This window comes from Plantactinospora sp. BC1, from assembly GCF_003030345.1.
In the GTDB taxonomy this organism is placed as follows: Bacteria; Actinomycetota; Actinomycetes; order Mycobacteriales; family Micromonosporaceae; genus Plantactinospora.
Genome location: NZ_CP028158.1, coordinates 2351549 through 2409219 on the forward strand (window position 1 = coordinate 2351549; position 57671 = coordinate 2409219).

Below are 57671 nucleotides of genomic sequence, written 5' to 3' on the forward strand. Positions count from 1 at the left end.
GCGCGATCGACGCGATGACCAGGCCGCGCCGCTTCTTCGGCGGTACGGTGGGGCCGGCCACCGGATAGCCGGGAGGGGCCGGATGACCGGGTACGCCGGGACCGGGTACGCCGGGACCGGAACCGAGCTGGTCGGGGTGCTGGCCGCCCGGACCGGGCTGTCCCGGGATCGGCTGCCCCGGCCCGGGCGGCCCGTAACCGGGCGCCGCCGACACGGGCGGGCCGGACATGGGCGGCCCGGACATGGACGGCCCGGAGGTCGGTGGTGCCGGGGTCGGTGGCGGCCCGTATGGCGGTGATCCGGCCGGTGCTGGTGCCGGTGCTGGTGCTGACGGGGCGGCGGTCGGCTGGGTCGGGGTCTCCGGGGAGTCCGGAAGGACCGGGGGCTGCGGGGTGAGTCGTCGGGTGGGGGTCTCCGGCAGGTCCGGGACGGCCGAGGACGCGGGGGAGAGCCGTTGGGTCGGCGGCTCCGGGGCGTCCTCCGGCGCGTCCTCCGGGGCATCGGAATCGGCGGCACTCGCCACCGGCGGCGCGGCCTCGGTCGAAGGGGGCGCCGCGCCCGGCTCGTCGTCGCCGCTCGTCGTCGCCGCCTCGGACGAGGACTCGGCTGGTGTCGAGGACTCAGCCGGTGTCGAGGGTTCGGCGGGTGTCGAGGGCTCGGCCGGCGGGCGGTCGGATTCGTCGCCGTCGGACGGTTGCCTCATGGTCTCCCCAATCCCCGCAGGGCCCCGATGCGGTGGTCAAGGCGCCGGCCGGCGGGTCGGGAGGGCTGGCATGGTCGGTGGTGTGGCGGCAGAGCTGTGGCGACCCGCCCGGCGAGGGTATCCCGCCCCGCCCAACCGGGGCAGCCGCGGTACGGGGGCGGGATCGAGCCGCTCCACCGCACGGATCGGGAGGCGTACGCGTACCGGCGTGGCCGCAGCCCGTAGGCTGTCGCCGACAAGCCCGAGACGAGGAGACCTCTAGCGATGCAGAAGTGGGAGTACGCCACGGTGCCGCTGCTCACGCACGCCACCAAGCAGATTCTCGACAACTGGGGCGAGGACGGCTGGGAACTGGTGGCGGTGATACCCGGCCCGAACCCGGAGCAGCTCGTCGCGTACCTCAAGCGGGCCAAGCCGTGACGGCTGGGCCACACGCCAAGCTTGCCGAGTTGGGCCTCGTACTGCCCGACGTGGTGCCGCCGCTGGCCGCGTACGTGCCGGCCGTCCAGTCGGGCCGCCAGGTGTACGTCTCCGGTCAGTTGCCGTTGCGGGACGGCAAGCTGCTGGCCACCGGCAGGGTCGGTGGTGGGGTGTCGGCCGAGCAGGCGAAGGACCTGGCCGCGCAGTGTGCGCTCAACGCGCTCGCCGCGATCGACGCGCTGGTGGGTCTGGAGAGCGTCGTCAAGATCGTCAAGGTGACCGGTTTCGTGGCCTCCGCCGACGGGTTCACCGGGCAGCCCGGCGTGCTCAACGGCGCCTCGGAACTCTTCGGCACCGTCTTCGGCGAGGCCGGCCGGCACGCCCGCAGCGCGGTCGGGGTCGCCGAACTGCCGCTCGGTGCGCCGGTCGAGGTCGAGGTCATCGTCGAGGTGGCCTGAGCTTCCGGGCGCCTCGGGTTTCCGGCCGTCCGGCGGAGCTTCCGCCCGCCCGCCGCACCGCTGCGGGCGGCGCCGGAAACGGACGCGCAGGCAGTCGGGGGACGGCCCGTCGGACGGGCGACACCGGCAGGTCACGCCGCTGTCGCCCGCGGGTCGTACCATCTCAGCCATGACGGGGCATGTGACCGCGCCGGTGGCGGCGCTGGCCGACCAGCTACCGGGCTGGGCGACGCTGGTCCGTGCCCCCAACCCCGGGCCGATGACCCTGGACGGCACCAACACCTGGGTGCTGGGCGCCCCGGGCGCGGGTGAGGTGGTCGTGATCGACCCGGGGCCGCTCGACGAGGGTCACCTGGCCGCCGTCGCCGAACGCGGGCCGGTCGCCGGGGTGCTGGTCACGCACGGCCACCCGGACCACACCGAGGGGCTGGAGCGGTTTCTGGAGCTGACCGGCGCCGAGCCGGTGACCTTCCGCTGCGCCTGGTCGACGGTCGAGCTGGCCGGGCTGCGGATCCGGCTGCTGGTCACCCCGGGGCACACCGCCGACTCGCTCTGCTTCCTCGTCGAGGGGGGCGACGAGCAGGCCGTCTTCACCGGCGACACCATCCTCGGCCGGGGCACCACGGTCGTCGCGCATCCCGACGGAGACCTCGGGGACTACCTTGCCAGCCTGGAGACGCTGACCGAGTTCGCCGGGGTCCCGGCGCTGCCCGGGCACGGCCCGCCGCTGGCCGACTGCGCCGCCGCGGCCCGGTTCTACCTGGCCCACCGGCAGGCCCGGCTCGACCAGGTCCGCACCGCGCGCAGCCGGGGGGCACGCACCGCCGCCGAGGTGGTGGCGATGGTCTACGCGGACGTGGACCGGTCGCTCTGGCCGGCGGCCGAATGGTCCGTTCGGGCCCAGCTCGCCTATCTCGATCACGAGAACCGGGAATCCGGCCCGGGGGCCGGTGGGTTGGAAAGTCCGTGACCTGCCCGGTGTGTGGAACCGTTGCCGTACCCGGTGCGCGGTTCTGCCACAACTGTGGAGTCGCGCTGCCGGCTGCCGCGACCCTTCCGGAAGCGGAGCGCCGGGTGGTAACGGTGCTCTTCGGCGATCTGTCCGATTTTACCTCCTGGTCCGAAGACCTTGATCCAGAGCGGGTCAGCACGGTCACCGACCGGGTGCTCGCCGCGCTCGCCGGTGCGGTCAAGACCTTCGGCGGGCACGTCGACAAGCTCACCGGCGACGGGATCATGGCCGTCTTCGGCGCCCCCGTCGCACACGAGGACGACGCCGAGCGCGCCGTCCGGGCGGCCCTGTCCATGCAGCGGGCCGTGCGCCGGGTGCTCGACGACGAGCAGGGCGGCGGAGCGCCGCTCGGGCTCCGGGTCGGGCTCAACACCGGTGACGTGGTCGCCGGCATCCAGGCGTCGATCGAATACACCGTCATCGGCGACACCGTGAACACCGCCGCCCGGCTGGCCGACGCCGCCGCGATCGGGGCCGTCTACGCCGGTGCCCGGACGGCGGCGGCGACCCGCCGGGTCGCCTCCTGGCGACAGCTCCGGCCGCTGCGGCTCAAGGGCAAGCGGGAGCCGGTCGAGGCGTACGAGCTGCTGGGCCTGCTCGACGCCCCCGGTACCCGGTCCGGGCTCGGTGACGAGGCGCCCTTCGTCGGTCGGGAGACCGAGATCGGCCGGGTCGCCGGTCGGCTCGCCGAGGTCGTCGACCAGGGCCAGCCCCGGGTGCTGCTGATGACCGCCGAGGCGGGGATCGGCAAGTCCCGGTTCGCCGCCGAGGTGGAACGGCTGGCCGCCGGATACGACGTCGGCGCCGGCCGGTACGCGACGCACACCGGCGCCCGGGTGCTCTCGGTGAAGTGCGCGGCGTTCGGGGAGCGCCGTCGGCTCGCCCCGCTCGCCGACCTGGTCCGGGCCGCGGTCGGCCTGCCGGACGGCCCGGCCACCGCCGTCACCCGGCCGGTGGTCGAGGAGCGGCTGCGCCGGCTCGGCCAGCGGCTGTCCCGGTACCGGCCCGATCCGCCGCCGGTCGCCGTCGACCTCCTGCTCGCCCTGCTCGGCTACGCCGAGCTGCCGGCGGCGCACGGCACCGTGCCGGCCGGCCCGGCCGAGTGGTCGGCCGGCGACACCGGCCCGGACGCCGACGCGATCCCCGCCGCCGTCGCGGAGCTGCTCAGCGCGCTCGCCGCCGAGAGGCCGCTCGCGGTCATCGTCGACGACCTGCACGACGCCACCCCGGAGACCACCGACGCGCTCGGCGTGACCCTCTCCCGGCTGACCGGGCCGGTGCTGGTGTTGCTGCTCGGCCGCCCCGAACTGGTCCGCACCGCCGGTGCGCTGACCCGGTTGGCCGACGCCGAGGTGCACGCCCTGCCACCGCTGCGCGGTGCCGACGCCGCCCGGCTGCTGACCGCCTATCTCGGCGGGGGGCGGCTGCCGCAGGCGGACGTGGACCGGCTGCTCGCCACCGCCCAGGGCAACCCCTTCTACCTCGCCGAGCTGGTCACCCTGCTGATGGAGCGGGGTGCGCTGACCACCGTGCTGGGCCGGGCACCGGCCCGATCCCCCGCCGGTCCGGCCGCCGACCCGGGTGCCGGCTCCGCCGGGCGGGCGGCCGCGACCGGCACCGCCGTCCCGGGGCAGCGGCGCAACGGCGGACCGGCCGGTCCGGAGGAGGGCCGGGGAGCCAACCCGGCATCCGGCACCGCGGTGCCGAGTCCGGGACCCGCCAGCACCGGGGCCAGCGTCATCTGGCGGCTGGCGCCCGGTTCGCTGGGCAGCCGGCTGCTCTCCCGGGACCTCGCCGCCGTGCTGGCGGCCCGGATCGACGCGTTGCCGCCCGACGCCAGGGCAGCACTTCGGGACGCCGCGGTGGTCGGGGACACGGTGCCGGCCGGTGCGCTGGAGGCACTGCGCGAGCGCCGGGCCGGGCGCGACGGACGGCCGACCGCGGTCCTCGCCGTCGAGCTGGAGCGGGCCGTCGAGGAGCTGCTCCAGCGCCGGATGCTGCACCGCAACCGGGACGGCTACATCTTCGCCACCCCGCTGATGCGGGAGGCCGTCTACGCCGGCATCGGCAAGGCCGACCTCGCCGACCGGCACGCCGCCCTCGCCGAGTGGGCCGCGCCGCCGGACCCGGGCACCGGCCCGGGCGAGCCGGGCCGGACCGGTACCGGCGTCAGCGGACTGCCGGTCGCCGAACGCGACGCCTTCATCGCCGAGCACGCCGAGCGGGCCAGCGCGCTCGCCGACGTGGTCAGCCTGCGCCCCGACGCGACCGCCCGGAACGTGGCGCCGCTCGGCATGGCCGCGCTGGGCCGCTCCGCCCGCCGGGCACTCGCCGCCGGAGAGCCGGCACAGGCCGTCGAGTACGCCGAGCGGGCCGCCCGGCTCGCCGGAGAGTCGGTACCCGGCGGCGACCGGCTGGTGCACGCCCGCGCCCTGCTCCAGGTGGGGCGGATCGCCGAGGCGCTCGCCTTCGCCGAGAAGATCGGGGCGAACGCCGGGGACGACGTCGCCGTACGGGCCGGGGCACTGCTCGTGGTCGGTCAGGCGTACCAGGCCCTGGGCGACCAGGCGCGGGCGGTGAACTCCTGGCAGGAGGCGTTGCAGGTGGCCACCCGGGCCGATCTGCCGGGGCCGCGCGCCTCGGCGATGCGGCGGCTCGGGATGGCCGACTTCGTCAGCGGCCGGTTGAGTCAGGCCAGCAGCCGGTTCGCCGGGGCCTACCAGGTCAACCTGGATGCCGACGATCCCCGGGGGCAGGCCTGGTCACTCCAGAACCTGGCCTGGGTCACCACCACCCGGGGCGACTTCGCCGGCACCGACGCGGTGCTGGGCAGGGCGGCCCGGCTCTTCGCCCAGATCGACGATCCGGTGGGTCGGGCCTGGCTGCGCGGTACCACCGCGTTCGCCCGGTTGCTCGCCGGCCGGCTCGGTGAGGCGCGCCGGCTGGCCCAGGTCTTCCTGCCCTTCGGCGAGCGGGTCAGCGAGGCGTGGGCGGTGGGCACGCTGCGCGCCGTGGAGGCGTTCGCCGCCGCCGAACTCGGTGAACTCGCCGACGCCGACCGCGAGGCGCGGCGGGCGTACCGGGACTTCGTCGCCGCCTCCGACGACTGGGGCCGGGGCTTCGCCCTGGTCGTACGCGGTGCGGTGGCGCGCGGTGTCGGCGAGCCGGAGCACGCCACCGACCTGCTCACCGACGCGCTCGGGTACGGCCGGCGCACCTCGCACCCGCTGCTGACCGGGCTCGCCGGCACGCTGCGCGGGTTCGTGGCGCTGGACCGGGGCGACGTCGCGGCGGCGGAACGGGACGCCGAGGCGGTGCTGGCGGCGGTGGAGCCGCACAACCCGCTGGCGCCGACCCAGCTCGGTCCCCGGATGCTGCTCGCCGCGAGCCGGCTGGCCGACGGTGACGCGGCGACCGCGGTGAGCCTGCTCGAACCGATCGCGGCGGCCGGTGCGGTGCCGTCGGTGCTGTTCAGCCGCCGCCAGGCTCTCGCCCGATACGCTTCCGCGCTGCTCGCCGACGGGCAGACAGCGGCCGCGCTCGACTGGGCCCGGCAGGCGGTGGAGGCTCCGGGCGAGGACATCCGCAGTCGGGTGATCGCCGCGCGGGTACTCGCCGAGGCGCTGGCCGGGGCGGGGCAGCCGGCGGAGGCTTTCGAGGTCGCCGAGGAGGCGGTCCGGTTGGCGTACTCGACGCAGCAGACCAGCGAGCGGGCCGCGGCGGAGGAGTTGCGGGACCGGCTGGCCCGGTCGTCGACGGGTACCGCCCCGGAGCGGCTGCTGGTGGTCCGGCAGCGGCTCGCCGGGGAGGTTCCGGCGCCGACGGCGCTCGCCGGAGACACTCCGGCATAGCGCGGCGGCCGGCCGGACGCGCGGCCGCGAGGGTCGCCGAGCCCGGCAAGGTCGCCGAGCCCGGCAAGGTGGCCCGGCCCGGCCCGGTCGTCGTGCCGGCCCGGGCCGTGCGGTCGGTTCCGATTCCATCGATCTCCGGGATACCGTCCGGGCCGGTGAGCCGTTAGCCTAGATCCACTGCCGTCCACAGCGGACCGGCGCCGGCACGGAGGACCGCAGGTGAGGCTGCCCCGCTCGGTCGCAGGCTGGACCATCGCCGTCTTCGGCGGGCTCGCTCTGCTGCTCGGTGCCGTCGGCCTGGTCCGCCCGGAGTGGCTGCTGGCGATGCTCGGCTTCGAGGTGCTCGCCCCGGCCGAGCGGGCCGACGGCGACTACACCGGGACCTTCGTCGCCGCGTCGTCGATGGCCTCGTTCAACATGGGCGTCTACTACCTGCTCGCGGCGTGGACGGAGTGGCGGCCCTTCTTCGGGTTCACGGTGCTGTTCCGGGCGCTGACCTTCACCGTCTTCACCGTCCTGGTGCTGACCGAGGTGGCGCCGGGGCGGTTCCTCGGAGTGGCGCTCTGGGAGGGCCTGGGTGCGGTTGCCACCGCCGCCGGGCTCTGGTACGACCGGCACCACAATGGCAACCAGCCGGTAACAGCCATGGGTGCGGGGGGCTGAACCGGCTCATGTTCCCGGTATTTTCGACTCTGTGACCGACACCCCGCCAGGCGCGCTGCCGCTGCCCGTCGTGCCCGGTCTGACGGATTTGCAGGTGTTTGCCCGGGGTGGCTACGCCACCGTCTACCGGGCCACCCAGCAGTCCGTGGGGCGCGAGGTCGCGGTGAAGGTCGAGAACCGCACCCTGGACAGCGAGCGGGACCAGCGCCGTTTCCTCCGCGAGGCACGGGCCGCCGGCCGGATGTCCTCCCATCCGCACGTGGTGGACCTCTTCGACGCCGGGGTCACCGAGGACCAGCACCCATACCTGATCATGGAACTCTGCGACGGGTCGTACGCCGAGCGGATGCGTACCTCGCCGTTGAGCCCGGTCGAGGCCCGCGACGTCGGCGTGAAGATCGCCGACGCGCTCGCCGACGCCCACCAGCTCGGGGTGCTGCACCGGGACGTCAAGCCGGCCAACATCCTCTACTCCCGGTTCAACGAGCCGGCGCTCGCCGACTTCGGGCTGGCCGTACTCGCCGAGGCCCGGGACTCGGCGATCACCCTGGAGGTGCTGACCCCGGCGTACGCGCCACCGGAGATGTTCCGGCACAGCCCGCCGTCGCCCGCCGTCGACGTGTACGCACTCTGCGCCACCCTCTACGCGGTGATGCACGGCAAGCCGCCGCGCTGGCAGGCCGACCGCAATCCCGGACTGCTCACCCTGCTCGAACTCTTCACCGAGCCGATCCCCGAGCTGCCGGGCGTACCGAGCCGACTGCTCGACCTGCTCCGCTACGGGATGGCCAACGACCCGGCCGACCGGCCCAGCGCCGAGCAGTTGCGGGACCTGCTCGCCGCCGTACCCCTGGATCCGCCGACCGTGGCGACGACGCCGAACCCGACCGTGGTGGCCGCCGTGCCGGTGTCGGGGATCCCGGTCTCCGGGATTCCGGTCTCCGGCGGATCCTGGCCGATCGGGGACCCGGCCGCCAGCAGCGGCGCGGCACCGGCGGGCTCCGGGACGACGTCGGGTCCCGCCGGTACGCCCTCACCCCGCACACCCACCTCGGGCGCGCCGGTCTCCGGCGCACCGGTCTCGGGCGTCCCCGTCTCCGGTGTGCCGGTCTCCGGCGTGCCGGTGTCGGGCGTCCCCGTCTCCGGGGCACCGACCTCGGGCGGTGCCCCGCCCAGCGTCTATCTCTCAAGGTCGTACACGCCGCCACCACCCCGGTCCGGCTCCGCCCCGCCGGAGGTGGACGGAGAGCCCACCGTCTCCCGGCCGAGCCGTCGCAAGCGGCGCTACTGGATCTTCGGCGGACTCGGCGTGCTGGCCCTGCTCGCCAGCATCGCCGGCGGCTCCTGGTTCGTCGCCACCCGAGCCCTGCCGGGCCCGTCGCCGACCGGGCGGGCGGTGGCGACGACCGCCGCTCCGACCGCCAGCCGGCCGCCGCTCGGCACCGGTGCGCTGCCCGGCTGCCAGTTGCCGCTGCCCGAGGCCGCCCGCTGCCCGGTCGAGCTGGAGTGCTTCGGCCCGGTCCGGCTCCGGGGGACCGCCGCGGAGGCCCCCGAGACCTCCTGCGCCGGGCGGCACACCTGGGAGTCCTATGCCGAGGGTGACCTGCCGCTCGGCCTGGACCCGGCCGACCACGCGGCGGTGAAGGACGACACCACCGTCCGCCAGGTCTGCAACGCCACGATATTCCGGCGCACCACCACCCTGATCGACGTCGCACCGTGGCGGTTCGAGGTGCTTCCGCCGCCGGCCGGCGGGACCGGGCGGACCTTCCGCTGCCTGGCCGGCAAGGGCGTCGACCGGCTCACCGGGCCCACCCTCACGGCGAGCTGACCTCCGCGTGGTGTCGAGCACCGAAGTGGACATTGACCGCTACGCTCGGCGATAGCATCCCCCCTCTTCCAGACCGGGGTCCGCCGATGACCGAGACATCCCCCAGGGGCCGGGTACGCCTCCTCGGCACGACCATGGCGGTCGTGCTCACCCTGCTGCTCGCCGCCGGAGCGGGCTGCGACAGCCGGCGCGGTCCCGAGCCGCCCTCCGTGCAGGAAAAGCTCAAGCAGTCGCACATCCACGGCCAGAGCAAGCTGCGGATCGGGGTCGCCACCTACGAACCACTGATGGGCGTACTGGACGACACCGGCAAGTACATCGGATTCGACATCGACATCGCCCGCTACATCGCGGCGTCGCTCGGCTACGCCGGGGACGAGCGGATCGAGTTCGTCCACCTCGCCACCGAGGACCGGATCCCCGCGCTACAGAGCGGGCAGGTCGACATGGTGGTCTCCAGCTTCTCCATCACCGAGGAACGCCAGAAGCTGGTCAGCTTCGCCGGGCCGTACTTCGTCACCACCCAGGAGGTGATGATCCCGGTCGCGATGAAGAACCGGATCCGCACGATCGAGGACCTGCGTACCCCCGGCTTCCGGATCTGTGTCGGCGGCGGCTCGACCACCGAGGCCGAACTGGAAAAACACGAGATCAAGGCGCTGGTGGTCAAGAACGTCCGGGACTGTGTCGACGGGATCATCGACGGCAGGTACGACGCGGTGAGTTCCGACGAGACGATCCTCGCCGGGTTCCGCTCGCACCATCCGGGCAAGTTCGAGGTCGTCGACATGCCGTTCGGCACCAGCGAGCAGCTCGGCATCGGGGTGCCGATCAGCGATCCCGCGCTCCGCGACCTGGTCGCCTTCTTCCTGCAGAAGAGCTACCAGCAGGGGCGGGACGGCCGGACCAGTCCGTGGCTCAGCGCGTACCACCGGAACCTGGGGCCGTGGCTCGGCGCCGACCGTCAGCAGCCGCCGCCGCTGAACGTCCCGGACCTGGTCGACTTCGACGAGAAGGCGCCGGTGTGACCCTCGCCGAGCGGGATCGGAGCGCCCCGGCGCCCGGTGCGCCGGCACCGGGCTGGCCGTCCGCCGCCGACGCCGCCGAGCGGAGGTCCCGGGCCAGCCAGTCCTTCTGGACGCTGGTCGTCGGGGTGCCGGCGATCTTCTCGGTACTCCGGCTCGGCGTCGAGGCCGGTGGCGAGTTGCAGACCACCCTGCTGCTCGTCGCCAACGTGAACCCGGTGAACCTGGCCGCCGCGCTGGTCACCACCGCCGCCCGGCTGGTCTCGGCCGGGCTGGTCGCGGTCTTCGCGATCGGCGCCGTGCTGCTGGCCAGCGCCGAGGCGAACCCGGGGCACCGGATCGGCCGGCATCCGCCGCTCTTCGCCCGCTGGCGGGCGATCACCCCGCCGTGGGTGGTGATCGCCAGCTTCGCCGTCGCGCTCGCCACCTGGCCGATCCTCTACCTGCCGCTGCTGCTGCCGGCGTTCGCGGCCGCGTTCCAGCTCAGCCCGGCCCGGCTCGACGAGCGCCGGATCCCCCGGCTGCTGCTCCTCGCCGCGCTGCTGGCCGGCTACGCGGTGCTGATGCTGCCGACCCTGGGCGACGCGTGGCGGCAGCGGGAACTGTTCGCGACACTCGTGATCGCCGCCCCGCCGCTGCTCGCCCTGCTCGTCACCGGGCCCGTACCGGTGGCGGTGGTGCGACCGCTCGCCATGACGGTGCAGGTGGCGGTGCTGGTGATGCTCTGCTGGGCGGCGCTGCCGGTGATCACCACACCGGTGCTGCCGCTGACCGTCACCACGGTCCGGACCGTCGACGACGGCACCGGCGCCACCCCGGCCGCCCCCGAGGCCGGGCCGGCGGCACCCGATCCGGCGGTCGGCGAGGTCGAGCGGATCCGGGGACACGTGATCACGGTGGACGACGTCAGCATGGTGATCCTCCAGGAGCGGGGCGGCGTCCGGTACGTGCCGACCGGTGGGGTCGAGGCGCAGGTGCTCTGCCCGACCGAGGAGGAGTTGCCCCGCTACCGGCTGCGGATCCACGGCTTCCACGTCGAGGACTCGCTGCTGGAGGGGATGGGTCGGCGGGTACGCCCGGTGCACCGGATCGACGCGGAGTGCCGTACGGCCACCCCGGCGTTCTGAGGCCGCTTCCGCAGGCGCTCAGTAGCTCTTCGGCTGGCCGAGGACCCGCTGGGCGACGAAGTTGAGGATCATCTCCCGGCTGACCGGGGCGATCCGGCCGGCCCGTACCGCACCGAGCAGGGTGGCCACCCCGTAGTCGGTGGTCATCCCGTTCCCGCCGTGCACCTGGATGGCGGTGTCCACGGCCAGCGCCGCCGCCTCCGCCGAGGCGTACTTGGCGAGGTTCGCGGCGACGCCGGCCTCGACGTCCCGCCCGGCGTCGTAGAGGGCGGCGGCCTTGGCGATCATCAACCGGGCCAGTTCCACCTGGACGGCGGCGTGCGCCAACGGGTGCGAGACGCCCTGGTGGGCGCCGACCGGCCGGCCCCAGACCCGGCGGGTCGCGGTGTAGGTGGAGGCGCGCTCGATCGCGTACCGGCCGGTGCCGGCGCTCATCGCGGCGACCGTGATCCGTTCGGGGTTGAGCCCGGCGAAGAGCGCCGGCAGCCCGGCGTCCAGCCCGTCCCGGTCGCCCGGCTCGGCCGAGCCGCCGACCAGGGCGTCGGCGGGCAGCCGTACCTCGTCGAGGTAGAGCAGCCACTGGTTCTCCGGGGAGACGATCTCCATCTCCAGCTTGGACCTGGTCAGCCCGGGGGCGTCGGTCGGCACGACGAAGAGCGCCGGCCGGAGCCGCTCGTCGGGCCCGCCGGCACCGCCGCTCTCCGGGGCGGGTACCCGGGCGACGACCAGGACGTACGGCGCCTCGTCCACGCCGGAGATGAAGCACTTCCGGCCGGAGAGGACCCACTCCGCACCGTCCCGACGGGCGACGGTGCCGAGCCGGTGGAAGTTCGAGCCCGCCTCCGGCTCGGTGATCGCAAAGGCGATCTTCAGCGACCCGTCGGCGAGTCCGGGCAGGAAGGTCCGGCGCTGCGCCTCGGTGCCGTGCCGGCCGATCACCGTACCGGCGATGGCCGGCGAGACGACCAGGAGCAGCAGCGGGCAGCCGGCCGCCGCCAGTTCCTCGCAGACGATGGCCAGTTCGGTGATGCCGCCGCCACCGCCGCCGTACTCGGTGGGGATGTTCACCCCGAGGTAGCCGAGCCGGCCGGCCTCGTCCCAGAGTTCGGTGGTGTGCTCGCCGGCCTTCGCCTTGGCGACGAAGTAGTCGTGGCCGTAACGCTTCCCGAGCGCCTGGACGGCCGCACGGAGCTGCCGCTGCTCGGGGGTGGGGTCGAAGTCCATGCGGGATGCCTTCCGACGAGGGGACCGGGGTCCGACGGGGACCGGGCGGATGGGTGGAGGCGGACTATCCCGGGGTGACCACGGCGAGTACCGCACCGGTCTCCACCTGGGCACCGGCGCCGACCGGCAGCTCCGTCACCACCCCGGCGCCGGGGGCGGTGACCGGATGTTCGAGCTTCATCGCCTCCAGCACGAGCAGCGGTGCACCGGCGGCGACCCGCTGCCCGGCGGTCACCAGTACCCGGCTGACCGTGCCGGGCATCGGCGCCAGCAGTGAGCCCTCGGCCAGCTCGGGGGTGGGCTCGGCGAACCGGGGCAGCTCGGTCAGCGCGACCGAACCGTCCGGACCGTCCACGAAGGACGTCTCGCCGACCCGGTGTACGGCGAACGCCTGCCGCACCCCGTCGACCGCCAGTACGGTGCGGGACGGCTCGGCGGCGAGCAGCACCACCTCCGGCTGCCCGCTCGGCTCGGGCTGCCGGCTCGGCTCGGGCTGCCGGCTCGGGGCGGGCTGGCTGCTCGGCTCGGGCTGTCGGTTCGGGGTGGTGCCGGCGGGTCGGGTCGTCCAGGCGACCAGGGCGCCGGAGCGGTCCAGCCGGTAGTCGACCTCGACCGGGCCGGTCGGGCCGGCGTACCCGATGGTCTGTGGTGTGGTGGGGACGTTGCGCCAGCCGGACGGAAGGGTGCCGAGCACCGGGGCGGCGGCCCGGCGTTCGGCGGCCCCGGCCAACGCGGCGGCCAGCCCGGCCAGCCCGACCCGGTCCGGCGGCAGCAGTGGGGTGAAGACCTCCGGGTGCCGGTCGAGGAAACCGGTGTCGATCTCACCGGCCCGGAACTCCGCCGAGCGGAGCACCCGGACCAGCAGGTCCCGGTTGGTGGTCACGCCGTGCAGTTCCGCCCGGCGCAGCGCGGCGGCGAGGGCCCGGGCCGCCTCGTCCCGGGTCGGCGCCCAGGCGATCAGCTTGGCGACCATCGAGTCGTAGTGCACCCCGACCACCGAGCCGTCCCGCACCCCGGAGTCGAGCCGCAGTCCGGAGTCGCGGCGCAGGCCGAAACCGCGCCCCGGACCGGTACCGAACTCGGCGGTCACCCCCGGCACCGCGAACCGGTGCAGCGTCCCGGTGGCCGGCAGCCAGTCGGCGGCCGGGTCCTCGGCGCAGAGGCGTACCTCGATGGCGTGCCCGGTGACCGGCGGGGCGGCGGCCGGCAGCCGGCCGCCCTCGGCGACCAGCAGTTGCAGCCGGACCAGGTCGATGCCGGTGACGCACTCGGTGACCGCGTGCTCGACCTGGAGCCGGGTGTTCATCTCCAGGAAGTGGAACTCGCCGGCCGGGGTGAGCAGGAACTCGACGGTACCCACCCCGAGATAGTCGACGGCCCGGACGGCGGCCACCGCCGCGTCCTCCAGCCCGGCCCGCAGTTCCGGGGTGACCGCGACCGAGGGTGTCTCCTCGACGATCTTCTGGTGCCGGCGCTGGATCGAGCACTCGCGCTCGCCGAGGCAGAGCACGGTGCCGTGCGCGTCGGCGACGACCTGCACCTCGACGTGCCGGGCGCGCTCGACGTACGGCTCGACGAAGACCGTACCGTCGCCGAACGCGGCGGCGGCCTCCCGGCGGGCCGCCTCGATCGCACCGGCGAGGTCCGCCGGGTCGCGGACGATCCGCATCCCGCGCCCACCGCCGCCGGCCGCCGCCTTGACCAGTACCGGAAACGCCTCGACCTGGTCGGCGGCGGTGTACGTCGGCAGCATCGGCACGCCCGCGTCGGCGAGCAGCGCCTTCGCCTCGGTCTTGTCACCCATCGCCGCGATCGCCTTGGCGGGCGGGCCGACCCAGGTCAGTCCGGCGTCACCGACCGCGCCCGCGAAGCCGGCGTGCTCGGCGAGGAAGCCGTAACCGGGGTGTACCGCGTCCGCCCCGGTCCGCCGCGCCGCCTCGACCAGCCGGTCGACCCGGAGGTACGTCTCGACCGGCGCGGCACCCGGCAGCCGGACCGCGACGTCGGCCTCGGCGACGTACGGCGCGTCGGCGTCCGGGTCGGAGTGCACGGCGACCGTCTCGATGCCGAGGGACCGGCAGGTGGCGAAGATCCGCCGGGCGATCTCACCCCGGTTGGCCACCAGCAGTCTGCGGATCATCCGCCGCTCCTCCTTGTCGTCGACGCGCATGGCTCAGAGCCGGAAGACGCCGAAGGTGTCGGCGCCGCGAACGGGTCCGTTGTGGACCGCCGACAGGCAGAGCCCGAGCACAGTACGGGTGTCCCGGGGATCGATGACGCCGTCGTCGTAGAGCCGGCCGGAGAGGTACAGCGCGGCCGACTCCGTCTCGATCTGCTGCTCGACCATGGCCCGCATGGCGGCGTCGGAGTCCTCGTCGTACGGCCGGCCCCTGGCCTGGGCCGCCTGCCGGGCCACGATCGAGAGCACCCCGGCGAGCTGGGTCGGGCCCATCACCGCCGACTTGGCGTTCGGCCAGGTGAAGAGGAACCTCGGCTCGTACGCCCGCCCGCACATGCCGTAGTTGCCCGCCCCGTACGAGGCGCCGAGGTTGACCGTCAGGTGCGGCACCGTCGAGTTCGACACCGCGTTGATCATGAGTGCGCCGTGCTTGATGATGCCGCGCTGCTCGTACTCGGTGCCGACCATGTAGCCGGTGGTGTTCTGTAGGAACAGCAGCGGGACGTCGGCGGCGTTGGCGAGCTGGATGAACTGGGCCGCCTTCTGCGCCTCCTCGGAGAAGAGCACGCCCTGCACGTTCGCCAGTACGCCGACCGGATAGCCGTGCAACTCGCCCCACCCGGTGGCCAGGGCGCGGCCGTAGGCCGGCTTGAACTCGTCGAACTCCGAGCCGTCCAGGACCCGGGCCAGCACCTCGCGCGGGTCGAACGGCACCCGCAGGTCACCGTTGGGGATGCCGAGCAGCTCCTCGGGGTCGTACCTCGGCGGCTCGGGTCGGGCGGTGCGGGGCGGCGGGCCGTGTTTGCGCCACGCGAGCCGGCGTACGCACTGCCGGGCCAGCCGCAGCCCGTCCCGCTCGTCGGCGGCGACGAAGTCGGCCAGTCCGGAGGTACCGGCGTGCATGGCGGCGCCGCCCAGCGACTCGTCGTCGGCCTCCTCGCCGGTCGCCATCTTCACCAGTGGCGGCCCGGCCAGGAAGACCTTCGCCCGGCCGCGCACCATGATGGTGAAGTCGGACATCCCCGGCACGTACGCCCCGCCCGCCGTCGCGGTGCCGAACACCACCGAGACGGTCGGGATCCGGGCCGCCGAGAGCCGGGTCAGGTCCCGGAAGACCTGACCGCCGGGGATGAAGATCTCCGCCTGGCTGGGCAGATCGGCGCCACCCGACTCGACAAGGTTGATCATCGGAAGCCGGTTCGCCAGCGCGATCTCGCCGGCCCGCCGGGTCTTCCGCAGCGTGTGGGGGTTGACCGCGCCGCCGCGTACCGTCGGGTCGTTGGCGACGACGACGCACTCGACGCCCTCGACCACGCCGATCCCGGTGACCACGCCGGCACCGGTCGGGAAGTCGGTGCCCCAGGCCGCGACCGGGGAGAGTTCCAGGAACGGCGCGTCCCGGTCGAGCAGCAGCTCGATCCGTTCCCGGGCGAGGAGTTTGCCCCGCTCGTGGTGCCGGGCCACGTACCGCTCGCCGCCGCCGCCCCGGGCGGCGTCCAGCGCACCTTCCAGCTCCGCCAGCCGGTCCAGCATCGCGGCCCGGTTCTCCTGGTACGCCGCAGCCGCCGGGTCGACGGCCGTCCGCAACACGGTCACGACCGGTTCCTCCTGTCCACGCCCTCAGATTCCCAGGCCCTTGGCGATGATCTCGTTCATGATCTCCGTGGTGCCGCCGCCGATGCCCAAGATCCGGGCGTCCCGGTAGTGCCGCTCCACCTCGGCGTCGCGCAGGTAGCCGTGCCCGCCGTGCAGTTGGACGGCCTGGTCGACCACCCGGTCGCAGGCCGAGACGGCGGCGTTCTTGGCCATCGCGACCTCGTACGGCACCGGCTCGCCGGCCGCCACCCGGTCGGCGACCTGCCGGACGTACGCCCGGGCCGCCGCCGTCCGGGTGGCCATCTCGGCGAGCCGGTGCCGGACGACCTGCCGCCCGATCAGCGGACCGCCGAAGGTGTGCCGGTCCCGGCACCAGGCCAGGGTGAGGTCGAGGCAGCGCTGCGCGGTGGCGTACGCCTGGGTGGCCAGGGAGAGCCGTTCGGTGCCGAACTGGCGCATGATGGCGGCGAAGCCGGCGTTCTCGACGCCGATCAGGTTTCCGGCCGGGACCCGGACGTCGACGAAGGAGAGGGTGGCCGTGTCGGAGCAGTGCCAGCCGAGCTTCTCCAGCCGCCGGTCGACGGTGCAGCCCGGTGCGTCCGTGTCGATCACCAGCAGGGAGATGCCGGCCGCACCCGGTGCACCGGTCCGGACGGCGGTGGTGACGAAGTCGGCCCGTACCCCGCTGGTGACGAAGGTCTTCGTGCCGTTGACCAGGTAGTCGGCGCCGTCCCGCCGGGCGGTGGTGCGCAGCGCCGCCACGTCCGAGCCGCCGTCCGGCTCGGTCACCGCGAGCGCCCCGATCCGCGCCCCGGCGAGGGTGGGCCGGACGTACCGGTCGACCAGCGCGGCGGCTGTCCCCGGTTCGGAGCCGGGCCCGGAGCCGGGTTCGGGTTCGGGTCCGGGGCGGCCGTCCCGCTGCCAGGCGGCGACGATGTGCGGCAGCGCGATGCCGTGGGTGAAGAGCGCGGCGACCAGCCCGGAAGAGCCACCGGCCAGGATCACTTCCTCGGTGACCAGCAGGCTGTCCCGCAGGTCGCCGCCGCTGCCGCCGACCGCCTCCGGAAAGCCGAGCCCGAGCAGTCCCAGCTCGGCGGCGGTGCCGTGCAGCGCCCGGGGCACCTCGCCGGCCCGCTCCCAGCCGTCCAGGTGGGGCAGCACGTCGCGCGTGACGAACCGTCGGGTCAGCTCGCGGAGCTGCCGCCGCTCCAGCGTCTCCGGCTCGGTCATCCCGGCTCCCCGACCGCCGGTTCGCCGGGCGGGGCGGTCGGCCCGTCGAGCAGCTCGACCGGCAGGTCGACGAGGCGGGCACGCAGCAGCTCACCGAGCGCCTTGGCCTGCGGGTCGAACCGGGTCGAGCCGGCCGCCCCCGCGCCGAGCAGCCCGGTGAGCACGAAGTTGACCGCCCGCAGCCGCGGCAGCTCGTATCGGCGTACCGGCAGTGCGGCGGTCTCCGGCAGCAGGGTGCGCAGCCGTTCGACGGTCAGCCAGCCGCGCATCCACCGGTGCCCGGCGGCCGACCGGGCCCAGACTCCGAGGTTGGCGTCGCCGCCCTTGTCACCCGAGCGAGCCCCGAGCACCAGCCCCAACGGCGCCCGCCGGGTCGGGCCACCCCCGCCCGCCACCTGCCCACCCGACCCACGGACCGGCTCCTGGTCGCGCCCTGCGGTGCCCGGCTCCTCGTGATGCCCTGCGGTGACCGGCTCCTCGTGATGCGCTGCGGTGGCCGGTTGCTCGTGGTGCGCTGCGGTGACGGTCGGAGGGGCGATCTCGATCCGCTCGCCGGAGGGGAGCACGGCGACCTGCCGTACCAGCTCCTGGGCCACCTCCTCGGCGGCGAACACCCCGTACGGGCTGGCGTCGCCGGGCGGGGTGGTCAGGGTGCAACCGGGGTAGGAGGCCAGGGCCAGTTCGACGGCGGCGGCCGAGAAGGCCCGCCCGGCCCGCTTCGGGTCACCGTCGCTCAGGTGTACGTGCAGCAGCGCGCTCGCCGTCTCGGTGTCGACCGCGTCCACATGGTCGGTACGGGCGAGCGTGAACTCCAGCCCCTCGGCGCCGACCGCGTCGGTGAGCTGTTCCCGGACCAGTGCCGCCTTCGCCTCGATATCCAGTCCACAGAGGACGAAGGTCATCGAGTTGCGGAAGCCGCCCAGCCGGGTGACCCCGACCTTGAGGGTGGGCGGCGGAGGTGTGCCACGGGCCCCGCTGACGCGTACCCGGTCGGGTCCGGCGTCGGTCAGGGTGACCGAGTCGAGCCGAGTGACCACGTCCGGGCCGAGATAGTCGGGTCCGGCGATCTCGTAGAGCAGTTGGGCGGTGACGGTCTCCCGGGTCACCGCCCCGCCGGTGTCAGGATGCTTGGTGAGCACCGCCGAGCCGTCCCGGTGCAACTCGGCGAGGGGGAAGCCGGGGCGGCGTCCGCCGTCCGGCAGCTCGGTGAAGAAGCTGAAGTTCCCACCGCTGACCTGGGCACCGCACTCCAGCAGGTGGCCTGCCACGGTCGCCCCGGCGAGCGGGTCGAGATCGGCCCGGGTCCAGCCGAAGTGGGCGATCCCCGGCCCGACCGTCAGCGAGGCGTCGCTGACCCGCCCGGTGACCACCACGTCCGCCCCGGCATCGAGACAGGCGGCGATGCCGAACGCCCCCAGGTACGCGTTCGCGGTCAGCGCGCCCGGCCGGTCCAGCGCGTCGCCGTCGACGTACCCGATCCGGGCCGGCAGCCCGAGCCGGTCGGCGAGGGTCCGCAGCGCGGCGGCCAGCCCGGCCGGATGCAGGCCGCCGGCGTTCGTCACGATCCGCACGCCCCGGTCCAGCGCGGTGCCGAGGCAGGGTTCGAGCTGCCGGAGGAAGGTCCGGGCGTAGCCGAGTTCGGGGTCGCGCCGCCGGTCACGGCCGAGGATCAGCATGGTCAGCTCGGCCAGGTAGTCGCCGGTCAGCACGTCGAGGTCGCCGCCGTCGAGCATCTCCCGCCAGGCGCTCGACCGGTCGCCGTAGAACCCGGAGGCGTTGCCGATCCGCAGCACCTCCGGGCTGCCGCCGATCACGACACCCCGGCCGGCTCGTCGCGTTCACCTGATCCGCGGTGGTCGGCGGGCCGGCGGCCGGGGCCGGGCGGGCCGGCGAAGACCTGGGCGATGCCGAGCCACTCGGTGGCGACCGGTCCGACCGCCACCAGGGCGAGATCGGCGTGGTGCCGTCGCTGGGTGACCAGCAGGCAGAAGTCCAGTGCCGGCCCGGAAACCCGGTCCGCCGCGTCGGCCGGCCCGAAGTGCCAGGGCTCGCCGTCGGGGCCGGTCAGCTCGACGCGTACGGGCGCCTCGGGGATCGGGCGGCCGTGCGTGGCGAAGGCGTGTCCGACGGTACGGGCGCCGAGGTAGGCGACGTGCCGGAGTCGGGCGGTCGGCGTACGGGTGATGCCGAGGGTGTCGGCGATGTCCTCGCCGTGCGCCCAGGTTTCCATGATCCGGGCGGTGGCCATCGAGGTGGCCGACATCCGGGTGCCGTACCAGGGCATCTTCGTCCCGGCCGGTACGTCGCGCAGCGCCCGGTCCAGTGCCGACCGGCCGGCCCGCCACCGCTGCAGCAGTTCGGGTACGGGCGCCAGGAACTCCGCCGCGCCCCGGTCGATGAAGCCGGATGGATCGTTCGCCGCGTGCCGGATCGACTCGGCGAACGCCTCGACGTCGGTGGCGGCCAGTGTGGCGACGTGGTCGGTCCAGGCGAGGTGGGCGATCTGGTGCGCGACGGTCCAGCCCGGCGCGGGGGTGGGCCGGGCCCAGTCCGCCTCGGGCAGCCTCACCACCAGCGTCTCCAGTGCCGCCGACTCGGCGGCCAGGTCCGTCAGCAGGCTGTCGAGATCGACCATGCGCGGGCTCCTTGCCAGGTGGTGGGTCAGTGGTGTGCGGTGGCGACGATCGAGGCGAGTTGGCGTTTCCAGATGCCGAGCAGGGCGGCGCGCCGGGTCGAGTCGTCGGAGAGCAGGTTGGCCACCCCGAGCCCTCGGAGCAGGTCGAGGGTTGCCTGGATCGCCTCGCGTACCCCCGGTTGCCGCTCGTCGGCCCCGAGCAGGTCGACGGTGAGCCGGTGCATCTCCCGGCCGACCCGGGCCTCCAGCGGCACCAGCGCGTCCCGCAACTCCGGATCGGTCCGGCCGGCGACCCAGAGTTCGAGGGCGGCGACGAAGAGCGGACCGGTGAACGCGCTGGCCAGCATGTCGATGACCCGGTCGAACCGCTCGGGACCGGCCGGCAGGTCGGCCGCCTCGGTGCGGATCTCCGCCGCCCGGCGCTCGGCGAGGTGCTCGACAGCGGCCATCACCAGCGTGCTCTTGGTGGGGTAGTGGTGCAGTTGAGCGCCCCGGGAGACGCCGGCCCGGGCCGCCACCACCGTGGTGGTGGTGCCGGACCAGCCCCGCTCGACCAGACACTCCACAGTGGCCTCCAGCACCCGGGCCTGGGTCGCCCGGCTGCGCTCCCGCTGGGGGGTACGGGTCGGTGTGGTGGGCACGGGGACAGCCTGCTCCGTCAGAAACAAACAGTCAAGACTGCTTGTTTTTCGTCGCTGGTTCGTCGAATCCACTTTGTACACTCGGCACACCGAGTCGAAGCGTCGCGGCAACCAGGAGTTGGTTGACGGCGTTTTGCGGTGAAAAGTACCCTGTTTCTGCTTCGCGTGCGCGAGGCGTTCGCACGCTCCCGGAAGGTAGGTCAGCAGCATGTTCGACGACCTCGTAGAAGAGATTCAGGAAGATCTCGACGAGCTGGAGGACGCCTTGGAGGACGTCGGCCTCGACGTCGAAATCGACGGCAACTAACCCCGCTCAAGAACTCGGCGATCTTGGCGAGTTATGGCGCGTAGCAAACCATAAGTCGCCAAGAATCTTGGCGCGTCTGATGTCGCGGCGGCGCCGACTACGGCGCGCCGGGCTGGAAGGAGCCGGGGCCGGGGCGGGATGGCGGCACGGATCGGCCCCGCACCAGCCAGGGCTTGGCGATGCGGGGCCGAGGGCGTACGCGGGGGTCAGACCCGGGCGCGGCGGGCCAGGCGTTCCGGGTCGAGGATGATGATGCTCTTGCCGTCCAGCCGCAGCCAGCCCCGCGAGGCGAAGTCGGCCAGCGCCTTGTTGACGGTCTCTCGGGAGGCGCCGACGAGCTGGGCGATCTCCTCCTGGGTCAGGTCGTGGGTTACCCGGAGTACGCCGCCGTCCCGGGTGCCGAACCGGCCCGCCATCTGGAGCAGGTTCTTCGCCACCCGGCCGGGCACGTCGGTGAAGATCAGGTCGGCCAGGTTGTCGTTCGTCCGGCGCAGCCTGCGGGCGAGTACCCGGAGCAACTGCTCGGCGATCTCCGGCCGGTTGTTCAGCCACGGCCGCAGCGCCTGCTTGCGCAACCGGGCGAGCCGGGTGTCGATCACGGCGGTGGCGGTCGCCGTACGCGGACCGGGGTCGAAGAGCGAAAGCTCGCCGACCATGTCGGACGGGCCCATCACGGCGATCAGGTTCTGCCGGCCGTCAGCGGCCCGGCGACCGACCTTGATCTTGCCGCTCAGGACGATGTAAAGGCTGTCGCCCGGTTCGCCCTCGTTGAAGACGATCTCGCCCTTTCGGACCTCGAGCGTCTCCATGTCCTTCGCGAGTGCCTCGGCAGCCTCGGGGTCCACGCCCTGGAAGATCCCGCTCCGAGCCAACACCTCGTCCATCGCGCACCTCCGCCCACGCGAGCCGCCCGCGGCCGGGTTCCGGCCGGTGATCGGCGCGCCCGCCAAGTCTAGGCGCATGTGAAGAGTAATCGGAGGAGCACCCCTGGAATCTTGATCCGGTGCCGGTACCCGTAACCCCGGATGACCCGGGGGTACGCCCGGTTTGACGCCTGCCGTGTCCGCCCGGGCGAGTCTCCGGCCCCCACCGGGCCCAGGTCGTCATCGCCGGACGGTCACCTGGACACCAGGCGCGTTATCGGTCCTCGGTAACGCCCCTGGTGTCCAGGTCGATGGTGAGGCGCCTGTCGGACCGGACCGCGAACCAGGGAGGTCGGGGCCGGACCGTAGGGTCGGGCGGTGCTGCGCGAACTGGAGCTGACCTACCGGGTCGAGGACGGGCGGGAGGCTCCGCTGCTGGTCTGGCGGCTCGACCGGCCCGCGCTGGCGATCAGCTCCGGCCCGCTCGGTGGCGGGATCGGGGTACGGCACTGGGTGGTCAACGCGACCGTGCCGATGTCGTACCGCCGGGACGACCCGGACGCCCACCTCGGTGAGCTGGCCGAGCGGCTCGGCCTGCGCGGACCCGGGGTCGGACTGCTCACCGGCGTCGACGTCGCGGAGGTGGTGGCCGCCGACGACCACGGTGTCCGGATCTGGGCCACCGTCGGTCTCGGTGCCCCGATCTGGGCCGCAGACGTCTCGGCGCCGCCACCCGAACCCGCCACCGCGCCCGATCCCCGCGCGACGGTGCACCCTGCCGGCCCGGCCGGTCCCGCCAGCACGGCGGTGCAGCACGTCGGCACGGTCAACATCGTCGCGCTGCTGCCGGAGCGCCTCGGCGACGCCGCCCTGGTCAACGCCGTCGCGACGATCACCGAGGCGAAGGCGCAGGCGCTGCGCGAGTTGGGCCTGCCCGCCACCGGTACCGCCACCGACGCGGTGACCGTGCTCTGCCCGCCGGACGGCCCCGCCGAACCGTACGGGGGTCCACGGTCGCGCTGGGGTGCCCCGCTGGCCCGCGCCGCCTGCCGGGCGGTACGTGAAGGCGGGGCCCGACCGACCGTCCCCTGGTCACAGCGGTGAACGCCGCCGCGCCCGGGTCGGCCGGGTGACGCCGCCGCTGTAGCCGGCGTGACTTTAGCCGGCGACGGTAGCCGGCGCGCCGGCCGGTCGTGGATGCGCGACGTGCCGGTCGTGGATGCGTGACGGGTCGGTCGTGGGTGGTCGGGGCCGGCGGTGGAGTCGCCCGTTCGGGGGAGCACGGACGGGCGGCGGGAGAACATCGGCCGGTCGACGGTCGCTCCCGTCGCCCGATCCCGGTACTGTCACCGGGCGATGTACGACACCGAGCCGACCACACCCAAGTCCCGCCGGGCGCCCCGCAGCGCCGGCCGGACCGCCCTCGTCGTGACCGCGGTCCTCGCCGTACTCCTCGGTACCGGGGTGGCGGCGGTGGCCGCGTTCAACATGTTCGGCGGCGACGATCAGGCCGGGCCGCAGGCCGGGCCGAGCGCCGCCGGTTCGGCCTCGGCCGCCCCGTCGCCGACCGGTGAACCGGCACCCAAGGTCATCTCCATGTCCGCCACCGGGGACATCGTGATGGGCAACGCTCCGGGGCGGCTGCCGGCCAATGGTGGCAAGGGCTTCTTCAACTCGGTCAAGAAGGCGCTCGCCGCCGATCTGGTGATGGGCAACCTCGAGGAGCCGCTGACCGACGACACCGGTACCTCCAAGTGCGGCGCCAACTCCACCCGCTGCCACCAGTTCCGGGCTCCGCCGTCGTACGCCGGGCACCTCAAGGAGGCCGGCTTCGAGCTGCTCAACCAGGCCAACAACCACGGGTACGACTACGGCAAGGCCGGTTACGAGAACACCCAGGAGGCCCTGGAGAAGTACGGCCTCCAGCACACCGGCGCGCCCAACCAGATCACCGTGGTCGACGTCGAGGGCGTCAAGGTGGCGGTGGCCGGCTTCTCGTCGTACGCCTGGTCGAACAGCCTGACCAACATCAGCTCGGCGAAGAAGGTGATCCAGAAGGCCGCCACCATGGCGGACCTGGTCGTCGTGCAGGTGCACATGGGCGGCGAGGGCTCGGAGAAGACCCGGGTCCGTCCCGGCACGGAGATGTTCCTCGGCGAGAACCGGGGCGACCCGATCAAGTTCTCGCACTCGATGATCGACGCGGGTGCCGACCTGGTCGTCGGGCACGGGCCGCACGTGATGCGGGCGCTGGAGTTCTACAAGGGCCGGCTGATCGCGTACAGCCTCGGCAACTTCGCCGGTGGCGAGGGGACGCTCAGCAACAACGGCCGGCTCGGCTGGGGAGCGGTGCTCAAGGTCTCGCTGACCGCCGAGGGCGAGTGGGCGGGCGGGCAGCTCGTCTCGACGTACATGAACGGCGCGGGCAGGCCGACGATGGACTCACAGCGGCGCGCCGCCGGTCTCGTCCGGGACCTGTGCAGGTCCGACTTCCCGAAGACCGGCGCTCGGGTGGCTGCGGACGGCAAGATCACGCCGCCGGCCGCCGCGAGCTGAGGCGCGGCGCTGGGCCCTGAGGCCGGGCGGCGAGGAGCCTGAGGCGAGCGGGGCCGCGTGCCGGTCCGGCGCGTGCCGGGGTGGCGGGATGCCGGGGGGGGCTTTCCCAGGGTTCGGCCGGGGCGGGCTCCCCCGGGTCGATGTCGGCGCCGCGACGTAGGCTGGCCGGCGTGAGTGCCACTGACGACTCCGCGCAGACCGGAGTCGGAGTCGCGCCCGGCGAGGCGACCCGGGCGATCCGGACGGCGCGGCCGACCCGCCGTACCGTCGAATCAGAGCTGGGCCGCAAGCGGCGGGCCCGGCGGATCGGCCGGGTGCTGACCGAGACGCACCCCGACGCCCACTGCGAGCTCAACCACCAGGGTCCGCTGCAACTGGCGGTGGCGACCATCCTCTCCGCGCAATGCACCGACCAGCGGGTCAACGAGGTGACGCCGAAGCTGTTCGCCCGCTATCCGACGGCGGCCGACTACGCCGGGGCGGACCGGGCCGAGCTGGAGGAGATGATCCGGCCCACCGGGTTCTTCCGGAACAAGACCAATTCTCTGATCAACCTCGGTCGCCAGCTCGTCGAGCGGTACGACGGCCAGGTGCCCCGCCGGATCGAAGACCTGGTGACCCTGCCCGGGATCGGCCGCAAGACCGCCAACGTCATCCTCGGCAACGCCTTCGGGGTGCCCGGGATAACCGTCGACACCCATTTCGACCGGTTGATGCACCGCTGGGAGCTGACCACCGAAACCGATCCGGTCAAGATCGAGCACGCCGTCGGTGCGCTCTACGAGCGGCGCGACTGGACCATGCTCTCGCACCGGGTGATCTTCCACGGCCGGCGGGTCTGCCACGCCCGCAAGCCGGCCTGCGGTGCCTGCACCCTGGCCCGGCTCTGCCCCTCCTACGGACTCGGCCCGACCGACCCGGCCGCCGCCGCGAAACTGCTCAAGGGTCCCCGGGCCCGGGAGCTGGCGGTGCAGGCCGGGGTCGATCCCGACCTGGTGCCGGCGACCGCCGCCGCCGGCGACACCCCGTGAAGCGGCTGACACTCGGCGGGCCGCTGCTGGCACTGCTGCTGCTCGGCACCGCCTGCACCGGCCGGAACGCGGAGCCGGAGACCGGACCGGCGCCGGTCGGGCAGAACGCCACGACGACCGCCTTCACCGACTGCGCCGCGCTGACCACCCCGGCCGGCACATCCGGCACAACCAACGCCTCGCCCGGCACGTCCGGCACCCCGGCCAACACAACCAGCACCCCAGCCGGCACGTCCGGCACAACCAGCGCCCCGTCCGGCACAACCAGCGCCCCGGCCGGCACAACCAGCGCCTCGGCGGGCACGCCCGGCACCCCGGTGGGCACGCCCGGCGCGACAGCGGCAGCGGGACGGTCGTTGCCGGCGCTGGAGCTGCCCTGCTTCGTCGGGGCCGGCGAGGTCGCCGTGGCCGAGCTGCGCGGGCCGGCCGTACTCAACCTCTGGGCCTCGTGGTGCGCGCCGTGCCGCAAGGAGCTGCCCGCGTTCCAGCGGCTCGCCGACCGGGCCGGCGACCGGCTCCGGGTGGTCGGGGTGAACAGCGGGGACTCGCGCCCCGCCGCCCAGTCGATCGGCGAGGACTTCGGGCTGGAGTTTCCCAACCTCTACGACCGGGACAAGAAGCTGCTGACCGGGCTGGGTGGTCGGGCGGTACTGCCGGTCACGCTCTTCGTGGACGCCGAGGGGCGGATCCGGCACCGGGACGAGACGGGCGCCCTCGACGACGCCGAGCTGGTCACGCTCGTCCGGCGGCACCTGGGGGTGGCGGTGCCGTCGTGACCGAGCACGAGCTTCCGGCATGGTGCGAGCCGCTGCTCACCCGGGTCCGGTCGGCCCGCACCGAGGATTTCACCCGGGTACGCACCCCGGCCAACGGCGGGCGGGACAGTGCCGTACTGGTGCTCCTCGGCGAGCAGCCCGAGCACGGGCTCGACGTACTGATCCTGCAACGGGCCGCGACCCTGCGTACCCATGCCGGGCAGCCGGCCTTTCCGGGCGGGGCGCGCGATCCGGAGGACGAGGACGCGGCGGCGACCGCCCTGCGGGAGGCGCACGAGGAGGTCGGCCTCGATCCGACCAGCGTCACCGTGCTGGCGCAACTGCCCCGGCTGTGGATTCCGGTCAGCGACTTCGTCGTCACCCCGGTACTCGCCTGGTGGCACCGGCCCCATCCGGTGCACTCGCGGGAGCCGGCCGAGGTGGCGCACGTTGCCCGGCTGCCGATCGCCGAACTCGTCGACCCGGCCAACCGGGTCCGGGTACGCCATCCCAGCGGCTGGATCGGGCCGGCCTTCCAGTCCCGGGGCATGCTGGTCTGGGGGTTCACCGCAGGGGTGCTCGCCACGCTGTTGGAGATGGCCGGCTGGGCGCGACCCTGGCCGCAGGACCGGATTCTCGACCTGCCGCCGACGAGTCCGCCGCCGGGTTCCGCGCCCGGCATCGAGGAGGCCGACGAGGCCGACGAAGCCGACGAGCTGACCCGGCCGACGACACCCTCCTGACCCGGGAATCCGACGAGGCGAGCCGTGCGGGGCGCCTGCGGCGGGGAGTGGTGCCAGGCACCGATTCGGCGGTAAGCGTCGGTGGCCCAGGCCATTCCCAGTTCTCCCCCGTACCCTGAACGGGTGTCGGTGGTGGATGTCGTTCTGATCCTGCTCATGTTGCTGTTCGCGATCAGCGGCTACCGGCAGGGATTCGTCATCGGTCTGCTCTCCTTCACCGGCTTCTTCGGCGGCGCACTGATCGGGTTGCAGGTCGGTCCGCTGCTCGCGGAGCAGTTCACCAGCAACTCGACCCGGGTAGTGGTCGCGCTGGCCTCGATCTTCGGCCTGGCGGTGCTCGGCCAGGCGCTCGCCGGCTGGCTCGGCTCACACCTGCGGCACGCCATCACCAGCCAGGCCGGCCGGACGGCCGACGACGTCGGCGGGGCGGTGGTCTCGCTGCTCGCCGTACTCCTGGTGGCCTGGCTGGTGGCCGTACCGCTGGCCTCCTCCTCGCTGCCAGGGCTGGCCAGCGCGGTCCGCAACAGCGCGCTGCTGACCGTGGTGGACCGGGTACTGCCGCCGGAGGCGCAGGCGCTGTCCCGGGCGCTGCGGGACACCGTCGACACCAACGGCTTCCCGGACGTCTTCGGCGGGCTGGCCCCGACCCGGTCCCGCGAGGTGGCCTCGCCCGACCCGGCGTTGGCCGGCTCGCAGGTGGTGGTGAACGGGCGGCGTTCGGTGGTCAAGGTGCTCGGCAACGCGCCCAGCTGCTCCCGCCGGATCGAGGGCTCCGGTTTCGTCTACGCCGAAAACCGGGTGATGACCAACGCGCACGTGGTGGCCGGCACCCGGACCGTCCAGGTCGAGGTGGCCGGTGAGCGGCACAGCGCCCGGGTGGTCGTCTACGACCCGGACCGCGACCTGGCGGTGCTCTACGTACCGGAGCTGTCCGCCCCGGTGATGCGGTTCGCCACCGGTGAGGCGGCGATCGAGGACGATGCCATCGTGCTCGGGTTCCCGCTGGACGGGCCCTACAACGCCCAGCCGGCGCGGATCCGTGACGTCGGCGAGATCGCCGGTCCGGACATCTACGAGTCGGGCCGGGTCAACCGGGAGATCTACACGATCCGGGGCCTGGTCCGCAGCGGCAACTCCGGTGGCCCACTGGTCGCCCCGGACGGTCAGGTGCTCGGGGTGATCTTCGCGGCGGCAGCCGACGACCCGAACACCGGCTTCGCGGTGACGGCCGACGAGGCCCGCTCCACCGCCAGCACCGGCCTGGAGCGGACCAGGGTCACCAACACCGGCGCCTGCACCTGACCGACTCCCCACCCGGTAACGAGTTCCTGGATCCGGTAAACGGGCTCCTCAACCGGTAACAGGCTTCTGAACCGGTAACGGGGTCGCGGTGGAGGAGGCCGCTGTCAGGGGTGGTCGCGGGGGAAGCGGCGCCGGGCCACCAGCACCGCACCGGCGACGACCACCAGGAAGAGCAGCCCGGCACCGCTCCACAGCCCGGGCGACGGGTCGTCGACCTGGTTCCCCGCCGCCTGGGCGGTCCAGTCGGCGGAACGGCCGGAGGCGGCGGTACCGACGCTCTCCGCGCCGTCGCCGGGCGGCGGGGTCGCGGACTCCTGACCGGGCGCGCTGCCGAAGCCGGCGACGCCGGGCGGCGCCGCGCCGTCGTCCAGCGGATTGCTCCGTACGCTCGACACCTCGCCGTTCAACGCGGCGACCGGGTCGACGACACCGAAGCCGAACCGGTCGTCCCGGCCGGAGGGGCCGACGTCCCGGGCGGTGTTGATCAGCCGGTTGACCACGTCACCGGCGGACATCTTCGGCCAGTGTGACCGGACCAGGGCCGCCGCCGCGGCCACCAGCGGCGCGGCGAAGCTGGTGCCCTGGACCCGCCAGAAGCCGCCCGGCCGGGCGCCGGTGAGGCCGGTGGCCGGGGCGGAGAGCACCGTCTCGGCGCCGGTGATCGAACCCGACCAGAGCGCGTCGCTCTCGCGTTCCAGGCCGGCCACGGCGACCACGCCCGGCTCGCGGGCCGGATACCAGACGCGTTTGCCGGCGGACGAGCCGAGGTTGCCGGTGCAGGCGACGACGACCACGTCCCGGGCGAAGGCGTAGTCGAGGGCGGCGGCGAGTGCGGGGCTCTCCCCGGTGCCGCCCAGCGACAGGTTCACCACCTGGGCGCCGTTGTCGACCGCCCACCGGACGCCCTTGGCCACGATCAGCGCGTCGTCGTAGCGGTTCTCCTCGTCGAGCACCCGGACCGGCAGGATCTTGGCCTTGGGGGCGAGCCCGGCGACGCCCCGGGTGTCGTCGTTGCGGCCGGCGATCAGGGCGGCGACCGTGGTGCCGTGCCCCACCGGGTCGGTCTGGCCGTTGCCGCTCCCGTCGACCAGGTCGATGCCGGGCAGCACCTGCCCGGCGAGGTCGGCGTGTGAGGCGTCCACTCCGGAGTCGACCACCGCCACCGTGACGCCCTTGCCGGCGGCGACCTTCCAGATGGCCTTGGCGTTGAACTCGTCCAACTGCCACTGCTCGTCGCGTACCGCGTCGGCCAGCACGGGCAGGCTGAGCGGCGGCGCCGGCACGGCGGCCGTCGCCGGTGCCGGACGCGGACCGAACAGCGATCCGGCGATCCCGGCCGTGGCGAGCAGCGCCACTCCGGCGACCCGGGCGACAGCACGTTCGGGTATCTGCGGCAGCCTGGTCACAGCATGGTCATTTCACCCCGGGGGACACATGATGCACGGAGGTTACCCCGTTTCACCCCTGTCGCGTGGTGAAACTTTGCAACCGATCTGAGATCCACTGTCCACCGCCCCGAGACCGAGGGCCCGGCCACCCGGGTGATCGGGTCGGCCGGGCCCTCGGGCTCGACGAAGGGTCAGGTCGACGGAAGGTAGGCCAGCTGCACCAGCCGGATCCCTTCCTTCCGGGTGACCAGCCGGCCCCGGCCGGGCGGCATCGGGCCGGGGCGTACCGAGCCGATCAGGGCGCCCTCGTCCTTGCTGCCGGACATCACCAGACCGGGGGAGGAGAGTTCCCGGAGCCGCTGGATGATCGGCTCGTAGAGCGACCGGGAGGCGCCACCCGAACGCCGGGTCAGCACCAGGTGCAGACCGACGTCCCGGGCCTGGGGCAGGTATTCCACCAGCGGCAGCAGCGGGTTGTTCGGGCCGGTGGCGACCAGGTCGTAGTCGTCGACGAGGACGAACAGCTCCGGCCCGGTCCACCAGGAGCGGTCCCGCAACTGCTGCGGGGTGACGTCCGGGCCGGGCAGCCGGCGCTGCATGTAACCGGCGACCGACTCGATCAGCTCGCTGGTCGCCTGCGCGGCGGTGCCGTACCCGATCAGGTGGTCGGACTGGATCACGCCGAGCAGGCTGCGCCGGAAGTCGACCAGGATGATCCGGGCCTGCTCCGGGGTGTACCGGCTGGTGATCGAGGTGGCCAGCGCCCGCAGGAAGGACGACTTGCCGCACTCGGCGTCGCCGAAGAGCAGGAAGTGCGGCTCGGAGGCGAAGTCGATCGACACCTGCTGGAGGTCGGCCTCGGAGATGCCGATCGGCAGCCGCAGGCCGGCCGCACCGGCGACGTCCAGGTCGGCGTAGGGCAGCACCGGCGGAAGCAGCCGGACCCGGGGGGCGGGTGCGCCGCTCCAGTTGCCGGCGACCGCCTTGACCAGTGCCTGGGTCTGCCCGCCGCCGAGGCTGGACAGCTCCGGCAGCACGGTCAGGAAGTGCAGGCTCTCGGCGGTGATGCCGCGACCCGGCGTCTTCTCCGGCACGTTCACCGCCGCCTTGCGGGAGACGATCGAGTCGGTCGGGTCACCGAGCCGCAGCTCCAGCCGGGAGCCGAAGAGGTCACGGATCGCCGGTCGGAAGTCCATCCAGCGCGGCGCCGCCGCGACCACGTGCACGCCGTACGAGAGGCCACGGGTGGCGATGTCGGTGACCAGGGGTTCCAGGTCGTCGTACTCGCCGCGCAGGGTCGGCCAGCCGTCGATGACCAGGAAGACGTCACCGAACGGGTCCGCGCCGACCCCGACGCCGCCGGCCGAGGCCCGCCGCTTCCGGTACGCCGGCATCGACTCCACGCCCAGCTCGGCGAAGCGCTGCTCGCGCTCGTTGAGCAGGGTGGAGATCTCGCCGACGGTACGGCGTACCGCCGCCGCCTCGGACCGGCCGGCGACCCCGCCGACGTGCGGCAGGTCGCGGAGCGCGGCGAGCGAGCCACCACCGAAGTCGAGACAGTAGACCTGCACCTCGGCCGGGGTGTGGGTGAGCGCCAGTCCGCAGATCATGGTGCGCAGCAGGCTCGACTTGCCGGACTGCGGACCGCCGGCCACCGCGACGTGCCCGGCGCCGCCCTCCAGGGAGAGCCAGAGCAGGTCACGGCGTTGCTCGAACGGCTTGTCGATCATCGCCACCGGCACCTGGAGCGCGCCGTGCAGTTCGGGGTTGCCGAAGGTGAGCCCGCGCGCCGGGTCGGTGATCACCGGCCCGAGGATCTCGTCCAGCGCCGGGGCCTGGGAGAGCGGCGGCAGCCAGACCTGGTGGGCCGGTGGGCCCTGGCCGACCAGCCGGGAGACCATCACGTCGAGCAGGCTCTGCGCCGCCGGGTCCTCCGGGGCCGGCTTCGGGGTGGCCTGCACCACCGGCTTCGGTACCGGCACGAAGTGCGTCGAGTACGACAGCAGCCGCGGACCGGTGTAGCCCTGCGCGCCCGGCCCACCCGCGGTGGCCTTCTGGTACGGCCCGGAGACGTACGCCGCCTTGAACCGGACCAGTGGCTCGGTGCCGAACTTCAGGTAGCCGTGTCCCGGGGCCCGAGGCAGCTCGTACGCGTCCGGCACGCCGAGCACCGCCCGGGACTCCAGCGCGGAGAAGGTCCGCAGACCGATCCGGTACGACAGGTGCGTGTCCAGCCCGCGCAGCCGTCCCTCCTCCAGCCGCTGCGAGGCGAGCAGCAGGTGCACCCCGAGCGACCGGCCCAGCCGGCCGATCTGCACGAAGAGGTCGATGAAGTCGGGCTTGGCGCTGAGCAGCTCGGAGAACTCGTCACAGATGATCAGCAGCGAGGGGAGCGGTGCCAGCGCCGCACCGCCGGAGCGGGCCTTGTCGTAGTCCTTCAGGTTGGCGTAGTTGCCCGCCTTGCGGAGCAACTCCTGCCGGCGGATCATCTCGCCGTTGATGGCGTCGACCATCCGGTCGACCAGCGGCAGCTCGTCGGCGAGGTTGGTGATCACGGCGGCGGTGTGCGGCAGCCGGTCCAGCGAGGCGAAGGTCGCGCCACCCTTGAAGTCGACCAGTACGAAGTTGAGCGCCTCGGACGAGTGCGTCGCCGCCAGGCCGAGCACGAGGGTACGCAGCAGCTCGGACTTGCCGGAACCGGTGGCGCCGATGAGCAGGCCGTGCGGGCCCATACCGTCCTGTGCGGACTCCTTGAGGTCGAGGTCGACCACGCCGCCGTCACCGCCGACGCCGATCGGCACCCGCAGCTTGTCCCGGTTGGGCCGGGGCGCCCAGCCCTGCACGGTGCTGAAGTTCTCCGGGTCGCCGACCCCGAGCAGTTCGCCCAGGGTCATCTCCTTGACCAGGGAGTCGTCCGAGGAGCCCTTCTGGGCGGCGGCGAGCCGCAGCGGGGCGAGCCGGCGGGCCACCGCCTCGGCCTCCTCGACGCTGAGCCGGTCGGGGGTGCCGACCTCGGCCTGCCCGTCCATCGAGTAGGTGTTCAGCCGGCCGCCGTCGGTCTCCAGCACCAGCATGGCCCGGTCCAGCAGCCGGGGCGGCGGGCTGTCCAGGTCGACGATGGTCACCGCGTCGATGCCGCTGTCCCCGGCCAGGTAGCCGGCGCCGCTCAGGTCGCCGCCGTCGAGCACGATCACCACGTGCGGGCCGTCGGTCGCCGGGCCGGAGAGGCTGAACCGGGACCGGTTGCCGACCACGTCGTCGATGAGCTTCTCCAGCTCGACCGCGGAACTCGCCACCAGGCGTACCGGGCCGAGCGCGTCCACGGCGGTCGGGTGGTGGGCGTGCGGCAGCCACTTGACCCACTCCCACCGGGCCCGCCGCTCGGGGCCGGCGCAGATCGCGATCAGCAGCTCCTCGGGGGCGTGGAAGACCGAGAGCTGGGTGAGCACTGCCCGGGCCAGCGCCTGCGGGTCGCCGCCGGCCGGCTCACGGGACTGGTCGCGCTGGTGGGGTGCGCTGCGGACGAAGACCCGGGCGAAGCCCCGGATGGAGAGCGCCACCGGCAGGTCCGGCACCACCGAGTACGCGTCGAGGAACCGGCGCAGCGCACCGGCGGTCATCGGCTCCAGGTCCTCCAGCGGCCGGGTCACCGGCGGCACCAGCGGGGTGGCCAGGGTCTGCGGGCCGACCGCGACCCGGACGACGCCGAAGTCGCCGTCGCTGGGGCGCCGCTCCCAGACCCGGTAACTGCCCACAGTGGACCAGAGCTGGGTCGGGTCGGGGTGCCGGTAGAAGAGCCCGGCCCGCTGCTTCGACGCGGTCTCCCGGACCCGCCGCCGCAGCGTCGCCAGGTGCCGCAGGTATTCCCGGCGGGCCTGCATCATCTCCGACTTCTTCGGCGAACCCGAGGCGCTGCCCCAGGAGGACGCCACCATGGCGAGCGAGGAGATGCCGAACATGGCGCCGACGACGTACGAGTAGGCGCCGCCGCCCCGGCCGAACATCATCGCCATCGCGACCGAGCCGCCGAGCATCGGCAGCACCATCATCAGTTGCTGCCACTTGCCGCCGGTCGCCTGCGGGATCTCGGGCGGCGCCTCGACGGCCAGTTCACCGGTGGGGATCTCCGGTGCGGGACGGCGTGGTGGGCGCTTGATGACGACGGTACTCACCGGTCGCCTCCCGCCACCCGCTCCGCGCTGGCCCGCCGGCCGTCGCCCGCCGGCCCGGACCGGCCGCCATCGGGCCGTACGCCGAGCTCCGGGGCTCCTCCGGCGCGGTCTGTGCCGCCCCGGCCCTGGCTACCCGTGTCCATTCCAGACCTCCCCTAAGGCCACGCCGACGGTTGGAGTTGGCCGTCCTGGCGGGCCATCCGACGCCCCCGCGTCGCAAATGTCATCGCGCTCGGTCGGACGAGTGTGACCCATCCTAGGTAAAGTGCGGTCGTCCGCGCAGCCATGGGTTGCCCCCTCGATGGAGGACTGTCGATGAGTACCGGGCTCGCCCGCGTCACGATCAGCGCGCCGCAACGACGGGTGGACGTCGCGCTGCCCGAACACCTGCCGCTGGCCGAACTCCTGCCCGAGGTTCTCCGGCATGCCGGCGAGGGACTGGCCGACGACGGCGAGAAGCACGGCGGGTGGCTGCTGCGCCGCACCGACGGCGAACCACTGGCCGCCGGCAAGGCCCTGCTGCCGCAGGGGGTACGCGACGGCGACGTGCTGCACCTCGTCCCGGCCCGGGCGCAGTGGCCGGAGCTGGAGTACGACGACGTGGTCGAGGCGATCGCCGACGGGGCGAGGCGCCGGGGCAGCGCGTGGTCCGGGCGGAACACCCGGATCGGCACGCTCACCGCGGCGGGTGCGCTGCTCGCCGTCTGCCTCTTCGCGGTGATCGCCGGTGGCACGCTCTGGGAGCTGGGCGCCTTTGTCGCGCTCGGTGCCGCCGTACTGCTGACCCTGGGCGCGGTGGTGGCCTCCCGGGCGTACGGGGACGCCACGGCCGGTGCCGCCCTCGGCGGGTACGCGATGCCGTTCGCCTTCTTCGGCGGCGCCCTGCTGGTCGCCTCCGGCGATCCGGTGGGCGTGGTCGGCTGGATCAGTTGGCTCGGTGCGCCGGAGGCGCTGGCCGGCTCGGTCGCGCTGCTGCTGATCGCGGTGCTCGGCATGGTCGGGGTCGCCGCCGGGCTGCGGGTCTACGCCGCCGGTGTCTCGGTCGGGCTGCTCGGCGCGCTGACCGCGCTGGTCGGGTTCGTGCTCTCGGCGGCCGGGTCGGCGGCGATCCTGATGGCCGCGCTGGTCTGCGCGATCGGCATGCTGCCGCTGCTGGCGATCCGCTTCGGCAAGCTGCCGATGCCGCCGATCACGCTGCCCACCGGTGCCGAGGCGGCGGAGGGCTTCACCGCGTCGACTCCGCAGCAGAGCGGCGTGCGGGAGCGGCCGGACCGGGGGCGGGTCTTCGCGGCCGTCGCCCGGACCGAGGAGATGCTCACCGGCATGCTGGTTGGGCACGCCGTGCTCGCCGTGGTGGCGGCGCTGGTGCTGGTGGTCGCGGGCGGCTTCTCCGGCCGGCTGATGGTCGCGGTCTCGGCGGCGGCCCTGCTGCTGCGCTCCCGGCTCTTCGTCACGGTCCGGCAGCGGGTGCCGCTGATGGCGGCCGGGATCGGCAGCGCGGTGGTGCTCGGGATCGCCCTGCTGTTCCGGATGCAGGAGACCGGCCTGCTGCTGCTCACCGCCGGCGGCCTGGTGCTCGCCCTGGTGGTGATCGGGGCCGGCGCGACCTACTCGAAGCGGGAGCCGGGGCCCTACCTGGGCCGGACCGCCGACATCATCGACACCCTGATGGTGATCGCGGTGGTGCCGGTGGCCTGCGCCGTGCTCGGCCTGTACGCCCAGGCGCGGGGCCTGCTCGGCTGACCCGCGCGCCCGGCCCGTCTCGGCCGGAGCCGGGTGGTCGGCGCGGACGTGAACCGAAATCGGCCGGAGCCGGGCGGTCAGCCCGACGTGAACCGAAATCGGCCGGTGGCCCCCGACGGGGTGCCACCGGCCGGTTGCCGTGTTGTCGGGGGGTCAGTGCGGCGACTCGCCCCGTTCGACCGCTTCCTGGTGCCGACGGAAGGACGTCCGGATCTCCGCCTCCGCCTCGGTCCGACCGACCCAGGTGGCGCCCTCGACCGATTTGCCTGGTTCCAGGTCCTTGTACACCTCGAAGAAGTGCTGGATCTCCAACCGGTCGAACTCGCCGAGGTGGTGGATGTCCCGCAGGTGCTCCTGACGCGGGTCCTCGTACGGCACGCAGAGGACCTTGTCGTCGCCGCCCTTCTCGTCCGTCATCCGGAACATGCCGATCGTCCGGCACCGGATGAGGCAACCTGGAAACGTGGGTTCGGGTACCAGCACCAGAGCGTCGAGTGGATCGCCGTCCTCGCCCAGCGTGCCTTCGATGAAGCCGTAGTCCGCCGGGTACTGGGTCGACGTGAAGAGGGTGCGGTCCAGCCGGATCCGGCCGGTCGCGTGGTCCACCTCGTACTTGTTTCGGTGACCCTTGGGGATCTCAACCGTGACGTCGAAATCCATCTCGCACGCTCCCTCGTTTGCCGGCGCTGGCCAACGGAACCACAACGGTCGGCACCTGCGCGGGTGATCTCGCGATTCACCTTGCCGCCGGCCCCCGTGCGGTGTTCGGACCAAAGTAGTGTCGCCTAGGCAGAATTCGACGGGGAGGAGGGGCCGGTGGGGAGTGAAGATTCACACTCGGGCCTGACCGGAGAGAACCCGCCGGAGCACCCGGCGCAGGGCCGGGTGGTGGTGCCGGGCGCCAGCGGCCCGCAGCCGCCGGCCGGGTCCGCGCCGGTCCGGGGGCGCGCCGTCGTGCCGCTGCCGACCAGCCTACCGATCCCGCCGTCGCACACCCCGGCTCCCCCACCCGCGCCGTCCGGCCGGGCGACGCCGCCGCCGGGAGCCGCCGGCTGGCCGGGGCAGAGCCTGCCGATTCCGCCGCCCGGTGCCGCCGGCCGGCCCGGCCAGGCCCCGCCGGTGCCGCCCGGCGTCCCGGGGAAGGCTTCGACCGACCCCTCCGCCTGGTCGGACCGGCCCGCGCCGCCGGCCTGGCCCGGCCGGTCCGGCGGCGATGCGCCGGGCACGCCGGCCGCCGGCAACGGAGCCCTCCCAGCGGGTACGCCGCCGCCCGGCAGCCCGCCTGCCGGGGTACCGGTCGGTGGGGCGGTGCCCGGTGGGGTACCGCCGACGGGACGGCGGGGCCGGGGCAGGCTGCTCGGCGTGCTCGCGAGCGTCCTCGTGCTGGCGCTCGCCGTCGCCGGGGTGGCCGTGGTCCGCCCCGGCCCGGTGGACGGCTGGCTGGGCGGGAACGCCTCGCCGACCCCCGGTGCCGTCGACCCGAGCGAACCGCCGCCACCACCCGTACTCGCGGCCGCCGGCGCGAACGCTCCGGCACCCACCCCGGAGGGCGTACGGGCCGCGCTGGGCCCGCTGGTCACCTCCTCCACGCTCGGCAACGAGGTGAACATCTCGGTCGTCGACGCGGTCACCGGGCAGGCGCTCTACGAGAACGGCCAGGACACCCCGACCGTGCCGGCGTCGACCACCAAACTGGTCACCGCGGCGGCGGTACTCGCGGCGCGTGGCCCGGCGTACCGGATCGCCACCCGGGTGGTGGCCGGGGCGAACCCGGGCGAGGTGGTGATCATCGGGGCCGGTGACCCGACGCTGGCGGTGAACGGCACCGGCTGGTACCCGGGCGCCGGGCGGCTCGACCGGCTCGCCGCCCAGGTCAAGAAGGCGCTCGGCGGCACCGCGCCGACGAAGGTGATCGTCGACAACACCCTCTTCCCCGGCCCGGTCCTCGAACCGGCCTGGGACCCCGACATCCCCACCGGCGGGTTCGGTGCGGTGATCACGGCGCTGATGACCGACGGCGCCCGGAAGGACCCGGAGGACAAGGGGCGGGGCCAGGAGCGGTACGCCAAGCCGGACGAGGCCGCCGGGCGGGCCTTCGCCAAGCTGCTCGGGCTGCCGAACTCGGCGGTGGTGATCGGCAAGGCACCGGCGGCCGCCGCGACCGCCCCGGCCGCGGCGGCGAGCGCCAGCCCCGGCACCCAGAGCGCCGGCACCGAACTGGGCCGGGTCTCCTCGCCGCCGATGATCCGGCTGGTCGAGTTCATGCTCCGGGACAGCGACAACGTGGTGGCCGAGGCGCTGGCCCGGCAGGTCGCGCTGAGCCGGGACAAGCCGGCCTCGTTCGTCGGTGCGGCCGAGGCGGTCGACGAGATGGTCGGCGAACTCGGGCTGCCGGCGGCGGAGAGTTCACTCGCCGACGGCAGCGGGCTGTCCCGGGCCAACCGGGTCACCCCGAGCCTGCTGACCGACGTACTGACGATGGCCGCCAAGCGGACCCGGCCGGAACTCGCCGACCTCTTCCCCGGGCTGCCCGTGGCGGCCTGGTCGGGCACCCTGCGCGACCGGTTCGACCGGTCCGGCGAGAAGGCGACCAAGGCCGGAGCGGGCGTGGTGCGCGCCAAGACCGGGACGTTGAGCGGGGTGCACGCGATCTCCGGCGTGGTGACCACCGCCGACGGCCGGCTGCTGGCCTTCGCCGTACTCGCCAACAGGGTGCCGGTGGGGCAGGACGAGGCGCAGCGGGAGCTGGACCGGATCGCCACCACGCTGGCCCGGTGCGGCTGCCGCTGACCCCGCCAGCTCGGGGTTGGGGTGTGAACACCCGGGTACGGTGGTGGTATGGCGCAGTTCGTGGACTGGGATCTGGCCGCCGCCACCGCAGGGGCGTTGGGAAAGTCGGGACCACGGGTCTCGTACGACGAGGCGACCGAGGTGGTGTCCGAGCTGCGTCGACTGACCGACGAGGCGGCCGGGCACGTGTTGGCGTACACCGGGCTGCGCTCGCAGGTGGCCCATCCGCCGGTGCGGGTGGTGGACCGGCGGGACTGGGCGGCCACCAACATCGCCGGGCTGCGTGAGGTGATCACCCCGCTGATCACCCGGCTCTCCGGGGACAGGCCGCCGGGGGTCATCACCGACACGATCGGTTCCCGGCTGACCGGGGTGCAGGCCGGTACGGTGCTGGCCTACCTCTCCGGCCGGGTCCTCGGCCAGTACGAGGTCTTCTCCGCCGACCCCGGCCAGCTGCTGCTGGTCGCCCCGAACATCGTCGAGGTCGAGCGGAAGCTCCAGGCCGACCCCCGGGACTTCCGGCTCTGGGTCTGCCTGCACGAGGTGACCCACCGCACCCAGTTCACCGCCGTGCCGTGGATGCGCGGGCACTTCCTCGGCGAGGTGCAGGCGTTCGTCGACGCCTCCCAGGCCGGCGGGGACAACTTCCTCGACCGGATCCGCCGGGGCGTCGGCACCCTCTCCGACTCGGTCCGCAACCCGGAGAGCCGGGCCAGCGTGCTGGACATCGTGCAGACGCCCGGCCAGCGGGCCGTACTCGACCGGCTGACCGCGCTGATGACCCTGCTGGAGGGGCACGCGGAGTTTGTGATGGACGGCGTCGGGCCGGAGGTCATCCCGAGCGTCGAGTCGATCCGGGCGAAGTTCAACCGGCGCCGCGAGTCCGGCAACCCGCTGGAGAAGGCGATCCGCAAGCTGCTCGGCGTCGACGTCAAGATGCGCCAGTACGCCGAGGGCCGCAAGTTCGTGCACGGTGTGGTGGAGCGGGTCGGCATGGAGGGCTTCAACAAGATCTTCAGCTCGCCGCTGACCCTGCCCCGGCTGGAGGAGCTCTCCGACCCGGACGCCTGGGTGGCCCGGGTGCACGGTCCGGTCGGCCCGGTCGCCGCCACCGGCTGACCCGACCCGTGGCAGCCCTGCCGCCGCCGGTCGCGGCCATCCGGGTCGCGCTCCGGCGGGCGCTTTCCGGCGTACCCCGGAACCGGCCGGTCCTGGTCGCCTGCTCGGGCGGCGCCGACTCGCTCGCCCTGGCCGCCGGCACCGCCTTCGTGGCCGCCCGGCTGGGACTGCCGGCCGGGCTGGTCACGGTCGACCACGGTTTGCAGGAGGGCTCGGCGCGCCGGGCCGCCGACGTCGCGGAGTGGGCCGGCGGGCAGGGGTTCGCGCCGATCGAGGTGGCGACCGTCCAGGTCGCCGGCCGGCCGGGCGGTCCGGAGGCGGCGGCCCGGGAGGCCCGCTACCGGGCCCTGGTCGAGGCCGCCCACCGGTACGACGCCGGCACCGTGCTGCTCGGGCACACCCGCGACGACCAGGCCGAGACGGTGCTGCTCGCGCTCGCCCGGGGCGCCGGCCCGCGCGGGCTCGCCGGCATGCCGGCCAGCCGGGAGTACGCCGGGGTGACGCTGGCCCGTCCACTGCTGGAGATCACCCGCGAGCAGACCCGTAAGGCGTGCGCGCTGCTCGGGCTGACCCCGTGGGAGGACCCGCACAACACCGACGACCGGTACGCCCGGGCCCGGGTCCGCTCCGACGTGCTGCCGGTGCTGGTCCGGGCGCTCGGCCCCGGGGTGCTGGACAACCTGGCCCGGACCGCCCGGCTGGCGGCCGAGGACGGCGCGGCACTGGACGACCTGGCCCGGGCCGGTTACGCCGAGGCCCGGATCCCGGCGGCCGGGCCGGGGAACGCGAGCGGGGCGGGGAACGGGAGCGGTGCGGGGAGCGCGGGCGGTGCGGGGAACGGGAGCGGTGCGGGGAGCGTGCGCGGGGCAGGGAGCGCGGGCGGGGCGGCCGACGGGCTGGCCGTGCCGGTGCTGGCCGGGATGCCGCCGGCGGTGCGTACCCGGGTGCTGCACCTCTGGTGCCGCGAACTCGGCGCGCCGCCGGCCGCGCTCTCGTACCGGCACATCGCGGCGCTGAACGCGCTGGTCACCGCCTGGCGCGGCCAGGGCGCGACGCACCTGCCCGGCGGCATCCGGGCGACCCGGCGCGGCGGGGTGCTGGTCGCGGAGTAGACATGGGGGATGTCCTCCCCCCGACAGCCGCTCTTCGCGCCGCACGGTGCCGTCGCCACCAGCCAGCCGCTCGCCGCCGCCGCCGGACTGGCGGTACTGCGCCGGGGCGGCAACGCCGTCGACGCCGCCCTCGCCACCGCGATCACCCTCACGGTGGTCCAGCCCGGTTCCAACGACATCGGCGGCGACCTCTTCGCGATCGTCTGGGACGGGGAGCGGCTGCACGGGCTGAACGCCTCCGGCCGGTCACCGGCCGGGCTGACCCGGGAGCTGGTGCTCGCCGCGACCGGCGGGCGGGGCGCCGAGCCGACCCCGGGACACGGCGGTGCGCAGGCGGTCGGGCCGGCGATGCCGGCGCGGGGCTGGCTGCCGGTGACCGTACCCGGGGCGCCGGCCGGCTGGCGGGACCTGCACGAGCGGTTCGGCCGGCTGCCCTTCGCGGAGCTGTTCGCCGACGCGGTCGGCTACGCCGAGCACGGCTTCCCGGTCTCGCCCCGGGTCGCGGCGAGCTGGGCCCGTTCGGTCGAGGTGCACGCCGGGCTGACCGGCGAGGAGTACGCCGAGTGGGGCCGGGTCTTCACCGTCGACGGTGGACGGGCGCCCCGGGTCGGGCAGCGGTGGCGCAACCCGGACGCCGCCGGCACGCTGCGCCGGATCGCCGAGACCGGTGCGGCGGACTTCTACACCGGTCGGATCGCCGAGACCCTGGCCGGGTACGCGGCCCGGACCGGGGGCCGGCTCACCGGCGACGACCTGGCCGGGCACGCCTCGACCTGGGTGGATCCGGTCCGGGCCGGCTATCGCGGGCACGAGGTGTGGGAGCTGCCGCCGAACGGGCAGGGCGTGGCCGCGCTGCTCGCGCTGAACATCCTGGACGGGGTCGAGCTGGCCGCACTCGATCCGGTCGAGCGGCTGCACTGGCAGATCGAGGCGGTCAAGCTCGGCTTCGCCGACGCGCACGCGTACGTCGCCGACCCGGAGCGGGTGCACGTGCCGACCGCCGACCTGCTCACGCGGGAGTACGCCGCCGCCCGCCGGGCACTGGTCACCGACACGGCCGGCACGCCGGCGCCCGGCGACCCGGCCCGGGGCGGCACGGTCTATCTCTGCGCCGCCGACGAGGGCGGGATGATGGTGAGCCTGATCCAGTCCAACTATCTGGGCTTCGGTTCGTTCGTGGTACCGCCCGGGCTCGGCTTCGGGTTGCAGAACCGGGGTGCCGGGTTCAGCCTCGACCCGGCCCACCCGAACGTGGTGGCGCCGGGCAAGCGCCCGTTCCACACCATCATCCCCGGGTTCCTCGGCCGGGACGGCGAGCCGGTGGGCCCGTTCGGGGTGATGGGCGGGCACATGCAGCCGCAGGGGCACGTGCAGGTGGTCTCCGCGACCCTGGACGACGGGCTCGACCCGCAGGCCGCGCTGGACCGGCCGCGCTGGTACTGGCACGCCGGCCGCTCGGTGCTGGTGGAGCCGGGCCTGGCCGGTGGGGTGGGCCGGGACGCGGTGCAGGGGTTGCGCGCCCGGGGGCACGAGATCACCGTCGAGCCCGACGCGTCCGCCTTCGGGTACGGCCAGGCGATCTGGCGGCTGCCCGACGGTGGTTACGTGGCCGGCTCGGAGCCCCGGGCGGACGGCTGCGCTGTCGGGTACTGAGCTGTTCCGGGCTTGCCGGGATCCCCTAACGTTGGTGATCAATTGTGCGCCGAGGAGGATTCCTTGCCCCGACCGTCCATCGCCTGGCCGGCACGCTCGCTGGCCGTCCTGGGGATCGTCGCCGTCACCGCCGGTGCCGTCGGCACGCCGGCCACGGCCAACCCGCTGAAGTCCGCCGACGTGACCGTCACGGTCGAGGCGCCCCGCAACATCCTGCCGACCGGCGGCTGGAGCAGCGTCTCCGCCGTGGTCCGCAACGTCGGCGCGCTGCCGGCCCGGGGCGCCCGGGTCAGGCTCACCCTGCCGGCGCCGTTCCAGGCATCGGAGCTGAGCACCTCCAGCGACTGGGACTGCGAGTTCGTCGCACCGGCCGGCGCCGACTGCGTCTACCTGCGGGAACTCGCGCCGCACGCCGAGGCGTACCCGGTGCGGCTGGCCGTCGGCCTCTACGGCGGCACGGTCGGGCAGCCGCTCACCGGCCGGGCGACGGTCAGCACGCCGCGCGAGGGCAACACCGGCAACAACACCGACGAGCAGGTCTTCACGATCGTGGGTGAGGGCCTGATCCAGGGGGTGTTCTGGCACGACGTCAACGCCGACGGGGTGCGCGGGACCGGCGAGCCGATCGTCGACCCGACGCAGTACTCGGTGCGGAGCGTGGACGACGAGGACAGCTACGGCTGGTCGAACAGCTTCGGCCCGTACCGGATCCAGGTGCCGGCGAAGCGGTACTACGTCGAGGTGCAGGTCTCGAAGTCGAAGTGGCGGTTCACCCGGCCGAACGTCGGGAGCGACGCGACCGACTCGGACCTGGTGCCGTACTCGGAGACCACCTACTACCAGTACGGCCGGTTCGGCCCGTTCACCGTGGACGTGAACCGGCCGACGGTGATCGACGTGGGGCTCGTCTCCGCCTCCTGACCGCCCGCGACCGCCCGGCCCGCCGGAGGCTCAGACGGTGACCGGCTCGTGCCGGGTCACCGGGAGCCGGCCGCGGAAGGTCGACCGGTAGGCGTGCGGGGTGGCGCCGAGCCGGCGGCCGAAGTGGTGCCGCAGGGTGGCCGCGTCGCCGAAGCCGGCCCGGGTGGCCACCGCCTCGATGCTCAGCTCGGTCTCCTCCAGCAGTCGCCGGGCCAGCAGCACCCGCTGGTTGGTGATCCAGTCGTGCGGCGTGGTGCCGGTCTCGGCCCGGAACCGCCGGGCGAAGGTCCGGGGCGCCATGTGGGCCCGAGCGGCCAGGTCGTCCACGGTCACCGGCCGGTCGAGGTGCTCGATCAGCCAGCCCAGCACGGGTTCCAGGGTGGGCGCCGCCGGGGTGGGCGCGATCGGCGCCTCGATGTACTGCGCCTGCCCGCCGTCGCGGTGCGGCGGCACCACCATCCGCCGGGCGAGCTTGGTGGCGAGCGCCGAGCCGTGTTCCTGGCGGACCAGGTGCAGGCAGGCGTCGATCCCGGCCGCCGTGCCGGCACCGGTGAGCAGGTTGCCGTCCTGCACGTACAGCGAGTTGCACCGCACCTTGGCCAGCGGATACATCTCGGCGAGCCGGTCGGCGTACTTCCAGTGGGTGGTGCACTCGCGCCCGTCGAGCAGGCCGGCGGCGGCCAGCACGAAGGCGCCCGAGCAGACGCTGAGCACGTACGCCCCGCGGTCGGCGGCCCGGCGCAGCGCGGCCAGCACGGTCTCCGGGATCGGGGCGCCGATGATGTGCATCGCCGGCACGGCGACCAGGTCGGCGTCCTCCACCGGGGTCAGGTCGGCGCTCGGGGTCAGACCGAAGCCGGAGCGGGTGCGGACGGGCTTGCCGTCGTGGGTGCAGACGTCGAAGCGGTAACCGGGGAAGCCGTCGGCGACCCGGTCGGTCCCGAAGACCTCGCAGAGCACGCCCAGCTCGAAGGGGGCCACCGGGTCCAGGGCGATCACGGCCACGTTGCGAAGCATGCATCGACGATAGCCGAGAACTGGCAGAAAATCGATGGTGCGTGGCAAAGCTGCCACTGTCCGAACCGTACCCGGCGGCGCAGACTTGGATCAGAACAGCCGGTGCGCACCGGCGGCGAACCAAAAGACCTGGTCAGGCCCGACATCCCGGGCCGGCCGCATCGACAAGAGAGGTCACGCCGCCATGGAACTCCTCGTCTCCCTCTTCTTCCTCGTCCTCTTCCTCGCCTCCCTCCTCGGGCTCACCGCCGACAGCCGGGACTCGGCCGACTGGCGGCCCAGCGAGGGTGGCTGGCGGTCCTCGCCCCGGGGCTGAGCACCATGCCGAAGAGTCCGCCTGGCCAGCCGGGGTGAGCACCGCGGCAAGGTGCCGCCCCGGCGACGGGCGCGAACCGGCGTACGGCAGGCTAGGCGCATGGCTCAGGGCTCCTGGTACGACGCCGACATCGACCACGTGATCATCTCGGAGGAGCAGATTCGGGAAAAGATCGCGGAACTGGCCAAACAGGTGGCGGCGGACCACGCCGGCACCACGGACGGAATCATCCTGGTCTGCGTGCTCAAGGGCGCGGTCATGTTCATGGCCGACTTCGCCCGGGCACTCGGCCGGCACGGGCCGCCGGCCGAGCTGGAGTTCATGGCCCTCTCCACGTACGGCCAGGGCACCACCTCCTCCGGGACCATCCGGATCCGCAAGGACCTGGACCGGGACATCGCCGGCCGGCACGTGGTGGTGGTGGAGGACATCGTCGACTCCGGACTCACCCTCTCCTGGCTGCTGCGCTATCTGGAGTCCCGGTCGGCGGCCAGCGTCGAGGTGGTGGCGCTGTTCCGCAAGCCGGACGCGATCAAGGTCTCCGTCCCGGTGAAGTACGTCGGCTTCGACATCCCGAGCGAGTTCGTCGTCGGCTACGGGCTGGACTTCGCCGAGCGCTACCGCGAGGTGCCGTACGTCGGCGTCCTGAAGCCAGAGGTCTACGCCCGGTCCTGATCCGGTCCGGACTTTTCGGCCGGTTCCGACCCCCTCGTCCCGTCTTGGACGTGAACGGATGTCCGGTACGCCCTGACCATCCTGAATGTCGTCGCCGAAATATCGAGTCGACGTACAGCGCGCTCCCAGGAAACGCGGTTACGGTATGCGGTGGTGGCGCGGAAGCATCCCGCGCCGGGCCTCCTGCCCAGTTTGACCCGAAAGATGGGGCCGTACGGGGCCAGGCGTCCGGCACGGGTCCGTGGTCACCCGGCACCCCGGCGGAAGCGGACCTGTTACCCCAGGGCTCGCAGGCTCGCTCCTCGCGTTCACGGTGTACCGTCGAATGACCGCGGCGCGGTACCAAGCGCCCGGCGTCGAGGCCGGCTCGCAGGGGACGGTTTCGGCCCGCCGCTCCGGCGGCGGCAGAAGGCAACCAGACGATCAGGACGTCGATCAGGAGGGTCCGGGCGTTACGGCGCTCGACAACAGCATGGAACGTACGCGTTTCTTCCGCCGCCCGGTGGTCTGGATCATCCTGGTGATCATCGGTGCGATAGCGCTCAGCTCATTCTTCAGCGGTGGCCCGAGTTATCACAAGGTCGAGACCAACGTGGTGCTCGACCAGCTCAACAAGGGTGACATCGAGAAGGCCATCTTCCAGGACAAGGAGCAGACGCTCCAGCTCGACCTGAAGAACTCGGCCAAGTTCGGTGACACCGACACCGACAAGATCCAGGCCCAGTTCCCCTACGAGGTGGGCGGCGAGGTCTGGAACTCGGTCGCCGCCGCGAAGGCGGCCGGCCGGATCAGCGGCCCGATCGACACCGAGGTCTCCGGCGACAACCTCTTCGTCTCGTTGCTGGTCAACCTGCTGCCGATCGTCATTCTGGTGATCCTGCTGCTGCTCTTCATGTCGCAGATGCAGGGCGGCGGCTCCCGGGTGCTCAACTTCGGCAAGTCCAAGGCCAAGATGATCACCAAGGACACCCCGAAGACCACCTTCGCGGACGTCGCGGGCTCGGAGGAGGCCGTCGAGGAGCTGCACGAGATCAAGGATTTCCTGCAGAACCCGGCGAAATACCAGGCCCTCGGCGCCAAGATCCCCAAGGGCGTACTCCTCTTCGGCCCGCCCGGTACCGGTAAGACGCTGCTGGCCCGGGCCGTGGCCGGCGAGGCCGGTGTGCCGTTCTACTCCATCTCCGGCTCCGACTTCGTCGAGATGTTCGTCGGTGTCGGCGCCAGCCGGGTCCGCGACCTCTTCGAGCAGGCCAAGGCGAACGCTCCGGCGATCGTCTTCGTCGACGAGATCGACGCGGTCGGCCGGCACCGTGGCGCCGGCATGGGCGGCGGCCACGACGAGCGGGAGCAGACGCTCAACCAGCTCCTGGTCGAGATGGACGGCTTCGACACCAAGGGCGGCGTGATCCTGATCGCCGCCACCAACCGGCCGGACATCCTCGACCCCGCGCTGCTGCGCCCCGGCCGGTTCGACCGGCAGATCGCGGTCGACACCCCGGACATGGAGGGCCGCAAGGCGATCCTGCGGGTGCACGCCAAGGGCAAGCCGTTCTCGCCCGACGTCGACCTCGACGCGGTGGCGCGGCGTACCCCGGGCTTCACCGGTGCCGACCTGGCCAACGTGATCAACGAGTCGGCGCTGCTGACCGCCCGCAGCGACAAGCGGGCGATCTCCAACGAGTCGCTGGAGGAGTCGATCGACCGGGTGGTCGCCGGCCCGCAGCGCCGGACCCGGGTGATGAGCGACAAGGAAAAGAAGATCACGGCCTACCACGAGGGCGGGCACGCCCTGGTCGCCTGGGCGCTGCCGCACTCCGCCCCGGTGCACAAGGTCACGATCCTCTCCCGGAGCCGCTCGCTCGGGCACACGCTGGTGCTGCCGACCGAGGACAAGTACACCCAGACCCGGGCCGAGATGATCGACACCCTGGCGTACGCGCTGGGCGGCCGGGCCGCCGAGGAACTCGTCTTCCACGAGCCGACCACCGGTGCCGCGGACGACATCGTCAAGGCCAGCGCGCTGGCCCGCGCGATGATCACCCAGTACGGCATGAGCAGCAAGCTCGGTGCGATCAAATACGGCACCAGCGGCGACGAGCCGTTCCTGGGCCGCAACATGGGGCACGAGCGGGACTACTCCGACGCGGTGGCGGCCGAGATCGACGCCGAGATCCGGTCGCTGATCGAGCTGGCCCACGACGAGGCCTGGGAGATCCTGGTGGAATACCGGGACGTCCTCGACAACCTCGTGCTGGAGCTGATCGAGAAGGAGACCCTCTCCACGGCCGACATGGCGCGGATCTGCGCCCGGGTGGTCAAGCGGCCGCCGATGGCCCCGTACAACGGGTTCGGCAAGCGGCAGCCGTCGACCGAGCCGCCGGTGCTCACCCCGGCCGAGAAGGAGAAGCTCAAGGCGCAGGCCGAGGCGGACGGCGTCCAGGCGACCGTCGGGGGCAACACCAACAACACCGCACCCAACTCGGACGGCCCACACTGAACGCAGCGAATTACCAGGCCGCCGGCGGAAACGTCGGCGGCCTGTCCGCGTCAGCCACCGAGCCGGACGGCGACGACGAGCTGGACTACCTCGCCGCCCGGCTGGTCAACGGCAAGCTCGGCGGCGGGCCGGTCGAGGACGCCGTCGACCTGGCCCGGATCGAGAAGGCGGTCCGGGAGATCCTGATCGCCGTCGGCGAGGACCCGGACCGGGACGGCCTGGTCCAGACGCCGGCCCGGGTCGCCCGGGCGTACGCCGAACTCTTCGCCGGGCTCCGGGTCGACCCGGCCCAGGTGCTCAGCACCACCTTCGAGGCCAACCACGAGGAACTCATACTCGTCCGGGACATCGACGTGATGAGCCTCTGCGAGCACCACCTGCTGCCGTTCCGGGGCTCGGCGCACATCGGCTACATCCCCGGCGAGAACGGCCGGATCACCGGGCTCTCCAAGCTGGCCCGGCTGGTCGAGGTCTACGCCCGCCGGCCGCAGGTGCAGGAGCGGCTGACCTCGCAGATCGCCGACCTGCTGATGACCAAGCTGGAGCCGCGCGGCGTGATCGTGGTGCTGGAGTGCGAACACATGTGCATGGCGATGCGCGGCATCCAGAAGTCCGGCGCCAAGACCATCACCTCGGCGGTACGCGGCGCGCTGCAACGGGACGCCAAGTCCCGCGCCGAGGCGATGGCCCTGATCCACGCCAGCCGCGCCGCCTGACCCCGCCAGCCGCTTCCCGGGCCGCCGCCCGGCCGGTCGCCGCCGCCCGGCCGGTCGCCGCTGCCGGGCCGGGCCGGGCCGGTCAACCGCGCCAACCGGCCAGGTAGACGCCGCCCAGGCAGAGCACGGCCAGCAGGCCGAGCAACGCCGTCAGGAGCGCGCCGTAGAGCAGTACCCGGCTCCAGGGCAGCGGGCCGGCCCCGGGCAGCCGGGTGGCGGCGTCCGCCGCGTCCGCGGTGGTCCGGGCCTCCCGCAGCGCCGCGAGTACCGCCTCCGGGCCGCCGGCCATCGCCCGACCGGCCGCCGCCACCTCCGGCTCGGAGGGCATCAGGTCGGCCTCGGCGACGCCCAGCGCGCGCAGCCGGGACTGCTGGGGCACCAGCCGGGCGCGTACCCCGGCCAGCTCCTCCCGGGCGCTGTGCACGCCCCGCTCCTGCTCGGCGGCGGCGGTGGCGGCGGAACGGCGTACCGCGTCCAGCCGCTGCGCGGCGGCCAGGTAGTCCTGCCAGGCGTCCCCGCTCACGGTGTGCCCTCTCCGCCCGGCGGGCCGTACGGGACGACCAGGCTGGCCAGGTCCGTCCGACGGTCGTAGAGCAGCGCCCGGCCGGGGCGGGGACGCCACCGTACGGGCCGGCCCAGCAGCCGGGTCAGCTCCGACTCGGGTACGTCGAGCAGGAGCAGCCCGTCGACGGTGGCCGCAGCCGCGACGGCCGCTTCGGCGACCTCCTCGGGCTCCGCCGGTGCGGGCTGCTCGGGCACCGCCGGTACGGCGACCAGGTCGGCGAACGGGGCGACTGCCCGCCACCAGCCCAGCAGGTGTACGCCCCGGCCCGGCCCGTCGCGCAGCAGCGCCCGGAGGCGCTCGGTCGACAGCTCGGGGGCCGCCGCCAGCTCGTCCATCCCGAAGGCGACCAGACAGCCGGGTCCGGCCAGTTTCAGCGCCTCGCCCAGCCCGGCGGCGTCCACCCGGCGCACCGGATGTCGCCGGGACAGCGCGGCGGCGAGCGACTCCGCCACCGGGTCGGGGCCCGGCGCGGCGACGACGAACTCGACGCTGCCGGCGGGATGCCGCGCGGCGAGTCCCCGGGCGGCGCCGGCCAGTACCCCGGCGCCGGTTGGGTCCGGCCCCAGGACCGCGAGGTGCCGGCCCGGTGTCGCGTCGAGCGGCAGCTCCGCCGGGCGCGGCGAGACGTCGACGAGCAGCCCGACCGGCACACCGACCGGCGCTGGCCGCCCGTCGGTCGGCGCCGGGTGCGGCTCGTCAACCCGAAGAGATGCGTCGAGGGACTCCGGGTCGTCGGTGCGGACCGGAGGTGGCGGTGGGGTCAGATAGCCGGTGAAGACGGCCGGTGCCGGCATCCCGGCGGGCCGGTCCGCCCAGAGCCGGTGCCGGAGCCCGCTGAGCACGCCCGGATCGGCGTGCGGATCGGGGAACCGGACGGTCCGTTCGTGGCCCCGGGTCGCGCCGCGCGGCCCGCCGAGCCCACCGGCGGTGTTCACCACCGCCGTACCCAGCGGCAGGCCCGCCGCCGAGTCGTTCGTCGGCTCCAGCACGTCCGTGCCGCCGGGCAGTGCCACCCGGACCGGGAACTGGCCGAGGAACGAGTCCCGCCGGGCCCGCAGCGCGGCCAGCGCCGGCGCCGGTCGGCCGGTCAGGATCAGGTGTACCCCGGCCGACCGCCCCCGCCGGGCCACCGACTCCAGCCGGGCCAGCGCCTCGACCCCGAGCGCGTCCTCCTCGGCCAGCAGCAGCGGGTACCCGTCGAGCACGCAGATGATCCGTGGGGTCGGGCGGTCGGCGTCGCCCCGCTGGGCGGGTACCAGCGCCGCGCCGGCCGGGCGTCCCGGCACCGCCGCCGACGGGAGTGGGTCGGCCGCGCCACGGCGGTCCAGTTCGGCGTCGAGGTCGCGGAGCACCGCGAGGCCGTACTCGCGGTCGGCCTGCACCCCGACGGCCCGGACGTGCGGCAGCCACGGCCCGCCCGGCCCGGTGCCGTCGGAGCCGTCCGCCGGCTCCGGTACGAACTCGGTGAAGGCCGTACCGTCGGCGAAGTCGACCAGATAGAGCGCCAACTCGTCGGGGTGGTAGCGGGTGCAGAGCCCGTAGAGGACGTTGACCAGGAAGGCGCTCTTGCCGGCACCGCCCCGGCCGCCGACCAGCCAGTGCGGGGTGCGCTCGTCGAAACCGAGCGGCACGGTCCGGTCGCCGTCGTGCCCGACCGGGGTGCTCAGCCCGTCGGCGGCGGACTCCGTCCAGAATCCGTCCGCCGGCTCCGGCAGCAGGTCGTCGAGGGTACGTCGGTAGTCGGCGTGGAACCGCGCGGCCAGGTCCCGGCAGACCCGGTCCAGCAGCGGTACCGGCGGGCAGTCGTCGAGGAAGACCGGCGCGTTCAGGCCGGTGCCGGGCAGGTGCGGCACCGGGGCGCTGAACGAGGCACCGGGCGGATCGCCGACCAGCGCGTACGGGTTGCGCATCGCGATCATGGTGGAGCGGGAGAGCGGTGCCTGGCTCGTCTCGGCGGTCAGCGGCGGGGGTGGCCAGCCGGCCACGATCAGGTGCAGTCCCGCCTCGGGCCCCTCCCGGGCCAGCGCACCGATCCGGGCCAGGTCGCCCGCCTCGGTCAGCTCCGGCAGCGAGCCGACCACCAGCAGCAGGGTGCGGTCGTGCCGGTTGTAGCGGGCGGTGGCCGGCCGGGTCGGGCGTACCCACTGCTCGGCCTCGGCCAGCACGGCCCGCAGGCCGGTGCGGTCGGTGACCGGCGGCGGCATCAGGCCGGCGTCGGCGAGCGGGGCGAACGGCGCGAAGAGCTGGCCCCCGGCGGTGGCGTCGACGCCCCGCACCAGCAGCGAGCCGGCCGGGGCGGCGGCGAGCAGCCGGAGGAGTACGGACCGGAGCAGCCCGGCCACCCGGGGATCGCGGCTGTCCGCGTCGACGGTGAGGTGGCCGGTGCCGAGCAGCGGCACCAGCACCGGAAAGCGGGCGTCGTCCAGCGGCTGGGCGGTGCCGATCCGCACGAAGGTCGGCTGGGCGGGGCCGCCGAGCGGGGCGTCCTCGGACTGGGCGTCCAGCGGCGCGCCGAGCCAGCCCGGGGCGAGTTCGCTCGCGGCGGCGCGCAGCCGTTCGGCGAGTTCGTGCTGCTCCCGCTGGTCGGCGGGGATCGGGCGGATCGCCTCCAGGGCGGTGGCCGCGGCGGCGGTGGTGGCGGCGGCCCGGCGGTGCAGTACGGCGGCGGTGCCGGCGGCGGCCCGCCAGCGCAGCGTGGCGGCGTGCCCGGTCGGTCCCCTCCAGGTGTCCACCGCACCAACTCCCTCGTCCTGGTCTGAGACGGTATCCCAGCGCGGCGGCATCTTCGCGGACCTGCGGGGATGGTCGTGGCACAGATAGCCGGAGCTGGCGGAGGGTCACCGATTGATCCCTTTTGGTTACCAAGCTGGAATTCGCGCCCATTGGGTACGGAGGGGGCAGCGGCTAGCCTCAGGGGGTGGAGTCAGTGCACCCCCCGGCCGATTCCCAGGTGTCCCGGGTACCCACCCAGCGGACCCCGCCCGGACAGGCCGCTCCCGAGCCGGTCGCACCGCCACCGGCGCCACCTCGTCGGCGCCTGGGCCTGGTGCTGGCGGTGGTCGGCGGCGCACTGGCGCTGTTCTGCCTGGCCGGCGCCGCCGTCGCGTACGTCGCCTACGACCGGTTCACCGCCCCCGACCGGAGCGCCCCCGACGTCGTGGTGGACAACTACCTGCGGGCCTACCTGGTCGACGAGAACGACGTACTCGCCGGTGAGTTCGAGTGCGCCGACCCGGCCGGGCTCGCCCCGCTGCGGCAACTGCGCGCCGACCTGACGGCCCGGGAGAAGCAGTTCCAGATCACCTTCGTGGTCAAGTGGGGGCCGCTGGACGTACGCCCACAGGGGGAGCGGGCCGAGGTCGGCGTCGAGCTGGTGATCTCGTACCTGGTGGAGAACCTCTCGCAGACCGAGCACCAGCGGTGGCGCTTCGGCACCGAACAGGACGACGGCTGGCGGGTCTGCACGGCCGACCCGGCGACCTGACGGGCCCGCCGGGTCACTCGATCCAGAGCAGGTGCACCGGAACCTCCAGCGTGGTCGGTGGCCGGCCGCTCCACGCCCAGCGGTACCAGTCGAGTTCGGCGGTGACGCGGACGCAGATGTCCCCGTCGCCGCTGGTGTAGACCTCGGTGACCGCGCGCAGGTCGCGCCGCTCGACCGCGTCGGCGATCTGCACCACCCGGCGGCCGGCGACCGCGTCCGCCTCGACCACCGGCACCGGGGCCCGGTGCGTCGGCGCGTCCAGCGACACCAGCCGGGAGATGACGTCCGGCCGGGCCGGCCGGGGGATCGGCGGGGTGCTGGCGTCCCACGGGGAGACCTCGCCGAGGGTCTCCACCCAGACCCGTTCCGCCGGCACCAGCGGGGCGAAGACCTCGATCTGCTCCGCCTCGGCCCGATACCACTCGTGCTCGGCCAGCACCGGCACGTAGGTGCGGCTGCCCTGCACCACCCGCTCGTCCGCCCGCAGGTCGGCGCGCCAGCCGAGCCCGGGGAGCCCGACCAGCACCCGGCGGCCGCGCAGGTCCACCCGGTTGGCGGCGGCGGCGATCACGATCGGTCGGGGCGGCCCCGGCGCCCAGTCGGGCTGGCCGGCGAAGGGATCGGGAAGGGGATCGTGACTCACGGATCGCTCGACCTACCTGTGGCTCCTGGACGGAACGCGCTCGGCGCCTGACACCGCTATTCTCCAGGCTCCCACTTCGACGGCAACACAGTGCGTGACGGTCAGCCGACCAGATCTTGCGGACAGGTCGCCGCCGTCATCGTCCTGGCTTCTCGGCGACGAAGACGCCGCGACCTGGGCGGCCGACCAGGATTCCGCGCTGGCGGAGCCGGGCCACTGCTCGCGAGATGGTCGATGGCGATACGTCGTAGTGGTCGGCCAGATCGCTGGTCGAGGGAATCTGGGTGCCGGGTGGGAAGTCGCCCTTCTTGATGCGCTTTACAAGATCGTCGATTAGCTCGTTCATGGTCGGCGGGATAGGCACAGTTCGTCCCTTGCGGTCGGTTGGCCCATCCAGTATTGATCGTGGTTCTCGACATAGGCAATGCAGGTACGTGAAATGACACTGCATCCTTAGATGACATGCTTGACGTAGGTGACGCTGGCCGAGTAACTTCGCAGACGGCGGTTGCAGGGCCTTTGTGGTCGGTTGGCACCTCTGCACGGCATTGCGAGCGCCGCAACACCACTCCGGTACCAGCTAGCAGTAAGTGATCTTCACAACCGATCGAGTGGACAGAGAAACATTCCTGCCGCAGCACGGCTGCCCCTGTTGCCGTACCGCCGCTCTGGGCTGCGGTGGCCGGGGCGGGGTGGTCCGGGCGGACCCGAAACGGCCGGACCACCCCCACCACCAGCGCAGGCACGAGGACGGGAACAGGACCGAACACCAGGCGAAAGGATGGACGGACGTGCGACAACTCCTTCGGCGCATCCTGACGAGATCGACGGGAGCGGACCGGTTGTCTTCGGTGCTCGGCGAGCGCCGCTCTCGGCCGTACCAGCCGATGCGGCCCTGGCAGGTGCGGGACCGGCGGTTCCGGACGACCTGGCGTGGCCTGGACCCGGACGAGGTCTCGGCCTTTCTCGACCAGGTTGCCGATGACCTCGGCCGCGTCTATGCCCAACTCTCCAACAGTCAGGAGGAGGCGGCCCGGATCAAGGACGCGCTGCGGCGCTGGCAGGCCGCCCAGGCGCCGACCATGCGCGCGATGGCGCGACGGTGAGTATCGAACTGCATCGGTACGTCATCCACCTGACGATCGTCACGACCGACCTGCCCCGGGCACGTGTCCTGGCCCGGACCGTCGCTCGGGCGCTGACCTTCCTCTGCGTGGACGTGCCGGAGACCACCGTCTCGGAAGAACGGAACCCGGACGTACGCCATCGGGTCTTCTGCACCCGGCGGCTGCCCAACGGCCGCCGCTGCGGACTGCGGATCGACCACGAAATTCCGTGCACCCCACGAGCACGGCGGCGGTCGATATGACGATGTGGTGCTCGGCGCCGACTGTGCCGGGCGGCTTCGTCTGGACGGCTGTTGTCGGCGTACAGGCCCGAGTGCACAGGTAGGTACGCCGGGGAGCGTACAGAGATCGAGTATCAGAAGGGTCAACGGCGTCTGTCGATCAAGCCTCTATGTCGTACGGCAGATCGTCTCGCCGACTGCGATCCGTTGTCGCCACTCTCAGTCGCGCTCGCACCGGATCGCAGCAGATGTGCGCACCTGACCTTGTTCGAGCGGCCAGCCGCAGCCGGTGTGGGCACGGGCTGGCGGTCGCGGGTGTGCGAGGTCATGTCGCTGGGCGGCGGTTTGACCCTGACGCAGGGGCAACCTTTCAGCATGGTGGCATGACCAAGAGAACCACTGCTGTGGAGGTAGCCGGACCGCACGAGTCGCGCGGCGATCACGGCGACGATCGGGAGCGGACCGAGAGAGGCGACAGGACGATGCGGCACTTCACGATCCACCACGACGGTGTCACGATCCCGGTGTCTCGCGGCGGCCGGGGACGACCGCTGGTCCTGTGCCCCGGGCTGAACTCGACACAGGCAGACCTGCACGAGCTGACTGAGCTGCTGCGGCATGACCACGATGTAGTGACCTTCGACCTGCGGGGCCATGGCCTCGCCTCGGCCGCCGACCGGTATTCCTTCGAGGCTTTCCTCAGCGATCTCGTCGCCGTGATGGCGGAGCTGGAACGCCTTGACCTGCCCTCGGCGCCCCTGCTTGTGGGCTATTCACTGGGTGCGGACCTGGCGGTGCGCTATGCCTCCGAGCATCCTGACACCGTCGCCGGGCTTGTTCTCATCGACGGGGCGAACCCGGTGCCCGAACCGTTCATCACCGAGGCTGACGCGGCGGCGTTTCTCACGCTATGGGAGAAGCTGGCAACGCAGCAGGAATCCTTGCGGGGCACCGCCCGCCAGGTGTTGCTCACCGCCCAGGAGATTCTTGACCTGAATGTCGAGATCGATGTGGTTCGGTCCGGGATCCTTCATCGATATAGGAAGATCGACCGACCCATCAGCATGATCATGTCGACCTCGATGGCCGGCGACAGCGGTGAAGAACCGGCGCCGCGCCTGAATCAGAACTGGCGTGCCGGCGTCGAGCGGCTCGTCCGCGAGCAGCCGCACATCGCCGCGTTCTGGCTCGACGCCGACCACCAGCTGGCCTTCACCCACGCCCCGGAGATCGCCGAGATCATCCGGAGTAACAAGGCGCAGTCGGCCAAGCCGACCCCTTGAACGCGCTGTAGGAGACTGATGCGATGCTGACCATCGGTGAGCTGGCGTCGTATGCCGGAGTGACGGTGCGTGCGGTGAGGCACTATCACGCCAAGGGGTTGCTGCCGGAGCCGGAGCGGGATCGCTCCGGCTATCGGAGGTACGACGCCGGCGCCGTGGTCGAGCTGATCAAGATCCGGACCCTCGCCGAGGCCGGGGTCCCGCTGGCGCGAGTGCGGGAGCTGCTGCAGGCCGACGAGGAGGAGTTCGCCGCGGCGGTCGCAGACATCGACAAGCGGCTGCGGGCGGAGATCCGGGAGCGGCAACGGCACCGGGAGGGAATCGCCCGCCTCGCCTCCGGGGACAGCTTGGCGCTGCCCCCGGTGGTGGTCGAGTATCTCGACCGGCTGCGGGCGCTCGGGGTCGACGAGCGAATCGTCCAGGTCGAGCGCGACGGCTGGATCCCGCTGGCCGCGCACTCACCGGAGCGAGTCCCGGAATGGATGGCACGCAAGCGTGAGCAGATCGCCGCCCCACAGCTCATCGGCTTCTATCTCACCTTGGGCCAGGCACTAGACCGCACCGACGACGACCCACGGCTGGTCGAGCTGGCCGACAAACTGGCCGCCTACATCACGCAGATGGCAGACGAACGGGGCGAGGACTACGTCGACGACACCCACATCGAGCCACCGCTGGTCAAGCTGATGGACACGCTGGCGTTCGACACTGTGCCGCCGGCCCGTCGGCTGATCGAGTTGCTGAAGGAGCGAGGCTGGACCGGCTGGACCGAACTCAAGCGTGTGAACCCCACACCGGATGCGGCCGGAACATGGCAAGAAGACACCGCATCGCGGCGTTCCGGGCGCGATCGGTGACGGCGGGCGAAGCCCCGCCGGGCGGGGCCGCCGGCAGCGGCTTCGGCACTGATGTTGACCGAGACGGCCCAGGACTCCCCAGAACTACGGCAAGCCGCAAAGGGGGAGGGTCCTGACGGGATGCACTACCCGAGGCTGATCACGCTGTGTAAACGCTCGGAATTCGGCATGATCGGAAGCCGAAACTCCTCCTCGCCGAGGCGCTGCGGCTGTGGGCGTTCAAAGCTGGTTAGTAGTTCTTCCGAACCGCCTGCCATCGCGTCCAGCACGGCCGCCGCCGTCACCATCTGACGCCTCGGCCGGCCCCCACGCGCCACCGCAATCCAGGACGCTTGCAGTCGTCGCGGACGCATGTTGCATCTGATGTATCACCGCTCATTCCCGGTGAGCGGAGCGCCGCGGTCGCGCATGAACGGCACCGGGTCGATGGCGCCGTGCCGGCTCCGGTCGCCGCGCAGGTGCACCTCGAAGTGCAGGTGCGGCCCCGAGGAGTTGCCGCTCGATCCGACCCGCCCGATCACCTGCCCGGCCTCCACCATGTCGTTCTTGGAAACCATCGGCCTGTTGACCATGTGGCAGTACCGGGTGATCACGTTGCCCGCGTGCAGGATGTCGACGAACCAGCCGCAGCCGCCCTTGCCCGGGAAGCCGTCCACGTCGCAGCTCAACCGCCCCCGCCGGTCCGGGTCGCAGCGGGAGACCAGCACCCGGCCGGCCGCCGCCGCCCGGATCTCCGTGGTGTACTTCGGCGCGCCGATGTCGACCCCGTTGTGCGCCGGCCGGGCAGCGGTACGGAATCCGGAGCCGACCCCGCCGGGGATCGGGGCGGTCCAGCCCGAGGCGGCGATCTCCGCCCCGTCGGCGCAGCCGAGCCCCAGGTCGGTACCGGCGGCCCGGGCGGCCCCGCCGGTCAACGCGTTCACGATCTCGGTCGCCAGCGGCTCGTGCTTGGCGTACGCGTCCGGGAAGGCGCTGATCTGCACCGCCTGGGCGGCCCGGGTGAGCGACCGCTTCTGCCAGTTCCGGATGGTCTTCAACTTCTCGTAGAACTTCCGGGCCGCGTACTCCGGGTTGCGGATCTGCTCCGGCGTGCCCCAGCCGGTGCTGGGCCGCTGCTGGAACAGTCCGAGCGAGTCGTGGTCGTTGCGGTCGCCGAGATGCCCATGGTTGGTCAGGCCGGACTCCTGCATCGCGGTGGCGACCGCGATCACCCAGGCCCG

46 protein-coding genes and 3 pseudogenes (2 of these 49 running past the window's edge) are annotated in these 57671 nt (G+C 73.4%); 30 read left to right on the top strand and 19 right to left on the bottom strand.

Annotated elements, in window-relative coordinates:
* On the bottom strand, positions 1–229 hold the beginning of the coding sequence (locus tag C6361_RS09915; protein WP_107267556.1) for a hypothetical protein. Its footprint begins 407 nt before the window's first position; only the first 229 of its 636 coding nucleotides appear in the window; its start codon is at positions 227–229; its stop codon lies off the left edge, out of view.
* Between the two features lie 738 nt (positions 230–967).
* Here C6361_RS09915 and C6361_RS09920 point away from each other — a divergent pair.
* The 8 genes and pseudogenes from C6361_RS09920 (at position 968) to C6361_RS09960 (ending at position 11090) form a co-directional block, all read left to right on the top strand.
* Positions 968–1123 carry a DUF4177 domain-containing protein gene (locus C6361_RS09920; RefSeq protein ID WP_107257345.1) on the top strand — a complete coding sequence of 52 codons (156 nt, stop codon included), beginning with the start codon at positions 968–970 and terminating at the stop codon, positions 1121–1123.
* Positions 1120–1581: a RidA family protein gene (locus C6361_RS09925; RefSeq protein WP_107257346.1), complete on the top strand. Its 462-nt coding sequence runs from the start codon at positions 1120–1122 to the stop codon at positions 1579–1581. Before C6361_RS09920 ends, C6361_RS09925 begins: the two co-directional genes overlap by 4 nt.
* 169 nt (positions 1582–1750) lie before the next feature.
* Entirely contained in the window at positions 1751–2551 is an 801-nt protein-coding gene (locus C6361_RS09930) for an MBL fold metallo-hydrolase (protein ID WP_107267557.1), read from the top strand.
* Positions 2548–5937: pseudogene (locus tag C6361_RS38125) on the top strand (adenylate/guanylate cyclase domain-containing protein); the annotation flags it as partial. The gene C6361_RS09930 and the pseudogene C6361_RS38125, both read left to right, overlap by 4 nt.
* Positions 5938–6663: 726 nt before the next feature.
* Positions 6664–7107 (top strand): hypothetical protein, encoded by a 444-nt coding sequence (locus C6361_RS09945; protein WP_107257348.1) that lies wholly within the window; start codon positions 6664–6666, stop codon positions 7105–7107.
* Positions 7108–7177: 70 nt separating this feature from the next.
* Positions 7178–8938 carry a serine/threonine-protein kinase gene (locus C6361_RS09950; protein WP_234359585.1) on the top strand — a complete coding sequence of 587 codons (1761 nt, stop codon included), beginning with the start codon at positions 7178–7180 and terminating at the stop codon, positions 8936–8938.
* A gap of 86 nt (positions 8939–9024) precedes the next feature.
* Positions 9025–9966 carry a transporter substrate-binding domain-containing protein gene (locus tag C6361_RS09955; protein ID WP_107267559.1) on the top strand — a complete coding sequence of 314 codons (942 nt, stop codon included), beginning with the start codon at positions 9025–9027 and terminating at the stop codon, positions 9964–9966.
* Positions 9963–11090, top strand: coding sequence for a hypothetical protein (locus C6361_RS09960; protein WP_107267560.1), 1128 nt, complete (start codon positions 9963–9965; stop codon positions 11088–11090). The genes C6361_RS09955 and C6361_RS09960 overlap by 4 nt, the downstream gene beginning before the upstream one ends.
* A gap of 18 nt (positions 11091–11108) precedes the next feature.
* Here the strand turns inward: C6361_RS09960 and C6361_RS09965 are convergent, their stop codons facing one another.
* The 8 genes from C6361_RS09965 to C6361_RS10000 form a co-directional block, all read right to left on the bottom strand.
* Positions 11109–12314 (bottom strand): acyl-CoA dehydrogenase family protein, encoded by a 1206-nt coding sequence (locus tag C6361_RS09965; RefSeq protein ID WP_107267561.1) that lies wholly within the window; start codon positions 12312–12314, stop codon positions 11109–11111.
* A gap of 64 nt (positions 12315–12378) precedes the next feature.
* Positions 12379–14454, bottom strand: a complete 2076-nt coding sequence (locus C6361_RS09970; RefSeq protein WP_107270861.1) for a biotin carboxylase N-terminal domain-containing protein — start codon at positions 14452–14454, stop codon at positions 12379–12381.
* A 33-nt stretch (positions 14455–14487) separates the two neighbouring features.
* Entirely contained in the window at positions 14488–16026 is a 1539-nt protein-coding gene (locus tag C6361_RS09975) for an acyl-CoA carboxylase subunit beta (protein WP_369931415.1), read from the bottom strand.
* Positions 16027–16113: 87 nt separating this feature from the next.
* Complete coding sequence (locus C6361_RS09980; RefSeq protein WP_107267562.1) at positions 16114–17319, bottom strand: acyl-CoA dehydrogenase family protein; 1206 nt, start codon at positions 17317–17319, stop codon at positions 16114–16116.
* Entirely contained in the window at positions 17316–19052 is a 1737-nt protein-coding gene (locus C6361_RS09985; protein WP_234359586.1) for an acyclic terpene utilization AtuA family protein, read from the bottom strand. Before C6361_RS09985 ends, C6361_RS09980 begins: the two co-directional genes overlap by 4 nt.
* 77 nt (positions 19053–19129) lie before the next feature.
* On the bottom strand, positions 19130–19954 hold the full coding sequence (locus C6361_RS09990; RefSeq protein WP_107267563.1) for a TIGR03084 family metal-binding protein: 825 nt from the start codon (positions 19952–19954) through the stop codon (positions 19130–19132).
* A 26-nt stretch (positions 19955–19980) separates the two neighbouring features.
* Entirely contained in the window at positions 19981–20595 is a 615-nt protein-coding gene (locus tag C6361_RS09995) for a TetR/AcrR family transcriptional regulator (RefSeq protein WP_107257357.1), read from the bottom strand.
* Between the two features lie 513 nt (positions 20596–21108).
* On the bottom strand, positions 21109–21786 hold the full coding sequence (locus C6361_RS10000; protein WP_101369128.1) for a Crp/Fnr family transcriptional regulator: 678 nt from the start codon (positions 21784–21786) through the stop codon (positions 21109–21111).
* Positions 21787–22143: 357 nt separating this feature from the next.
* Between C6361_RS10000 and C6361_RS10005 the strand changes: the two genes are divergently transcribed.
* From C6361_RS10005 to C6361_RS10030, 6 genes are all read left to right on the top strand, one after another.
* A complete protein-coding gene (locus C6361_RS10005) occupies positions 22144–22869 on the top strand; it encodes an adenosylcobinamide amidohydrolase (protein ID WP_107267564.1) in 726 nt (241 codons plus the stop codon).
* Between the two features lie 384 nt (positions 22870–23253).
* Complete coding sequence (locus C6361_RS10010) at positions 23254–24321, top strand: CapA family protein (RefSeq protein ID WP_369931416.1); 1068 nt, start codon at positions 23254–23256, stop codon at positions 24319–24321.
* A gap of 170 nt (positions 24322–24491) precedes the next feature.
* Positions 24492–25352 carry an endonuclease III gene (nth, locus tag C6361_RS10015; RefSeq protein WP_369931371.1) on the top strand — a complete coding sequence of 287 codons (861 nt, stop codon included), beginning with the start codon at positions 24492–24494 and terminating at the stop codon, positions 25350–25352.
* Positions 25349–26128: a TlpA disulfide reductase family protein gene (locus C6361_RS38130; protein WP_234359433.1), complete on the top strand. Its 780-nt coding sequence runs from the start codon at positions 25349–25351 to the stop codon at positions 26126–26128. The genes nth and C6361_RS38130 overlap by 4 nt, the downstream gene beginning before the upstream one ends.
* Positions 26125–26850 (top strand): CoA pyrophosphatase, encoded by a 726-nt coding sequence (locus C6361_RS10025; RefSeq protein WP_107267567.1) that lies wholly within the window; start codon positions 26125–26127, stop codon positions 26848–26850. Before C6361_RS38130 ends, C6361_RS10025 begins: the two co-directional genes overlap by 4 nt.
* Positions 26851–26973: 123 nt before the next feature.
* Complete coding sequence (locus tag C6361_RS10030) at positions 26974–28152, top strand: MarP family serine protease (protein WP_107257362.1); 1179 nt, start codon at positions 26974–26976, stop codon at positions 28150–28152.
* A 104-nt stretch (positions 28153–28256) separates the two neighbouring features.
* On the opposite strand, the gene mycP is transcribed toward C6361_RS10030, so the two are convergent.
* Entirely contained in the window at positions 28257–29558 is a 1302-nt protein-coding gene (gene mycP, locus C6361_RS10035; protein WP_369931372.1) for a type VII secretion-associated serine protease mycosin, read from the bottom strand.
* Positions 29559–29731: 173 nt separating this feature from the next.
* Positions 29732–33712, bottom strand: coding sequence for a type VII secretion protein EccCa (eccCa, locus tag C6361_RS10040; protein WP_107267568.1), 3981 nt, complete (start codon positions 33710–33712; stop codon positions 29732–29734).
* A gap of 315 nt (positions 33713–34027) precedes the next feature.
* Here eccCa and eccD point away from each other — a divergent pair, with 315 nt between their 5' ends.
* Entirely contained in the window at positions 34028–35455 is a 1428-nt protein-coding gene (gene eccD, locus C6361_RS10045) for a type VII secretion integral membrane protein EccD (RefSeq protein ID WP_107257364.1), read from the top strand.
* Between the two features lie 153 nt (positions 35456–35608).
* On the opposite strand, the gene C6361_RS10050 is transcribed toward eccD, so the two are convergent.
* Positions 35609–36115 (bottom strand): inorganic diphosphatase, encoded by a 507-nt coding sequence (locus C6361_RS10050; RefSeq protein WP_107257365.1) that lies wholly within the window; start codon positions 36113–36115, stop codon positions 35609–35611.
* A 648-nt stretch (positions 36116–36763) separates the two neighbouring features.
* Between C6361_RS10050 and dacB the strand changes: the two genes are divergently transcribed.
* The 6 genes and pseudogenes from dacB (at position 36764) to C6361_RS10075 (ending at position 43050) form a co-directional block, all read left to right on the top strand.
* Positions 36764–38245 carry a D-alanyl-D-alanine carboxypeptidase/D-alanyl-D-alanine-endopeptidase gene (dacB, locus tag C6361_RS10055; RefSeq protein ID WP_234359588.1) on the top strand — a complete coding sequence of 494 codons (1482 nt, stop codon included), beginning with the start codon at positions 36764–36766 and terminating at the stop codon, positions 38243–38245.
* A 48-nt stretch (positions 38246–38293) separates the two neighbouring features.
* Positions 38294–39364 (top strand): zinc-dependent metalloprotease, encoded by a 1071-nt coding sequence (locus tag C6361_RS10060; RefSeq protein WP_107257366.1) that lies wholly within the window; start codon positions 38294–38296, stop codon positions 39362–39364.
* A gap of 8 nt (positions 39365–39372) precedes the next feature.
* Positions 39373–40137 (top strand): annotated as a pseudogene (tilS, locus tag C6361_RS10065) (tRNA lysidine(34) synthetase TilS); the annotation flags it as partial.
* Positions 40138–40257: 120 nt separating this feature from the next.
* A pseudogene (locus tag C6361_RS39180) lies at positions 40258–40476 on the top strand (TilS substrate-binding domain-containing protein); the annotation flags it as partial.
* Between the two features lie 9 nt (positions 40477–40485).
* Positions 40486–42129, top strand: a complete 1644-nt coding sequence (locus C6361_RS10070; protein ID WP_107267570.1) for a gamma-glutamyltransferase family protein — start codon at positions 40486–40488, stop codon at positions 42127–42129.
* A gap of 63 nt (positions 42130–42192) precedes the next feature.
* Positions 42193–43050, top strand: a complete 858-nt coding sequence (locus C6361_RS10075) for a hypothetical protein (protein WP_107257369.1) — start codon at positions 42193–42195, stop codon at positions 43048–43050.
* A gap of 30 nt (positions 43051–43080) precedes the next feature.
* On the opposite strand, the gene C6361_RS10080 is transcribed toward C6361_RS10075, so the two are convergent.
* Positions 43081–44067, bottom strand: a complete 987-nt coding sequence (locus tag C6361_RS10080) for a GlxA family transcriptional regulator (protein ID WP_107257370.1) — start codon at positions 44065–44067, stop codon at positions 43081–43083.
* Between the two features lie 184 nt (positions 44068–44251).
* On the opposite strand from C6361_RS10080, the gene C6361_RS38825 reads away from it, so the two are divergent.
* The 4 genes from C6361_RS38825 to folE all read left to right on the top strand — a co-directional run bounded on the left by C6361_RS38825 (position 44252) and on the right by folE (position 48271).
* On the top strand, positions 44252–44383 hold the full coding sequence (locus C6361_RS38825) for a hypothetical protein (RefSeq protein WP_255416216.1): 132 nt from the start codon (positions 44252–44254) through the stop codon (positions 44381–44383).
* 99 nt (positions 44384–44482) lie between these two features.
* The gene (gene hpt, locus C6361_RS10085) at positions 44483–45058 is read left to right on the top strand and encodes a hypoxanthine phosphoribosyltransferase (RefSeq protein WP_107257371.1); all 576 of its coding nucleotides are present in this window, start codon (positions 44483–44485) and stop codon (positions 45056–45058) included.
* 472 nt (positions 45059–45530) lie between these two features.
* A complete protein-coding gene (gene ftsH / locus C6361_RS10090; RefSeq protein ID WP_107257372.1) occupies positions 45531–47555 on the top strand; it encodes an ATP-dependent zinc metalloprotease FtsH in 2025 nt (674 codons plus the stop codon).
* A 41-nt stretch (positions 47556–47596) separates the two neighbouring features.
* Entirely contained in the window at positions 47597–48271 is a 675-nt protein-coding gene (folE, locus tag C6361_RS10095) for a GTP cyclohydrolase I FolE (RefSeq protein WP_107257373.1), read from the top strand.
* An 82-nt stretch (positions 48272–48353) separates the two neighbouring features.
* Here the strand turns inward: folE and C6361_RS10100 are convergent, their stop codons facing one another.
* Together C6361_RS10100 and C6361_RS10105 are read right to left on the bottom strand one after the other, a co-directional pair.
* Positions 48354–48794 (bottom strand): hypothetical protein, encoded by a 441-nt coding sequence (locus C6361_RS10100; RefSeq protein ID WP_107257374.1) that lies wholly within the window; start codon positions 48792–48794, stop codon positions 48354–48356.
* Positions 48791–51568 (bottom strand): FtsK/SpoIIIE domain-containing protein, encoded by a 2778-nt coding sequence (locus C6361_RS10105; RefSeq protein ID WP_369931373.1) that lies wholly within the window; start codon positions 51566–51568, stop codon positions 48791–48793. The genes C6361_RS10100 and C6361_RS10105 overlap by 4 nt, the downstream gene beginning before the upstream one ends.
* A gap of 194 nt (positions 51569–51762) precedes the next feature.
* Between C6361_RS10105 and C6361_RS10110 the strand changes: the two genes are divergently transcribed.
* Positions 51763–52320 (top strand): hypothetical protein, encoded by a 558-nt coding sequence (locus C6361_RS10110; RefSeq protein ID WP_107257376.1) that lies wholly within the window; start codon positions 51763–51765, stop codon positions 52318–52320.
* A gap of 13 nt (positions 52321–52333) precedes the next feature.
* Here C6361_RS10110 and C6361_RS10115 read toward each other — a convergent pair whose 3' ends face one another.
* Positions 52334–52963: a hypothetical protein gene (locus C6361_RS10115; protein ID WP_107257377.1), complete on the bottom strand. Its 630-nt coding sequence runs from the start codon at positions 52961–52963 to the stop codon at positions 52334–52336.
* A 136-nt stretch (positions 52964–53099) separates the two neighbouring features.
* Positions 53100–53327 carry a winged helix-turn-helix domain-containing protein gene (locus tag C6361_RS10120; protein ID WP_199853315.1) on the bottom strand — a complete coding sequence of 76 codons (228 nt, stop codon included), beginning with the start codon at positions 53325–53327 and terminating at the stop codon, positions 53100–53102.
* 427 nt (positions 53328–53754) lie between these two features.
* On the opposite strand from C6361_RS10120, the gene C6361_RS10125 reads away from it, so the two are divergent.
* The 4 genes from C6361_RS10125 (at position 53755) to C6361_RS10140 (ending at position 56451) form a co-directional block, all read left to right on the top strand.
* Positions 53755–54069, top strand: coding sequence for a DivIVA domain-containing protein (locus C6361_RS10125; protein ID WP_369931374.1), 315 nt, complete (start codon positions 53755–53757; stop codon positions 54067–54069).
* Positions 54066–54332 carry a hypothetical protein gene (locus C6361_RS10130; protein WP_234359434.1) on the top strand — a complete coding sequence of 89 codons (267 nt, stop codon included), beginning with the start codon at positions 54066–54068 and terminating at the stop codon, positions 54330–54332. Before C6361_RS10125 ends, C6361_RS10130 begins: the two co-directional genes overlap by 4 nt.
* A gap of 362 nt (positions 54333–54694) precedes the next feature.
* Positions 54695–55594 (top strand): alpha/beta hydrolase, encoded by a 900-nt coding sequence (locus C6361_RS10135; RefSeq protein ID WP_107267573.1) that lies wholly within the window; start codon positions 54695–54697, stop codon positions 55592–55594.
* 23 nt (positions 55595–55617) lie between these two features.
* The gene (locus C6361_RS10140) at positions 55618–56451 is read left to right on the top strand and encodes a MerR family transcriptional regulator (protein ID WP_107267574.1); all 834 of its coding nucleotides are present in this window, start codon (positions 55618–55620) and stop codon (positions 56449–56451) included.
* A gap of 125 nt (positions 56452–56576) precedes the next feature.
* Here C6361_RS10140 and C6361_RS36940 read toward each other — a convergent pair whose 3' ends face one another.
* Complete coding sequence (locus tag C6361_RS36940) at positions 56577–56738, bottom strand: hypothetical protein (protein ID WP_159079271.1); 162 nt, start codon at positions 56736–56738, stop codon at positions 56577–56579.
* A gap of 81 nt (positions 56739–56819) precedes the next feature.
* Positions 56820–57671, bottom strand: the 3' portion of a protein-coding gene (locus tag C6361_RS10145; protein ID WP_107267575.1) for a M23 family metallopeptidase. It continues 285 nt past the right edge of the window; 852 of the gene's 1137 nt are visible here — the last part of the coding sequence; its start codon lies off the right edge, out of view; its stop codon occupies positions 56820–56822.

Bases quoted from the DNA above. Each gene is read 5' to 3' on its own strand.
- C6361_RS09920 (WP_107257345.1), top strand. From the start codon at position 968: ATGCAGAAGTGGGAGTACGCCACGGTGCCGCTGCTCACGCACGCCACC.
- C6361_RS09930 (WP_107267557.1), top strand. From the start codon at position 1,751: ATGACGGGGCATGTGACCGCGCCGGTGGCGGCGCTGGCCGACCAGCTA.
- C6361_RS09955 (WP_107267559.1), top strand. From the start codon at position 9,025: ATGACCGAGACATCCCCCAGGGGCCGGGTACGCCTCCTCGGCACGACC.
- C6361_RS09965 (WP_107267561.1), bottom strand. From the start codon at position 12,314: ATGGACTTCGACCCCACCCCCGAGCAGCGGCAGCTCCGTGCGGCCGTC.
- C6361_RS09970 (WP_107270861.1), bottom strand. From the start codon at position 14,454: ATGATCCGCAGACTGCTGGTGGCCAACCGGGGTGAGATCGCCCGGCGG.
- C6361_RS09975 (WP_369931415.1), bottom strand. From the start codon at position 16,026: ATGCTGGACCGGCTGGCGGAGCTGGAAGGTGCGCTGGACGCCGCCCGG.
- C6361_RS09980 (WP_107267562.1), bottom strand. From the start codon at position 17,319: ATGACCGAGCCGGAGACGCTGGAGCGGCGGCAGCTCCGCGAGCTGACC.
- C6361_RS09985 (WP_234359586.1), bottom strand. From the start codon at position 19,052: ATGCTCGACGGCGGCGACCTCGACGTGCTGACCGGCGACTACCTGGCC.
- C6361_RS09990 (WP_107267563.1), bottom strand. From the start codon at position 19,954: ATGGTCGATCTCGACAGCCTGCTGACGGACCTGGCCGCCGAGTCGGCG.
- C6361_RS10000 (WP_101369128.1), bottom strand. From the start codon at position 21,786: ATGGACGAGGTGTTGGCTCGGAGCGGGATCTTCCAGGGCGTGGACCCC.
- C6361_RS10010 (WP_369931416.1), top strand. From the start codon at position 23,254: ATGTTCGGCGGCGACGATCAGGCCGGGCCGCAGGCCGGGCCGAGCGCC.
- eccD (WP_107257364.1), top strand. From the start codon at position 34,028: ATGAGTACCGGGCTCGCCCGCGTCACGATCAGCGCGCCGCAACGACGG.
- C6361_RS10050 (WP_107257365.1), bottom strand. From the start codon at position 36,115: ATGGATTTCGACGTCACGGTTGAGATCCCCAAGGGTCACCGAAACAAG.
- C6361_RS10060 (WP_107257366.1), top strand. From the start codon at position 38,294: ATGGCGCAGTTCGTGGACTGGGATCTGGCCGCCGCCACCGCAGGGGCG.
- C6361_RS10070 (WP_107267570.1), top strand. From the start codon at position 40,486: ATGTCCTCCCCCCGACAGCCGCTCTTCGCGCCGCACGGTGCCGTCGCC.
- C6361_RS10080 (WP_107257370.1), bottom strand. From the start codon at position 44,067: ATGCTTCGCAACGTGGCCGTGATCGCCCTGGACCCGGTGGCCCCCTTC.
- C6361_RS38825 (WP_255416216.1), top strand. From the start codon at position 44,252: ATGGAACTCCTCGTCTCCCTCTTCTTCCTCGTCCTCTTCCTCGCCTCC.
- hpt (WP_107257371.1), top strand. From the start codon at position 44,483: ATGGCTCAGGGCTCCTGGTACGACGCCGACATCGACCACGTGATCATC.
- ftsH (WP_107257372.1), top strand. From the start codon at position 45,531: ATGGAACGTACGCGTTTCTTCCGCCGCCCGGTGGTCTGGATCATCCTG.
- C6361_RS10135 (WP_107267573.1), top strand. From the start codon at position 54,695: ATGACCAAGAGAACCACTGCTGTGGAGGTAGCCGGACCGCACGAGTCG.
- C6361_RS10140 (WP_107267574.1), top strand. From the start codon at position 55,618: ATGCTGACCATCGGTGAGCTGGCGTCGTATGCCGGAGTGACGGTGCGT.
- C6361_RS36940 (WP_159079271.1), bottom strand. From the start codon at position 56,738: ATGGTGACGGCGGCGGCCGTGCTGGACGCGATGGCAGGCGGTTCGGAA.